The organism is Bradyrhizobium barranii subsp. apii, assembly GCF_011516635.5.
Classification (GTDB): Bacteria; Pseudomonadota; Alphaproteobacteria; order Rhizobiales; family Xanthobacteraceae; genus Bradyrhizobium; species Bradyrhizobium barranii.
On the sequence record NZ_CP096255.1, the window covers coordinates 9,490,831 to 9,548,378 of the forward strand.

The 57,548-nt window shown below is 63.1% G+C and carries 48 protein-coding genes and 3 pseudogenes (1 of these 51 running past the window's edge); 21 read left to right on the top strand and 30 right to left on the bottom strand.

The genetic code is table 11. The annotated features are described in order from the left end of the window. The 4 genes from HAP41_RS45235 to HAP41_RS45250 all read right to left on the bottom strand — a co-directional run. Nucleotides 1–58, bottom strand: partial view of a glycosyltransferase gene (locus tag HAP41_RS45235; protein WP_166071906.1) — the beginning only. It extends 1,886 nt beyond the left edge of the window; the window shows 58 of its 1,944 coding nt (coding positions 1–58); it begins with the start codon at nt 56–58; the stop codon falls past the left edge of the window. Further along, nucleotides 55–1,449: an HlyD family secretion protein gene (locus tag HAP41_RS45240; protein ID WP_175617976.1), complete on the bottom strand. Its 1,395-nt coding sequence runs from the start codon at nt 1,447–1,449 to the stop codon at nt 55–57. Before HAP41_RS45240 ends, HAP41_RS45235 begins: the two co-directional genes overlap by 4 nt. Before the next feature lie 145 nt (nt 1,450–1,594). After that, entirely contained in the window at nt 1,595–3,583 is a 1,989-nt protein-coding gene (locus HAP41_RS45245; RefSeq protein ID WP_166071905.1) for a putative bifunctional diguanylate cyclase/phosphodiesterase, read from the bottom strand. A gap of 6 nt (nt 3,584–3,589) precedes the next feature. Then, nucleotides 3,590–4,594: a TRAP transporter substrate-binding protein gene (locus HAP41_RS45250; protein WP_166071904.1), complete on the bottom strand. Its 1,005-nt coding sequence runs from the start codon at nt 4,592–4,594 to the stop codon at nt 3,590–3,592. Nucleotides 4,595–5,119: 525 nt separating this feature from the next. On the opposite strand from HAP41_RS45250, the gene HAP41_RS45255 reads away from it, so the two are divergent. Then, nucleotides 5,120–5,425 carry a GlsB/YeaQ/YmgE family stress response membrane protein gene (locus HAP41_RS45255; RefSeq protein WP_166071903.1) on the top strand — a complete coding sequence of 102 codons (306 nt, stop codon included), beginning with the start codon at nt 5,120–5,122 and terminating at the stop codon, nt 5,423–5,425. A gap of 130 nt (nt 5,426–5,555) precedes the next feature. Here the strand turns inward: HAP41_RS45255 and HAP41_RS45260 are convergent, their stop codons facing one another. Next, nucleotides 5,556–6,593: a fatty acid desaturase gene (locus HAP41_RS45260; RefSeq protein ID WP_166071902.1), complete on the bottom strand. Its 1,038-nt coding sequence runs from the start codon at nt 6,591–6,593 to the stop codon at nt 5,556–5,558. A gap of 85 nt (nt 6,594–6,678) precedes the next feature. Then, on the bottom strand, nt 6,679–7,617 hold the full coding sequence (locus HAP41_RS45265) for a slipin family protein (RefSeq protein ID WP_166071901.1): 939 nt from the start codon (nt 7,615–7,617) through the stop codon (nt 6,679–6,681). Nucleotides 7,618–7,939: 322 nt separating this feature from the next. On the opposite strand from HAP41_RS45265, the gene HAP41_RS45270 reads away from it, so the two are divergent. Beyond that, nucleotides 7,940–8,134 (top strand): hypothetical protein, encoded by a 195-nt coding sequence (locus HAP41_RS45270; protein ID WP_166071900.1) that lies wholly within the window; start codon nt 7,940–7,942, stop codon nt 8,132–8,134. Nucleotides 8,135–8,226: 92 nt separating this feature from the next. On the opposite strand, the gene HAP41_RS45275 is transcribed toward HAP41_RS45270, so the two are convergent. Further along, nucleotides 8,227–9,000, bottom strand: a complete 774-nt coding sequence (locus HAP41_RS45275; RefSeq protein WP_166071899.1) for a sensor histidine kinase — start codon at nt 8,998–9,000, stop codon at nt 8,227–8,229. A 1,151-nt stretch (nt 9,001–10,151) separates the two neighbouring features. Between HAP41_RS45275 and HAP41_RS45280 the strand changes: the two genes are divergently transcribed. Next, nucleotides 10,152–10,412, top strand: a complete 261-nt coding sequence (locus HAP41_RS45280) for a DUF1488 family protein (RefSeq protein WP_166071898.1) — start codon at nt 10,152–10,154, stop codon at nt 10,410–10,412. A gap of 30 nt (nt 10,413–10,442) precedes the next feature. Here the strand turns inward: HAP41_RS45280 and HAP41_RS45285 are convergent, their stop codons facing one another. The 4 genes and pseudogenes from HAP41_RS45285 to mobF all read right to left on the bottom strand — a co-directional run bounded on the left by HAP41_RS45285 (nt 10,443) and on the right by mobF (nt 15,315). Then, the gene (locus HAP41_RS45285; protein WP_166071897.1) at nt 10,443–10,991 is read right to left on the bottom strand and encodes a hypothetical protein; all 549 of its coding nucleotides are present in this window, start codon (nt 10,989–10,991) and stop codon (nt 10,443–10,445) included. Nucleotides 10,992–10,994: 3 nt separating this feature from the next. Next, nucleotides 10,995–12,227 (bottom strand): AAA family ATPase, encoded by a 1,233-nt coding sequence (locus HAP41_RS45290; protein WP_166071896.1) that lies wholly within the window; start codon nt 12,225–12,227, stop codon nt 10,995–10,997. Between the two features lie 231 nt (nt 12,228–12,458). Beyond that, nucleotides 12,459–13,802: pseudogene (locus tag HAP41_RS45295) on the bottom strand (IS1380 family transposase). Between the two features lie 94 nt (nt 13,803–13,896). Then, on the bottom strand, nt 13,897–15,315 hold the full coding sequence (mobF, locus tag HAP41_RS45300; RefSeq protein WP_166071895.1) for a MobF family relaxase: 1,419 nt from the start codon (nt 15,313–15,315) through the stop codon (nt 13,897–13,899). A 284-nt stretch (nt 15,316–15,599) separates the two neighbouring features. Between mobF and HAP41_RS45305 the strand changes: the two genes are divergently transcribed. Together HAP41_RS45305 and HAP41_RS45310 are read left to right on the top strand one after the other, a co-directional pair. Then, nucleotides 15,600–15,968 carry a hypothetical protein gene (locus HAP41_RS45305; protein ID WP_166071894.1) on the top strand — a complete coding sequence of 123 codons (369 nt, stop codon included), beginning with the start codon at nt 15,600–15,602 and terminating at the stop codon, nt 15,966–15,968. Between the two features lie 271 nt (nt 15,969–16,239). Beyond that, on the top strand, nt 16,240–17,931 hold the full coding sequence (locus HAP41_RS45310; protein ID WP_166071893.1) for a recombinase family protein: 1,692 nt from the start codon (nt 16,240–16,242) through the stop codon (nt 17,929–17,931). A gap of 79 nt (nt 17,932–18,010) precedes the next feature. Here HAP41_RS45310 and HAP41_RS45315 read toward each other — a convergent pair whose 3' ends face one another. From HAP41_RS45315 to HAP41_RS45330, 4 genes and pseudogenes are all read right to left on the bottom strand, one after another. Beyond that, a complete protein-coding gene (locus HAP41_RS45315; protein ID WP_166071892.1) occupies nt 18,011–18,694 on the bottom strand; it encodes a restriction endonuclease subunit S in 684 nt (227 codons plus the stop codon). Nucleotides 18,695–18,814: 120 nt separating this feature from the next. After that, on the bottom strand, nt 18,815–20,158 hold the full coding sequence (locus HAP41_RS45320) for an IS1380 family transposase (protein ID WP_166053720.1): 1,344 nt from the start codon (nt 20,156–20,158) through the stop codon (nt 18,815–18,817). Between the two features lie 94 nt (nt 20,159–20,252). Further along, on the bottom strand, nt 20,253–20,723 hold the full coding sequence (locus tag HAP41_RS45325) for a restriction endonuclease subunit S (RefSeq protein WP_248577159.1): 471 nt from the start codon (nt 20,721–20,723) through the stop codon (nt 20,253–20,255). 191 nt (nt 20,724–20,914) lie between these two features. Continuing rightward, a pseudogene (locus HAP41_RS45330) lies at nt 20,915–21,750 on the bottom strand (IS5 family transposase). A 403-nt stretch (nt 21,751–22,153) separates the two neighbouring features. Between HAP41_RS45330 and HAP41_RS45335 the strand changes: the two are divergent. After that, complete coding sequence (locus HAP41_RS45335; RefSeq protein WP_224580973.1) at nt 22,154–22,927, top strand: N-acetylmuramoyl-L-alanine amidase; 774 nt, start codon at nt 22,154–22,156, stop codon at nt 22,925–22,927. A 96-nt stretch (nt 22,928–23,023) separates the two neighbouring features. Here HAP41_RS45335 and HAP41_RS45340 read toward each other — a convergent pair whose 3' ends face one another. The 3 genes from HAP41_RS45340 to HAP41_RS45350 all read right to left on the bottom strand — a co-directional run bounded on the left by HAP41_RS45340 (nt 23,024) and on the right by HAP41_RS45350 (nt 26,069). Next, on the bottom strand, nt 23,024–24,634 hold the full coding sequence (locus HAP41_RS45340) for a Na+/H+ antiporter (RefSeq protein ID WP_175617975.1): 1,611 nt from the start codon (nt 24,632–24,634) through the stop codon (nt 23,024–23,026). Nucleotides 24,635–24,680: 46 nt separating this feature from the next. Further along, entirely contained in the window at nt 24,681–25,550 is an 870-nt protein-coding gene (bla, locus tag HAP41_RS45345; protein ID WP_166071889.1) for a class A beta-lactamase, read from the bottom strand. 144 nt (nt 25,551–25,694) lie between these two features. After that, the gene (locus HAP41_RS45350) at nt 25,695–26,069 is read right to left on the bottom strand and encodes a nuclear transport factor 2 family protein (protein ID WP_007598116.1); all 375 of its coding nucleotides are present in this window, start codon (nt 26,067–26,069) and stop codon (nt 25,695–25,697) included. A 94-nt stretch (nt 26,070–26,163) separates the two neighbouring features. Between HAP41_RS45350 and HAP41_RS45355 the strand changes: the two genes are divergently transcribed. Next, nucleotides 26,164–26,616, top strand: a complete 453-nt coding sequence (locus HAP41_RS45355) for a GFA family protein (RefSeq protein WP_166071888.1) — start codon at nt 26,164–26,166, stop codon at nt 26,614–26,616. A gap of 172 nt (nt 26,617–26,788) precedes the next feature. Beyond that, on the top strand, nt 26,789–28,609 hold the full coding sequence (locus tag HAP41_RS45360; RefSeq protein WP_166071887.1) for a caspase family protein: 1,821 nt from the start codon (nt 26,789–26,791) through the stop codon (nt 28,607–28,609). Nucleotides 28,610–28,775: 166 nt separating this feature from the next. Here HAP41_RS45360 and HAP41_RS45365 read toward each other — a convergent pair whose 3' ends face one another. From HAP41_RS45365 to HAP41_RS45375, 3 genes are all read right to left on the bottom strand, one after another. After that, the gene (locus HAP41_RS45365) at nt 28,776–30,119 is read right to left on the bottom strand and encodes an IS1380 family transposase (RefSeq protein WP_166053720.1); all 1,344 of its coding nucleotides are present in this window, start codon (nt 30,117–30,119) and stop codon (nt 28,776–28,778) included. A gap of 171 nt (nt 30,120–30,290) precedes the next feature. Beyond that, nucleotides 30,291–30,977, bottom strand: coding sequence for a DUF1345 domain-containing protein (locus tag HAP41_RS45370; protein ID WP_063980020.1), 687 nt, complete (start codon nt 30,975–30,977; stop codon nt 30,291–30,293). Nucleotides 30,978–31,190: 213 nt separating this feature from the next. Beyond that, complete coding sequence (locus tag HAP41_RS45375; RefSeq protein ID WP_166071886.1) at nt 31,191–32,114, bottom strand: polyprenyl synthetase family protein; 924 nt, start codon at nt 32,112–32,114, stop codon at nt 31,191–31,193. 161 nt (nt 32,115–32,275) lie between these two features. On the opposite strand from HAP41_RS45375, the gene mtgA reads away from it, so the two are divergent. The 3 genes from mtgA (at nt 32,276) to HAP41_RS45390 (ending at nt 34,081) form a co-directional block, all read left to right on the top strand. Beyond that, complete coding sequence (gene mtgA, locus HAP41_RS45380; RefSeq protein WP_166071885.1) at nt 32,276–32,950, top strand: monofunctional biosynthetic peptidoglycan transglycosylase; 675 nt, start codon at nt 32,276–32,278, stop codon at nt 32,948–32,950. A gap of 169 nt (nt 32,951–33,119) precedes the next feature. Further along, nucleotides 33,120–33,302 (top strand): 50S ribosomal protein L32, encoded by a 183-nt coding sequence (gene rpmF / locus HAP41_RS45385; protein ID WP_166071884.1) that lies wholly within the window; start codon nt 33,120–33,122, stop codon nt 33,300–33,302. 143 nt (nt 33,303–33,445) lie between these two features. After that, complete coding sequence (locus HAP41_RS45390) at nt 33,446–34,081, top strand: hypothetical protein (RefSeq protein ID WP_166105370.1); 636 nt, start codon at nt 33,446–33,448, stop codon at nt 34,079–34,081. A 92-nt stretch (nt 34,082–34,173) separates the two neighbouring features. Here the strand turns inward: HAP41_RS45390 and HAP41_RS45395 are convergent, their stop codons facing one another. Continuing rightward, entirely contained in the window at nt 34,174–34,434 is a 261-nt protein-coding gene (locus HAP41_RS45395; RefSeq protein ID WP_166071883.1) for a hypothetical protein, read from the bottom strand. 221 nt (nt 34,435–34,655) lie between these two features. Here HAP41_RS45395 and HAP41_RS45400 point away from each other — a divergent pair, with 221 nt between their 5' ends. Then, nucleotides 34,656–36,350: a putative bifunctional diguanylate cyclase/phosphodiesterase gene (locus HAP41_RS45400; protein WP_166071882.1), complete on the top strand. Its 1,695-nt coding sequence runs from the start codon at nt 34,656–34,658 to the stop codon at nt 36,348–36,350. 185 nt (nt 36,351–36,535) lie between these two features. Here HAP41_RS45400 and HAP41_RS45405 read toward each other — a convergent pair whose 3' ends face one another. Further along, the gene (locus tag HAP41_RS45405) at nt 36,536–36,904 is read right to left on the bottom strand and encodes an antibiotic biosynthesis monooxygenase family protein (RefSeq protein WP_166071881.1); all 369 of its coding nucleotides are present in this window, start codon (nt 36,902–36,904) and stop codon (nt 36,536–36,538) included. A gap of 97 nt (nt 36,905–37,001) precedes the next feature. Here HAP41_RS45405 and HAP41_RS45410 point away from each other — a divergent pair, with 97 nt between their 5' ends. Further along, the gene (locus tag HAP41_RS45410) at nt 37,002–37,472 is read left to right on the top strand and encodes a MarR family winged helix-turn-helix transcriptional regulator (RefSeq protein ID WP_166071880.1); all 471 of its coding nucleotides are present in this window, start codon (nt 37,002–37,004) and stop codon (nt 37,470–37,472) included. A gap of 126 nt (nt 37,473–37,598) precedes the next feature. Beyond that, nucleotides 37,599–37,898 (top strand): hypothetical protein, encoded by a 300-nt coding sequence (locus HAP41_RS45415; protein ID WP_038942196.1) that lies wholly within the window; start codon nt 37,599–37,601, stop codon nt 37,896–37,898. Between the two features lie 32 nt (nt 37,899–37,930). Here HAP41_RS45415 and HAP41_RS45420 read toward each other — a convergent pair whose 3' ends face one another. From HAP41_RS45420 to HAP41_RS45435, 4 genes are all read right to left on the bottom strand, one after another. Beyond that, nucleotides 37,931–40,792 carry a PAS-domain containing protein gene (locus HAP41_RS45420; RefSeq protein ID WP_166071879.1) on the bottom strand — a complete coding sequence of 954 codons (2,862 nt, stop codon included), beginning with the start codon at nt 40,790–40,792 and terminating at the stop codon, nt 37,931–37,933. A 364-nt stretch (nt 40,793–41,156) separates the two neighbouring features. Further along, complete coding sequence (locus HAP41_RS45425) at nt 41,157–42,032, bottom strand: GNAT family N-acetyltransferase (protein WP_166071878.1); 876 nt, start codon at nt 42,030–42,032, stop codon at nt 41,157–41,159. A gap of 95 nt (nt 42,033–42,127) precedes the next feature. Next, entirely contained in the window at nt 42,128–43,108 is a 981-nt protein-coding gene (locus tag HAP41_RS45430; protein WP_166071877.1) for an amino acid--[acyl-carrier-protein] ligase, read from the bottom strand. 65 nt (nt 43,109–43,173) lie between these two features. Further along, nucleotides 43,174–44,391: an acyl-CoA dehydrogenase family protein gene (locus HAP41_RS45435; RefSeq protein ID WP_166071876.1), complete on the bottom strand. Its 1,218-nt coding sequence runs from the start codon at nt 44,389–44,391 to the stop codon at nt 43,174–43,176. Between the two features lie 357 nt (nt 44,392–44,748). Here HAP41_RS45435 and HAP41_RS45440 point away from each other — a divergent pair, with 357 nt between their 5' ends. From HAP41_RS45440 to mtnA, 3 genes are all read left to right on the top strand, one after another. Then, nucleotides 44,749–45,021 carry a phosphopantetheine-binding protein gene (locus HAP41_RS45440; protein ID WP_166071875.1) on the top strand — a complete coding sequence of 91 codons (273 nt, stop codon included), beginning with the start codon at nt 44,749–44,751 and terminating at the stop codon, nt 45,019–45,021. Nucleotides 45,022–45,299: 278 nt separating this feature from the next. Beyond that, complete coding sequence (locus HAP41_RS45445; protein WP_166071874.1) at nt 45,300–46,175, top strand: S-methyl-5'-thioadenosine phosphorylase; 876 nt, start codon at nt 45,300–45,302, stop codon at nt 46,173–46,175. An 18-nt stretch (nt 46,176–46,193) separates the two neighbouring features. Then, nucleotides 46,194–47,294 (top strand): S-methyl-5-thioribose-1-phosphate isomerase, encoded by a 1,101-nt coding sequence (mtnA, locus tag HAP41_RS45450; RefSeq protein WP_166071873.1) that lies wholly within the window; start codon nt 46,194–46,196, stop codon nt 47,292–47,294. Between the two features lie 122 nt (nt 47,295–47,416). On the opposite strand, the gene HAP41_RS45455 is transcribed toward mtnA, so the two are convergent. Continuing rightward, nucleotides 47,417–48,052 carry an HAD-IA family hydrolase gene (locus HAP41_RS45455; protein WP_166071872.1) on the bottom strand — a complete coding sequence of 212 codons (636 nt, stop codon included), beginning with the start codon at nt 48,050–48,052 and terminating at the stop codon, nt 47,417–47,419. A gap of 109 nt (nt 48,053–48,161) precedes the next feature. Between HAP41_RS45455 and HAP41_RS45460 the strand changes: the two genes are divergently transcribed. Beyond that, the gene (locus HAP41_RS45460; protein ID WP_166071871.1) at nt 48,162–48,920 is read left to right on the top strand and encodes a S1 family peptidase; all 759 of its coding nucleotides are present in this window, start codon (nt 48,162–48,164) and stop codon (nt 48,918–48,920) included. A 125-nt stretch (nt 48,921–49,045) separates the two neighbouring features. Beyond that, nucleotides 49,046–50,548: a flavin-containing monooxygenase gene (locus HAP41_RS45465; protein WP_166071870.1), complete on the top strand. Its 1,503-nt coding sequence runs from the start codon at nt 49,046–49,048 to the stop codon at nt 50,546–50,548. A gap of 226 nt (nt 50,549–50,774) precedes the next feature. On the opposite strand, the gene HAP41_RS45470 is transcribed toward HAP41_RS45465, so the two are convergent. Together HAP41_RS45470 and HAP41_RS45475 are read right to left on the bottom strand one after the other, a co-directional pair. Next, the gene (locus HAP41_RS45470) at nt 50,775–51,701 is read right to left on the bottom strand and encodes a response regulator (RefSeq protein ID WP_166071869.1); all 927 of its coding nucleotides are present in this window, start codon (nt 51,699–51,701) and stop codon (nt 50,775–50,777) included. Beyond that, nucleotides 51,685–55,056, bottom strand: a complete 3,372-nt coding sequence (locus tag HAP41_RS45475) for a hybrid sensor histidine kinase/response regulator (protein ID WP_166071861.1) — start codon at nt 55,054–55,056, stop codon at nt 51,685–51,687. The genes HAP41_RS45470 and HAP41_RS45475 overlap by 17 nt, the downstream gene beginning before the upstream one ends. 169 nt (nt 55,057–55,225) lie before the next feature. On the opposite strand from HAP41_RS45475, the pseudogene urtA reads away from it, so the two are divergent. Both urtA and urtB read left to right on the top strand, forming a co-directional pair. Beyond that, nucleotides 55,226–56,486: pseudogene (gene urtA, locus HAP41_RS45480) on the top strand (urea ABC transporter substrate-binding protein). A gap of 130 nt (nt 56,487–56,616) precedes the next feature. After that, nucleotides 56,617–57,543 (top strand): urea ABC transporter permease subunit UrtB, encoded by a 927-nt coding sequence (gene urtB / locus HAP41_RS45485; RefSeq protein WP_166071798.1) that lies wholly within the window; start codon nt 56,617–56,619, stop codon nt 57,541–57,543. The last annotated feature ends 5 nt before the right edge of the window (nt 57,544–57,548 follow it).

A 57,548-nucleotide genomic window follows, 5' to 3' on the forward strand; every position in this document is an offset into this window, starting at 1 on the left:
GCAGGATGGCAAGGCAGAACCCGAGCGCAATAAGGCCCGGTGTCAGCGCGGGGATCATTGCTTTCTCGCACTATCTGTCGAGAAGATCACGCGTCCGGTTCGTCCGACCGGACAATCGTTGGAGCCGTCGTTAAGGCCGGGGACCGAAATCGTGGCACGATATGGTTCCTTGCTCAGCGCATCAGGATTGATGGCGAGGTTGGCTGCGGCCCCTGCGGAGCCCGTGAGATTGACGACGGTGCCGGCCAACTCGGGCCCGCCGGCGTTCGGTCGGAAATGCGCAACCGATCCCAATTGCAGCCTGTTATAGACGCTCTCCGTGACATTGGCCGTCACCACGGCACCGGAGCAATCGAGCAGCCGAATAAGTGGTTGGCCGGCTCGCACGTCCTCCCCCGGTGCGGTCATGACCTCCCAGATCCGGCCGGCGACGGGGAACTTGATCTCAGCCTCGGAGCGGCTGATGTATTGAAATCGCTCGGACTCGATCTCGCCGGTGAGCCACGAGATTTCGGCATCAGCATGCGCTACGTCCGCGGTCAGCCCTTCGGCCCGCTGCCGCATTTCCTCCTCGCGCTGCACAGAACTCGGACGGTCGTTGTAGCTGTCGCCGAGAAACGTGCCTTCGCGCGCGGCGGTGAGCTCAACCTGGTTCGCATCCAGGCGGCGTCGCGCGCCGATCTCAGTCTGTTGGGCTATGGTTTGATCCCGCGTCAAGCGCCCAAGCTCGACAGAAGAAACGCTGCCCGATTTTATAAGTGACGAAGCTCTCTCCACTGCGGCGGTCGCCTCCTCGCGACGCGCCGCGGCTGCTTCGATCGAGGTCTGGATTTCCGCGATGCGCGCCTCGAGCTGACGAATACGCCCCTCCGTGAATAGGGCCGCCTGACGCGCCAGATCCTTCTGCGCCGCGCGAGCCGAAGCTATCTTCGAAACGAGGCTTGGCCTCTCGTTTTCCAGGCGGGACAGCTGGCTGCGCAGATCATCGAGCCGCACGCGGTCACCGCGCGGGTTGACGACACGAAGGATGAACGTGCCCTCGGCGACGACGCCTGGATCGCCCGACAGACCGGCGCCGGATGAAATCTTGCCATCGATCGGCGACCTCAAGGTCACCAGTCTCGAGTTGACGACGGCTTCGACGCTTGACGTTTGGAAAAGCGCTCTCAGCGGGAGCCAGCCGAATATAGCGACGATGGCGATACCCGCGGCCGCCTTCACAAATCGCAGTGGTATCCGGCTCGGCTTGGATTGCGCCACATTCGCGGTCGGAGCGTCGGTCTCCGGTGCCTCGGTCTTGCGGGGATTAAGATGCCCGTCCAACTCGGGCCGTGGACCGTACCCGCCATTTGTTGCGCCGTCGATCGACGTCGTGAGAGGTCCACCGGTGTGTGGACTGCCGCTTTCGGGCGCGGAGTTGCAACGCGATTGATTTTGTATGGTACTCATGATCACCAACGCGCAACCTCGGCGAGAGATGCAGGCCACGGAAGAAAATGTCATGTTGGTGAGACAAGCGCTAACCGAAAGGCGAGAATGGTCTACAATGGCGGAGGGCCGGGAGCCGCTCCGCCTACGGAGGTGCAGGTTCGTGCTACCGTTCAGCCGTGGCGTTGACCACGTGCAGCTTGGGCACGGGCGAAGCCGGCGGCATTGGCCTCGAGAAGCCGGCCAGAATGCTGGCGCCGAGTTCCGAGGCCGAGACCGGCCGGCCGAAGAAAAACCCCTGGACCTGATCACCGTCGGCCGTATCGAGAAACGCCGCCTGGCTGGCGGTCTCGACGCCTTCGACCGTTACACGCATGTTCAACTCGCGTCCAAGCGCGATGATCGCTTTGACCACCGCTCCGACCTGGCAATGGGGGCCGTCGAGGCCCTGCATGAAGGCTCGATCGATCTTGATCTTGTCGAACGGAAAGCGCCACAGATAGCTGAGACTCGAATAACCGGCACCGAAATCGTCCATCACGATGGCCACGCCCATCGCCTTGAGAGTCAGGAGCTGCGCCACAATTGTTTCGGTGTTGCCGAGCAGCAAGCCTTCGGTAATCTCCAGTTCGAGCCGGTGCGGCGCGAGTTCCGCCTCCTTCAGTGCGGCAGCGACGATGTCGCTGATGGTGCCCGCCACGAACTGCTGGGGTGACAGGTTCACTGCAACGGTCAGGTGCGCCGGCCAGGTCGCGGCGGTGCGGCATGCCTCCCGCAACACCCATGCCCCGATCTTGTCGATAAGCCGCAAGTCCTCGGCGACCGGAATAAAGGCCAGTGGCGGAACGAGGGTCCCGTCCGCTGCGTGCATCCGGATCAGCGCTTCGAAGCCGGCAAGGCGGCGCTGAGATATTTCGAAGAGGGGCTGATAATGCAATTCGAAGCGATCATTCTGTACCGCCTCGCGAATCGCTCTCTCGAGTTCGATGCGCGCCTGTAGCTCGGCATCCATCTCTGGCACGAAAAACCGGATGCAGTTGCGGCCCGCTGCCTTGGCCGCGTAGAGCGCGAGGTCGGCACTCTTGAGCAACCGCTCCGGGGGGGTGTCCTCCGCCGCCAGCGCCACGCCGATGCTAGCGGTGCTGAGTATCTCGCGCTGCTTAAACTTCACCGAAGCATTTACAGCCGCGGCAAGATGGCGCGCAAACGCCTCGGCCTGCATCCTGCCGCCGACGTCGTTCTGCACGACGACGAACTCGTCGCCGCCGAGCCTGGCCACCACGTCGTCGATCCGGACCGCAGCGCGCAGACGCTCCGCGATGGACTTGAGCAGAAAGTCGCCGCCGTCATGACCAAGCGTATCGTTGCCATCCTTGAAGCGGTCAACGTCGATGAAGTGAACGGCAAGGCTGCCGCCCCGCGTCGGCAAGTGAGCGAGCGCTCTCTCCAGCTTTTCGATCAATTGGAGACGATTGGTCAGCCCGGTCAACGCGTCATGGTGGGCGAGGAAGCGGATGCGTCGGTCAACCTGTTTCACTTTTGATTCGCGATACCACGCAATTGCGGGAATGGAGAAGGCGAGGCCCGACAGCAGGCAAAGGAATGCGGCCGCGGTCAGGAAAGTATCGTGAAAACTCCTGCGTTGTTCCGTTTCATCCACGTAGGCCGCAACGACCGCAATGTGACGGCCGTTCGCCTGGACCGGGACATAGGCGCGCGCGAAGAATGCCGGTCGGTCGACCGAATTGCCCTCCCTGACATCGACGATAGGTTGAGCCTCAGCGACCGATCGCGCCGCATCGGGGCTGTATACCGACAAATCGAGGAGTGCGATCTCTTCGTGGGTCGACACGAGCTGGGAATAACCATAGCGGTTGAAGATCTCGTATTGAAAGACCTCACCGGAATTTCGCGCCGACAGGAAGAACGCCAGGCTTGCGGCGGACGGCTGCTCGCCGCCGGCAATCTGCTCGAGATCGGCGACACTGGCTGCCAGGAACCGGGCCCAGCTGCGAGCGGTCGACGTCGCGTCTTGACGGAGAAGATGATCGGTCGTGATCTTCAGGGTCGCCCCGGCGCCCAGCAACAGAATGGCAAGCGCAGCGCAGATGATGACGATGTTTCGCTGAGGCCGGATGCTGGCAAATGATGGCATCCGCGGCTACCGGGTCGATCGCATTTTCGTGAGCTCGGCCCGGACCGTTTTCAGCAGCTCGGCATTACGCTGACTTTTCGAAGCCCAATCATCGGCAATGGTCGCGAACACGGCATTTGCCGCATCCAGGTCCGACGGCGAGGGCATGATCACGTGACGGTTGGGATCGGACTTTAGCTCCCCCATAATGCTGCTTTCCACAGCTTCGTAGGTATCTATGAAGCGTCCGGCAGACCACGCACCACTGTATTTGAGGATGATCGACTGCGCTGATTTCGGTAGCCGGTTGAATGTCGTCCGGTTCATCAAGACCATCAGCGGCGCGCCGCTGATGCCAAGAAGGTAGTGATAAGTCGCAACGCGTTTGACGCCGTAATCGACCACTGAAGCAGGGTTCACGAGGGCGCCGTCGATGCTGCCGTTGCCGATGGCTTCGGAGATCTTGTTGACCGGCAGGAGCACAGGCCGCGCCCCCAGCTTTTCGAGCGCTGCGGCTTCGCCAGGATTGTTGACGCGAATTCTCTTGTCCTTCAGATCATTCAGCGACGTGATCGGGATATTGCTGTGGATCGTCTCGGGTTCGCTGACATAAGCGCCGATCACGATGTAGTCATCGTATCCTTGCAGCGCGTTGGCAGCCATCAGCCGGGTGAGCACCGCAACGGACTCCCGCATGCTCGCAAACAGGCCGGGCATTTCAAGGATTGCATTATCCGCAAATCGGTTGCGCGTCAGTCCTGTCACGACATAGGCGATGTCCGCCCTGCCATCGAGCACGAGCTGGGGCTGCTCGGCAGGATCCTTGCCAAGCGCGCCGCTGAAATAGGTGTCAATTTCGATCTGGCCTCTGGCCTCGGCGTTGACCGCGTCGACGAACGGCTTGACCGCGGCGAGATAACTCGTCGAGCGGTCGGAGCTGAAGAACGCCAATTTGAGCTTGACCGGTTCGGCGGCGAGCGCCGAAGTCAGCACAAAGGAGATCACCGCGCATCGTGCCAGCAACTTCCGCATCGGTTTTCCGATCGTGGCGGCGGCGCGTCACACAGTTATGCGAGACGCCGATTTCCTCTGGTCTCTAGCGAACCCCCATAGATAGAAACGCCGTAGATAACGCTCATAAATAGAAACTGGCGACCCGAGCGGCGATCAAATCGCGCATCGTGGTTTGACGCGTGTTAACGCCAGCGAGACAATTGACTGAGAGGGCCGATGCGACTTGGCCCAACTTCAGCGGCCCCTGTGCCCGCACGGCAATGGCGCGAAACTCGAGGCTAGCCTTGTCAGTGCCGATCGCGGATAAGAACGCGGTTGGAAATGTCACTTCAAATCGACCGCGCACGTGCCTCTACCCTGCGACCAAAAGGGGTGATGGGCCGCCCGCTACCCAGGCGGACTCAATCAATTGCCACGAGGCTGACGGCGCGAGGCCATACTTGGGGCCAAGGGCGATACTGCAAGAGACTGATCAAATTTGCACAGACACCAAGCGGATCAGCTTGAGATACTGCGTTCAAACCAGGATGCCGAGGTGTCACAATGAATATGTCGAGCGAAGGCCTGCTGGTCATACTGTTTGTCGGTCTCGTTGCGGGCTGGTTGGCGGGTCAAATCGTCCAGGGGACCGGTTTTGGAATCATCGGTGACCTCATTGTCGGGATTTTGGGCGCCTTTGTCGGAAGCTGGTTGTTACCTCAGCTGGGCATCCATCTCGGTACCGGAGTGATCAGCGCGATCGTCAACGCCACCATCGGAGCGATTTTACTGCTGCTCATCGTGCGGCTGCTTCGGGGTGGCAGCGGATGGGGAGGTAGGTGGGGCGGCAATTGGGGTCGGCGATGGTGACGCATTCCCGCGGGGAGACTCGCGACCGCCCACTGTGACCTGGCTACCGGCCCCGCGACTGTGGGCCCGCTCTGCGTGAGGCAGCACGTTGATAATGGCAACGGCGCCGGCTCCCAGGATCCCGCGTGGGTTACGGGAATGGAGAACTTTCCAGCCCCGGCTTTTGGCCAATGTCGGCCTCTCGGAACGAAATTAGCCGCCGCCCTTTCTCATCCCATAAGGCCCTCGGCACACACCGCAAGCTTTGCAAAAGGGTGATCCGCCTCACGGCAGCGAGTTCCGGATGATCCCGGAGCACGTCCGGCAACCGATAGCAGGGAATTCGACTGCATAGATGATGGACGTGATGGACGCCGATGTTCGCCGTGAACCAGCGCAAAACACCCGGCAACTGATAGTGCGAACTGCCATGCAGCGCAGCTTCGTGAAAGCTCCAGGCCTCATCAAGGGACCACCATGTGTCCTCGAACTGGTGTTGGACATAGAACAACCAGACACCGATCGACGCAGCCAGAACCACGATCGGCAGATGCACCAGCAGGAATGGCCCAAGGCCGACCAGCCCAATCATGCCGGCGATCAGAACCGCGATGGCGAGGTTTGTACCCATTGTACTCAGCCAAGGCCGCCAGCCGTTGCGCATCGCCCCTATCGGCAACCGATGCCGCAAGATGAACAGATATGTGGGACCTACGCCGAACATTACGATCGGATGACGGTACAGACGATAGTGGATCTGTCGCCATCGAGGCCGCGCGGCAAACTCGCTCACGGTCAATGTGTCGATGTCGCCGGAGCCCCTATGATCGAGGTTACCCGAATTCGCGTGATGGCGCGCATGGTTGCGTCGCCAGTAGTCGTAAGGAGTTAGGGTCAAAACGCCGATGGCTCTGCCGACCCAATCGTTCGCAAGACGAACGCGGAAGAACGACCCGTGGCCGCAGTCATGCTGGATCATGAAGAGACGAACGAGCAGACCCGCCGCGGGCACTGCCAGCAGCAGAACGATCCAATGGCCGCGGGCAACGACAACCAGCATCAGAGCCCAGATGATAAAGAAAGGTACCGCTGTGATCATCAGCTCGAAAATGCCGCGCGCGTTATTGGGTTGGCGGTAGCGGGCAAGCAGCTGTGCCAACGCGCGGGTTTCCGGTGGGCCTTGAACCATGTCTCGACTGCTTTCGGAGATGTGCGTTCCAGCTTGTCCACCGGCGGCCCTTTGGCAACTGCTCCAAGACCGAGATGGCGGTTTATCAAGTTGGCTCAGGAACAAGCGAAGTCCTGTCAACGTCGGGAGCATTTTTCTGTTGCGTGAATGGGCTGCTCAGCGGCAGCGGTCCTGTTGCATCCGCTGACGCGGCCTTGTCTTGGCCCGCCAAAGCCAAGGCCACGATGGGGTTCATGCTGTCGACCATCGATGTCGGCATCAGGATCGTGGTGCCGCGCTCTTTGGTTGTCTCATAGATGATGTTCATGGCGCGAAGTTGCAGCGCCGCCGGCTGCCCCGCATAGATCGTGGCCGCCTCAACGAATTTGCCGGCTATAGCGGCTTCGGCTGATCCGAGGATCACACGGGCCTGCTTTTCCCGCTCGGCCTGGGCTTGACGAGACATCGCATCCTGCAAAGCCACCGGGATCGCGACGTCGCGGATCTCGACCGACCTCACTGAGATGCCCCAGTCTGCCGTTTTGCGTCCGATTTCGCTTCGCAACAGCTGGTCTGCGGCGGTTCGCTCCGACAAGAGCGCGGAGAGCATCGACGAGCCGATCATTTCGCGCAGCGAAGTCTGGGCGACACGATCGATGGCTTCCCGGTAGTTCGTAATGTTCAAGGCCGCCTTCTGTGCATCATGGACGAACCAGAAAATAATGGCATCCACGTTCACTGGAACGGTGTCCTTCGTCAGAGCCTCCTGGGCGCTGAAAGCGGTAGTCTGAATGCGCTCGTCAATGACGGCAACGACACTATCGACAACCGGAATGATCACGAAGAGTCCGGGCCCTTTTACGCCGCGCAATTTGCCGGCGCGGAGGATAACGAACTTCTGCCAGGTGTTCGCCATCTTCAGAGCAGAGCCGATGACGATCGCCGCGATCAGCCAAGCGGCGCTCAGCACGAAGTAACCCATGACGCCAAGCGCCGCGCCGATAGCGACGCAGGCTATCGCAAGAAACGCGGTGATCGGATTCATTTCGGCTCCTTCATCAAAGGCCCGACCTGGGAGCCGGCATATTAGTCGGCGCCCGGATGTTTTGCTGAGCAATATTGCTCAGTCAACAAAGCCAGCACTTGATAAGAACCGCGGACTGAACACGGCTGCAGGCCTGCGCTCGGGATGCACGAGATCCGGGTTGAGCTCCTTAACCGACACTGCCGCCAATTCTCTTGGAATGTGAGCAATATTGACCAGCAGTTGATCATGCGGTGCGGCAAGCTTGTTTCTTCGCCGTCCGATTCATTACTACTGGTGGCTGAGGGCACTCGCACGCCTCCCGATCCGCAAGGAGCTTCACATGCCTGACATCCTTGCGCGCCCCGAACCATCGCTGATTCCGATCGTGCGACCACGCTGCCCGACGTGTCAGGGCCGCATGGTGCTGACGCGCATCGAACCTGGTCGCAGCAGTCCTGATCTGCGGACCTTCGAATGCTCCAAGTGCGAGCTCATCTACAAGGTGCTGGCTGAAGACCAGGTAAAGATCGATTAAAACCTAGTGGCAGAACGGCAGCCCTCTAGATTCCAATGTTCGTGCCCGACGTTAGTGTTTTGAGTCCGGTTGAAGAGTCGCCCGGACCAAACCTATGCCAGGGAGCTCAGCGAAGCTGTTGGCACGTCGAACGTGTACGAGAACCCCGTCGACGCATAGGTTAATTGCACGTCGCCCTGCAACTGCTTGCCGAGCGTCTCGATCAGCCGTGTTCCGAAGCTGCGCTTTGCGGGCGGCTGGACAACTGGGCCGTTCTTTTCGATCCAGGTGAGGTGCAAGCGTTGGGTCTGTTGGTCCACCATCCAGGCGAGGTCGACGTGCCCCTCCGGGACCGACAGGGCACCAAACTTCGTGGTGTTCGTGCAAAGCTCGTTGAGCGTCATCGCGATCGCGATGACGGCACCCGACGTCATGCGGATATCGGGGCCCGAGATCGAGAATTTTCGCTCGTCGGGATTGTCGAAGGCTTCGATTGCGCTGCGGACGACCGTGCCAAGATCGGCGCTCGACCATCTTGCCTGGAGAAGGAGATCGTGCGCCCGGCCAAGCGCCAACAGCCGGCCCTCAATGGCTTGCTGCGCGTGCTCGGCTCCGTGCAGGTCGCGCAGGCTCTGGGACACGATGGCGGCGACGGTTGCGAGCGTATTCTTGATACGGTGGTGCAACTCCTCGAGGATCAGTTTCTGGAGCTTGTCGGACGCCGCTCGCTCTCGGGCGTCGATGCCAGCCTTGGCAAGCAGACTCTTGGTGTTGATCTCAGCCTGGGCAAGGAGAAGCCGCAGGCTGACATTCTCTGCCGCCAGACAGTCCTCGTGCGATTCCGCGCCGCCAGGGCGTTCGCCTGTGCGGAGGTCAATTTCGAGCATTTGCAACGGTATCACCGTGGACGGGCTATCGCACCTATTTTCGACGGAGCGTCCGCATTGAGGGATCCTGGCGCTATCCGGCGCCAAAAACCACCAGACTTAGGCGCGGCCAATCATGGTCCGCATTTGAGCTATGATTTGCCAAGCTTCGAGTGCAAGCCAAAAATTGTAGCCAGCATTTTCCACCATGTCGACCGCGCCATGCGGAGCACTATCTCGTCTTCAACGATGAGAACGACGATTGGAACGCGAAAGACTGGGCACCATCGGATGGGCATCTACGAGAAACGGCTGTTGGCTTGAACCGATCGATTCGCGGCAAGCATCTCGGTGCCCCGATGATCCATGTCCAGATGCTCGCCCCTCAGAATCCGATTCGATCGGCGTGCGTGAATGGTGGAGCGAACGGGATTAAATCTCAGCTGTCATTCTGCCGGCCCCGCCGACTTTCCTGCTGAGATGCTTGAGCATCTCAGCAGCGTTCGACAGAATTGTTGCCTTTTGCAGTGCCTCCGCGCGCTCACGTCCCGGCGGCATCTTGCGAGCTCTATCTAGGGCGTTTGCCGCCTTGATGTTCAGTTCAGAAGCCAACAACGATTTGACTCCCTTCATTGGCCCGAATGAGCCATTGGCTGGAGCTGACGGCGCTCGCCTGCCGGGAGGAACTACCACTGAATAAGCACTGCAGCAGCGATCAGCAGCACAAAAAAGATCGGCAGCAATACGGGAGGTACCATCCACTCGCGAATACTGAACTTGGAGATATTCGACATTTGACCGCCTCTTGGTCGCGGCGGGAGCACAATGCTCTCAGTCACCGATAACAGCCGAGGGGCGCGCGGTGATGACTAAGATGTAGTGCCTATTCGCAGAATAACGAGGTCAAGCGCAACTTTCTTGCTGTCGTCAGCATCGATCGGCATTGTAATACGCTTCCAGTATAACCACTTGAGGGTTGGCGCAACTGGGTCGCTCCAACATCCCTCCCCTGCGCGCCAAGCTTCGGCCACGTCCGATGTTGTCAGCCTACCGTCACACGCAATGTCGACGAGAGCGTCGCGGGACAGGATAAGCTAAGGGCATCCGAAATCTTTCGATGCAAATCGTGCCAGGCACGAGTCTCGTGTACCGGCAACTGATCGGTCTCAACCATGATTGCGTTTCCAAATCACAGTCGTTCTTATGATCGCACGCGGCGTGCCGTGCGATTTTGGGGACACGACAGCGCTATAGAGGCGTCGTTTTTCATAAACGAAGGCGCGCTGAAGCGACTTCGACCAGATGCCAGCTACGATGAAGCGGGCTTTCTGAACGCGTTTGATTCCAATCGTGACTTGATCTGTGCCGCCGCTGCCAAGGTCTACAGCCGCGGCAGCAGGGGCTCTTACGATTTGGTCGCCGCAAATTTTTGAAACGATCCTGCTCGTGCAAGCTGGGCCTGATCAGCGAAAATTGCGCGACGAATAGGCGCGCACCAGGTTCGACTTGCCATGGCCGGAGGCACCGAGCACCAGGGCGTAGCGGCTTTCCAGCTCGAACGGCAGATTGAGGTGCGGCGCGAGCCAGATGCCCTTGCGGGCAGAGCGCCCGGCCTCGGCTCTGAACTGGGCGCCAAGCCTCCTGCGTGCGTCATGATCGTAGTAGATGCGCGCCTGGCTCTTGTCAGGCGTTGCAAACGGCTCGGCCAGCGGTGCCTCGTCACGCGCGTCCAGGCAGCCCAGATAGGCCGCGGTTACGCTGATTGCGAACGCCATAGCCGCGTGCGGCCATCGCGTCGTCAGAAACGCCGCCCAGTAGTGGGGATCGCGCAGGCTCATGAGGTTGGTGTACCAGTCGAGCCATGAGAAGGGCTCGTCGCTCACCGGCAACGCCAGGAACAGCGCCAGCAGCGGGATCAGCGACACCGAGAACAGGATTACGCCGACAAAGATGGCCTCGTCGGACGCGCAGTAGAGGTCCAGTCCGGGTTTGAGATTGGGAAGAGCAGCCATTGTCTACCTCCAATTCTGAATCTGCCGCTGCCCTCTCGTTTGAGCCGCGAGCAGCGCCTGATCGTAAAAAATGGCCGTCTCGCCCCGCGCGCGGCTGCACGCCACGTAGCTTTCATGCCGATCGTACTCGGCCCCCAGCACGACGGTCGCCGTTTCCGCGGTCAGACCCTGCGAGCTATACGCCGTGACCGCAAGGTCGTGGCTGAGCCTGACCCGCCCCGCCTTATCCTTGAGAGCTTCGGTCGAAAACTCGATGGTCTTGCCCTGGACCTGGGCGCGGATCAGCAGGTGTTGATTGTCAAGGACGTCAATCTTGTCGACGCGGCCGACCGTGCCGTTGATGACGCCGCTCCCAATCCTGTCCTGGCGGATGCCGAACCTGATCTTGTCGCCGGCGGCCAATTGCAGCCGAAAGCTGCGTCCCGACGCGTCACCTGCCGTGACGACGTGATCGGGCCCGGTGAGGAGACCAGAATCCCGCATGCGAGACCGGATTTCAGCATTGAGCGCCCGAACCGTTTTGTTGGATTTTGCGATGAGAAGATGCGGCTTGCCGGGCGCCCGATGTTGCGCGTCCATATAGCAATCCACGGCGGCCCGAATGGTGGCTTGCGCCCCGGCGCAGCCCGTCAGCAGCCTCTTCTCGGCGTAGGCTTTGAGGCCTGTGGCCGCCTTCCCCTTGGCGAAGGCTCGGGCGGCATCCTGGGCCCATTTCTCCCGCTGACGGACGATTTTGTCGACCCGGGTCGGCTCCACAACGGAAGAAATGATTTTGAGGGCAGGCCCCGCAGAAATCGGCTGCAGTTGCTTGCGATCCCCAACAAATACTACTTTAGATTGCGCTCTTGCCGCGGCGCCGATGAGTGCGTTCATGCTGCGTGAGCCGATCTGCCCACATTCATCGACCAAGAGCACGGTGTTTCGGTCCAAGATATGTTGCCCGGCGTTGATGCGGGCGAGGAGACTATCGACGGCGTAGCCGTCAATGCCCAACTCGGCCCGAATCATCTCAACCGTACGCCACGCCGTGGCACAGCCGAGTACGGTCTTGGGGTTGGCTTTGCTGACAACAGTCTTGGAATCTGCCTTGTTGGTGCCGGCAGACGTGTAGCAGTCCACGACCACTTTCAACATGGTGGTCTTGCCCGCCCCGGCCGCCCCCTCCACAATGGCGAGGCACCTGTCGTCGGTGGCCGCAAGGGCCGCCCGGCGCTGCTCATCGGACAGGCCGCGCAACTCGCACTCTCGCTCGATTCTGGCTCGATCAATCGGCTCGAACCGGCGATTGGCCAGTCGCCTAGCCCGCCCTATTCGTGAGAGCGCGGTATTTTGGTCCGACTGGTGCATCCGCACACCTCCGCTGACGAGGCGCACAGGATTGCCTTCGGCTTTTCACCGCCTGACGACCGGTACTTTGCAACGCGCTTGAGGGATGGGTTGGGTGAACGCGGGCGGACGCCCCACCGGTCAAGGACCGAGCGGCAGCAGCGCGCCGGGCAAGCTGCGGATCAGGTCGGCTTCGGGACATGCCGCGGCGAACGCAAGGCGAATGCGGCTCTTGGTCTCGACAACCCGGGCGGCGATTTTCAAGAGCCGAAGACGCAGCGTCGCGAACTCGGCAGTGGCCAATTCCCGGACTTTGGGAATGGCGTCGCGCACGGTCAGCATCAGTCAATAAGCGGCGGTATGGAGAACGAGGCGGACTTGATTGGCGAGCGCCGAACGGCAACTGGTGCGATCGGAGGCGAGCTGCGTCTTATGCAGCTTGATCAGATTCTCGGCTTGGCCGCGCGCGCAATACAGGCTGTCGTAGATCCACTCGGCCGAGCCGACATCGAGGCTGGTGACGACGAAGCGGATGTCGAGGCCGAGCATCGTCGCCTCAATACGGGCGACGGTGCGTCGTTCGCGATCCCAGGACTTTGCCTTGTGGCGCGTCTCGGTATAGCCGCGCAGAACCGGCAGGTTCTCGATGGCGCGTCGCGTGCGGATGTCGTCGGCGACCGCGTCGACTTTTCTGGCGAGCGGCTTGGTGCCGGACAGACCGAAGATGTAGTCGATGCCGTTGGTCTCGCACCACGCCATTGCCTCCGGCCGGGCATAGTGCCCGTCGCCACGGAACGTAATTCGCGTGTTGTGCCACCGCGTCCGGATATGCCGTACCAGGCGGCGCAGATGGGCACGCACCTCGACGCCGCCCGGCGTCTTGCCGGGCCGCAGCACGACCGCCACGGGCCGGCTCTTCTCCGTGTCGTAGACGTGGATCGGCAGGAAGCAGCGTTCGTCATAATGAGCGTTGAACAGCGAGAGCTGCTGATGGCCGTGGACGACATCGCAGGTATCATCGATGTCGAGCGTGACGGATGCCGGCTCGCGCGGGTAGCTATCCATCCATGCGTCGACCAAAGTGTAGGTCAGTCGGATCACGTCGCGCAGGCGCGGAGCATTCTCCAGGCGCGACAGCGTCGGTTGGGAACACAGATCGCGACCCGTGTCCGGCAGCCGTCCGCAGGCCAGCTTGAATGCGGGATCGGACCGCAGATGATCGAGGTCGTCGGCGTCCTCGTAGCCGCAGCAGATCGCGAACATGCGCGCGCGGAACATATCGACCAGGCTGTGCACGACCCGCGTCGGATCGCGCCGATCCGGGAACACCCGGGCCAAATTGTCGGCCAAGCCGAGACGCCGCTCGGCCATCGCCAGAAGCATCACGCCCCCGTTCGAGGTCAGCCGACCGCCATCGAAGGCAGCTGTGACTTTCTTGGCGTGAACGGCTGGAAACGAGAAGGGCAGAATCGTATCGTCGGTCATGGCGGGCGTGGTGTTCGCGGCTGAAGGTGATGGGGTTGGCTTTGCAACCGAATCCTACGCCGCATCAGCGCTTTACACCACGCTCGCCAGCCTCTCAGGCGCCCTCTGACGAATAAGACGGGCTAGCTTCCTTGAGAAGGTTTTGTTCAATGGCGATCATCTCCCGGGTCGAATACAGCCCATGGCCATGAATGTCCTTGCCGAGCTGCACGATCCGGCCGGCGCTCGTGAGCCGGTCGATCTCGACATTGACGCGATCCGCGCTGGCGCCTGTTCCTACAAGACTGCTCGCGACGGCCGCCAACAGCGTCCGTCGCTCGAAGACGGATTCCTGCTCGGTGAGGTGGTGCGGAATTTCGGCCAATCGCTCGGCGATCAGCGCCTCCCGTTCACGCTCCGAAAGAGTACGTCCACTCTGAGCGCGCTCGATGAAGTGCTCGACATCGATGCCCCACTCTTGCGCCTGCTCGCGCCAGACTTCGAACCGATCCCGGCTGTCATCGGTCTTCGAAAGTCGCGTGGCCTTGACAATGGCAGACGCGAGTTGCGGCGCTTCGCCGGTCACGAGGTCGTATTCTGCGAGGCGATTCTCGAGCTTGCTTCTGCGGGCCGAGAAGTAGCGCTTCGCGTCCTCAGCCACAGCGGGCCCGGATGGTGTGACCAGTTCGAAGATTCCGTTTTTACCCGTCACCTCAATCTGGAAGCCAAGCTTCTGAAGACCTGAAGCTAAGACCAGGTGGTACATCCCTCCAGCCGACATCTTAAAGCTGTAAATGGCCCGCGCGTCCAAAGCTCCGAAGGTCGGCTCGCGCTCCTCCTCCCTCATCGGCTTCTGCCCGATGTTCGCGATACAGAGATGTGTATGGCAGTCCATATCCGCGGTCACACGCCCATCCACGTGTAGCGCAGGTCGGGCCTCGCCATGCTGGAAGGCCGCCACGATCAGCGAGGTCTTTTCGATAATGACGCCGTTCTTCCCCCGGCGCGTGAAGGCGGCCTCCTGGTTCAGCATCGCCACGACGGCCTTGCAGGCTTCCATTTGCGCTTGCTCGATTGCGGCGCGCATCTCCTGGTCGGCCAGCGCAAACGCGATGCTGACCGATTTCGGGGCGCTCAGCGTCAGATCGAATCCGGAGACCCGCTCCTTGCCGCCGTCATTGGTGATGAGCTTGCGTCCGTCCGGCCCAAGACCGGCGTGCAGCTTTTCGAACAGGTCAGCTTCGACCAACTGCCCAGCCTTGATGCCGAGCACCGACGACTCGCTCAGCCACACGCCTGGCGGCTCTTTGCCGGTGAGATAATATTCCGTCCTGCGCAGATAGTATTGCGCGACAGTCCCTTTTCCGATGCTCGCAACCATGTGACCTCCGAATGAGCGGAGGTCGATTTTTTTCAGATGATCGGCGGGGCCCTTTTGGAAGCCAAAGTGACGTTGCCAGTGCGTCACTTTGGCTTCCAAAAGGGACATGGGTTTCTCGAGCTTCAATGGCGCCTCATCAACGGAGGCTGCCATGTCAAATCGTCCCAACACAGCGACCGCTCGGACACGATCGGAACAAGCGAAACGCACAAAGCGCCAGGCACAAGGCGCCGCCGCGACGGACGGCTGCCGGTTGTCGTCGACTTGGATCGATCCGATTCAGGTCACTGAGCGCGAGCTCGAGGTCATCGAGCTCTATCTGGGCGAGGCACTCGATCGTCTGCTCGGTCTAGCACACCGACCACAAGCGCGAGGACCGCCGTAGTTAAGCGCCTCGCGTCTTCACCTAGACTTCACCTAACACAGAGGTACCTCACATGAATCCTAAGACTGTTATCGAACTGCTCGTTCGGAGTCATGAGCTGGCGAGGCGTTTCGCCCTGCTCGCCTTGGATGCGGCGCATGCCGCGACGCCGATCGCGGATGATATTGGCGGCATCGCCAACATCAGCGTCGGCGCTCTCGGGCAGATCGACGTCTGGGTCGACAGCACCGACGCCGACTCTTCGCAGAGTGTTCGCGACGCGCTGCAGGCCAACAGCGTCGCGTTCCGCAATATCGACGCCGACGATGGCTCCACCAGCTTGGTGGGACGCATCAACGGCACCGACTGGCTGCGGATCCACGTCGATGACCAGAACGGGCTGCATCTCCAGGTCGAGACTGGTGCCGTTTTCAGGTTCTAGACTCACCAACAAACAACGGGTGCCGGCGCGGAAATCGCGCCGGTACCGCAATAAGAACAGCTTTTGCAATCGGCTCCAACTCAAGCTCAAGTATTCAAGCTCTGGAGGCGAGCGGCCGATTAGCGACACGCTTCTTGTCTTCCGGCGGTAAACATCCGCTCTCAGCTAGTTCGCTCGATTAAGATCGTTAAGTACTGGCGAAGCATCAACAAATAGGGGCTTTTCTTCGGCTCCGACTGCTGCGAAACTTAAGGTGAAGAGTAGGTGTCAAATGAAGAAATCACGCGTAGGCCGAGCAACGATCATCATCGCAGAGGAGCTGGGTGGAGAGACCGACCTGCGTGCTTGTGGATACTTCCGAGCGTCCACGCCCCGGCAAACCGAAGCCGAACTGACCATTCCGAGCCAGGTGCGTGCGGTCGAGGCTTACTGCGATCGCAAAGGCTGGAAGTTGGCGGCGCAATTCATCGAGCAGGGCTTGACCGCTACCGACGACAACCGCCCTGAATTTCAGAAGATGATCGAGCGCGCATGCGACGACGATCATCCCTACGACGTCATCGTGGTCTATGCGTTCAGTCGCTTCTTCCGCGACGGTTTCACGATGGAAATGTACATCCGCAAGCTCGCCAAGGCCGGCGTACGGCTCGTGTCAGTTACGCAAGAACTCGGTGATGATCCGGCGCAGGTCATGATGCGCCAGATCATCGGGCTTTTCGACGAGTACCAGTCGCGCGAGAATGGCAAGCATGTGCGCAAGGCCATGGTCGAGAACGCGCGCCAGGGATTCTACAACGGCTCTCCGGTGCCGCTCGGATACAAGACGGTCGAGGTTGAAAAGCGCGGGGCGCGGGTCAAGAAGAAGCTGGCCATCGACCCTGTCGAGGCCGAAACGGTTCGCCTGATTTTTCGCCTCTATCGCGAGGGCGACGGGACGTCAGGACCGCTCGGCGTCAAGAACCTAACATCCTGGCTGAACGAGCGTGGCTACCGAACTCGGAGCGGAGCGCGGTTTGGGGTGGCGACGGTTCACGGCATCCTGACCAATACGATCTATGTGGGGCAGTGGATCTTCAACAAGCGGGATTCTCGGACCCTCCGGCAGAAGCCGGCCAAGGAGCACGTGACGGTCGAGGTGCCCGTCATCATCCCCACGGCCGAATTCGAGGCCGTGGTGGCCACCCTGAAGACGCGGGATCCTCGGGTGACCGCGCCCCGGGTGGTGACCGGGCCGATCTTGCTGACCGGAATTGCCACCTGCGCCAGCTGCGGCGGCGGTATGACGCTGCGGACCGGGACCTCTTCCACCGGCAAGGTCCACAAATACTACACCTGCTCGACCTGCGCCCGGCAGGGAAAGACCGGCTGCAAGGGCCGCTCCGTCCCGATGGATAAGCTGGACACCATCGTCGTCGAGAACCTCGTCGAGCGTCTTTTCCAGCCCGAGCGGCTCAGGGTCATTCTCGGCAAGCTGGTGGATCGCCGGTCTGAGCAGGCCGCTGAGGTCGATCAGCGGGTATCTGTCCTGCAATCAGAGGCGACGGCTGCGGAGGACAAGCTGAAGCGCCTCTATGCGATGGTAGAGAATGGCGTCACCGAGCTGGACGACATCCTGAAGGACCGGATCGCGACCCTTAAGGCCGATCGCGACCGCGCCAAGGAGGCCCTGGACCGCATCAAAGTCCGGCCCAAGGCTCATGTCTTCGACGCCCAGGCCATTGATCTCTTTGGCAGGCTCATGCGTGAAAATATTACTTCCGGCCCGATTCCGTTCCGTAAGGCGTACATCAAGTCGGTCGTGGACCGGGTGGAGGTCGATGACCACGCCATTCGCATCGTCGGCGACCAAGCAACACTTGAACAGGTCATCGCAGGTGGCCAAAACGCGAACCCGAACGTTCGCAGTTTTGTACGCAAGTGGCGCGCCCGGAACGAGGCGACACACGACCTCAGAAGCCGCTGAAATCACTGGAGAAAATAACGTACTGCCCAGCAGCTCAATACCACTTTAGGATACCACTTTCAAATGCCTTTGTCGGCGTTTATTTCGCTGCGCGAGGCGGTCGGGCAGCTTTGATCGAGTTGACGCCTTGATGCCGGTTGCGAAACGGCTCCGGGACCACGTCTACCGCGTCCTCATTCGCGTTGTGCGGCAAAAGTTCACCCCGGAACGCCTTCGCGAGTATAGCTTGGTTCAAACGATCAATTAGCCTCCGCGCGCTGTTACCTTCAGAAGCAACGCGGTTGATCCACAGAAGGGCAGCCTCAATCCGCCGAATGATTTCCCGCTGCTCCGCAAGATTGCATATCGGGATTGGCAATCCTCCAACCTTCGAAATGCTCAGGGTGTGCAGGCCAGAACTTGAAGATGCCACTGCTTCGATTGCCCTGCGACCTTCTGGAGAAAGAAGCCAAAAGAGGCCGTAACTCGGCAATAGGTCAGATCCGGGACGCCCCCTTATGATGTGGTTCTGATGTGAACATCCCTTGATCTCGTCATTCCAAAGAGCTACGCGGCCGATTTGATCGAGACTGCCATTGCCCTCGACAATAAGAAGGTCACCTTGTTGCAGCAGCGTCTTTTTAAGCTCCTGATCGGAGCAACCTATTTGAGCGATATCGTCAAGCCGAAGTGCATTCGCATAGACGTTCGCGACGCGAAGATATGGAACCTGCTTAGCCCGCCCTATTCGTGAGAGCGCGGTATTTTGGTCCGACTGGTGCATCCGCACACCTCCGCTGACGAGGCGCACAGGATTGCCTTCGGCTTTTCACCGCCTGACGACCGGTACTTTGCAACGCGCTTGAGGGATGGGTTGGGTGAACGCGGGCGGACGCCCCACCGGTCAAGGACCGAGCGGCAGCAGCGCGCCGGGCAAGCTGCGGATCAGGTCGGCTTCGGGACATGCCGCGGCGAACGCAAGGCGAATGCGGCTCTTGGTCTCGACAACCCGGGCGGCGATTTTCAAGAGCCGAAGACGCAGCGTCGCGAACTCGGCAGTGGCCAATTCCCGGACTTTGGGAATGGCGTCGCGCACGGTCAGCATCAGCCAATAAGCGGCGGTATGGAGAACGAGGCGGACTTGATTGGCGAGCGCCGAACGGCAACTGGTGCGATCGGAGGCGAGCTGCGTCTTATGCAGCTTGATCAGATTCTCGGCTTGGCCGCGCGCGCAATACAGGCTGTCGTAGATCCACTCGGCCGAGCCGACATCGAGGCTGGTGACGACGAAGCGGATGTCGAGGCCGAGCATCGTCGCCTCAATACGGGCGACGGTGCGTCGTTCGCGATCCCAGGACTTTGCCTTGTGGCGCGTCTCGGTATAGCCGCGCAGAACCGGCAGGTTCTCGATGGCGCGTCGCGTGCGGATGTCGTCGGCGACCGCGTCGACTTTTCTGGCGAGCGGCTTGGTGCCGGACAGACCGAAGATGTAGTCGATGCCGTTGGTCTCGCACCACGCCATTGCCTCCGGCCGGGCATAGTGCCCGTCGCCACGGAACGTAATTCGCGTGTTGTGCCACCGCGTCCGGATATGCCGTACCAGGCGGCGCAGATGGGCACGCACCTCGACGCCGCCCGGCGTCTTGCCGGGCCGCAGCACGACCGCCACGGGCCGGCTCTTCTCCGTGTCGTAGACGTGGATCGGCAGGAAGCAGCGTTCGTCATAATGAGCGTTGAACAGCGAGAGCTGCTGATGGCCGTGGACGACATCGCAGGTATCATCGATGTCGAGCGTGACGGATGCCGGCTCGCGCGGGTAGCTATCCATCCATGCGTCGACCAAAGTGTAGGTCAGTCGGATCACGTCGCGCAGGCGCGGAGCATTCTCCAGACGCGACAGCGTCGGTTGGGAACACAGATCGCGACCCGTGTCCGGCAGCCGTCCGCAGGCCAGCTTGAATGCGGGATCGGACCGCAGATGATCGAGGTCGTCGGCGTCCTCGTAGCCGCAGCAGATCGCGAACATGCGCGCGCGGAACATATCGACCAGGCTGTGCACGACCCGCGTCGGATCGCGCCGATCCGGGAACACCCGGGCCAAATTGTCGGCCAAGCCGAGACGCCGCTCGGCCATCGCCAGAAGCATCACGCCCCCGTTCGAGGTCAGCCGACCGCCATCGAAGGCAGCTGTGACTTTCTTGGCGTGAACGGCTGGAAACGAGAAGGGCAGAATCGTATCGTCGGTCATGGCGGGCGTGGTGTTCGCGGCTGAAGGTGATGGGGTTGGCTTTGCAACCGAATCCTACGCCGCATCAGCGCTTTACACCACGCTCGCCAGCCTCTCAGGCGCCCTCTGACGAATAAGACGGGTTAGGCAACTCCGCTCGCCTGCCGTTCTTTGTGAGACCCCCGCTGATAGAAGCTACATCTTGCATCGCTGTCCAACGCCACGTTGTTGGAAGCTCGCCCAGCTGGTTGACACGTTGATCGATGTTCCTCCTCCCAAACGTGACGGCCTCGGGAGACCGGCTTTCTCGCCACTCGCGCGTTAGCTCGCCCTGAAAGGCAGCCACCATTATCGCCTGCTTGTACTTCTCCAGTAGCCGGGGAACGATGTCGAGGTGATCACGCACGCGCTTGGATTTAGACGATAGGCTGTCGATCTTCGCCACTATCTTCCGTCGTTCGGATAACGGCGCAATCGGAATAGTTATCGTTGCAAGCTTGGCCGCACTTACATTTGACATGCCGATGCCAGCGGCCCGTTCCTGAATTTGGCTGAGATAACCCTGTGACGTTATGAAATGCTTCACCCAATCAGATAATCCTGATCGAGTAGCTTACCCCGAATGAGGTACGATGCGAACACCGCCTTTGGCGGATGCTGCTCAATCCGGGCCGCTTTCTCAATCGACCCAGAACGTGCGAACACAAAGTCACCGTCAGCTAATTCATATCGTCTGATAGCGTCACCAGAAATGACCTTAGAGTCTGTCCGGAAAGATTACCTTGGATTGCATAGCTTTCGCAGCATGAGTCGGATGGAGGCCAGCTTGAGAAAGGCGAGCGCCCTGTGATTGAAGCATTCCCAATCTTTGGACAGTCTTCGGCATCGCCCGAGCCAGGCAAAGGTACGCTCGACGATCCAGCGTTTGGGCAAGACGACGAAACGGTGAGCCTGATCGGAGCGTTTGACGATTTCGAGGTTCACGCGCTTCAGAGCGCTACGCAGCCCCTTCTGGAAATGTGGCCCTTGATATCCGCCGTCGGCGTAGAGCTTCAGAAGAAAGGGATAGAGGCCGAACAACGTTGCCATCAGGAGCACGCCGCCGTCGCGATCCTGGATGTCCGCCGCATGCACGATGGCGTGCATCAAGAGGCCTTGCGTGTCGACGAGAATGTGCCGCTTCTTGCCCTTGATCTTCTTGCCCGCGTCGTAGCCATGGAGATCATGAGGCCCCCTTTTTCAGCGCTTTTCACGCTCTGGCTATCGATGATGGCGGCGGTGGGAGAAGCCTCGCGCTCGGCCCTTTCGCGACATTCGACATAGAGGGCGTGATGAATTTTATCGAGCGTGCCGTTCCAGCTCCACAGATCGAAGTAGCCATACAGCGTCGAGCGCGGCGGCAGGTCCTTGGGGATCGCGCGCCACTGGCAACCTGTGCTCAGGATGTACATCAGCCCGTTGGCAATCTCGCGCAGGTCCACCGTACGCTTGTTGCCGCCGCGCTTGGCCGGCGGGATGCGAGGCGCGATCAGCGCCCACTCCTCGTCGGTCAAGTCGCTCGGATAGCGCAGGCGGCTGCGGTCGTAGCGTGCACGGTTCTCGGTAGTCCACATTGGCGGCGCGTCCCCATCGAATCAGGCCGCTCACCTTGAATCACAACCGATTCATTCGACTCAACATGTTTTGGAACAGACACTAAGATCTGCCCCCTTCGGCCTGCGATAAAGGCGGCGATTACGCTGCGCCAACCCACTTCACAAAGCCGTTCTTGCGTTGACGTCTTCCCGCGTCCGCGCCAATCTTCCCGAAAATCAAATCGGGAGGATCCGCCATGCTCCGCGCCGAGGACAACAAGTTCCTGACCGAGTCCGGCTCGGGGACGGGAATGGGCGAGTTGTTGCGATCGTCGTGCAGCGCTTCGGCGACGTCGCCGGCTTCGTTGGCAGGCCGAGGATCGCGGCAGCGGAGTAGGACTTGTCGTTAGGGCGGGGCATCGTCGCAATTCTCCTCGTGTCGATGGTCGCACTGTTGCTTCCGTCGATCGACGCGGGCCGTGCTGCCCCGGCCCGGAAGGTTGCGAAAGCCAGACCTAAGCCTGCGCCCGCACCAGCCAAATGTGAGATGCCGAAATTCCGGATCGTCGTCGACGTCGGGCACACCCCGGACTCCTACGGCGCGTTGAGCGCGCGCAATGATCCGGAGTTCGGCTTCAACTTCCGGCTCGCAAGGCTGGTCACGGCAAAACTCAAATCCGAAGGCTTTACCGCAACCCGGCTGCTCGTCACGGACGGCAAGGCGCGGCCGAGCCTGTTCAAGCGCGTCAGTGCCGCGAATGACGGCCGGGCCGATCTCGTGCTGTCGATCCATCACGACTCAGTGCCGGACAAGCTGCTCGAGACCTGGGAGTTCGACGGCGCAAAGAGCTATTTCAGCGACCGCTTCTCGGGTCACTCGCTGTTCGTGTCCGAGCGCAATCCACACTTCACCAGCAGCCTGAAGCTGGCCCGGATGATCGGCAGACAATTGAAGGAGCAGGGGCTGCACTATGCCAGCCAATACACCCTGCCGGTGATGGGCCGCTACCGGCGCCAGCTGCTCGACAAGGATGTCGGCGTCTACCGCTATGACGGGCTCGTCGTGCTGTCGCGAACGAGAAGCGCGGCCGTGCTGCTCGAAGCCGGCTCGATCATCAACCGCGACGAGGAGATGGAGATGAACTCGTCGGAGCGGCAGGAGATGATTGCGGGCGCCGTCGCGGCGGGGGTCGGGGATTTTTGCAAGATGCGATAGTTGGCGCTGCCGTCATTGCGAGCGAAGCGAAGCAATCCAGAGTCTTTCCACGGCAGCAGTCCGGATTACTTCGCTTCGCTCGCAATGACGAAAAAGCTACAACGGCACCCCCCGATACTCCCTGTTCGCCAGGCTTGCCTCTTCCAGGTCCAGATCGCGCTCGATCCGGCGCCGCGTCTCGTCGGTGATCTGGCCCTCGCGCAGGAGGTCGTGGATGAACTTTCGCTCGGCGACGATCAGGTCGCGGGTCAGAGCGGTGCCGGCGGCGGAGACGTCGTGATGGTTGGGGTCGAGTGAATCCGGAAGCTGGTTGACACGAATCTCGTGACGCGCGCGCAGGAGCCGCATCACCTCGTCCGACACATCCTTTTCTTCGGTCATCGCGTCGAGCGACTTCAGCGCCGCCTCGAGCGCCTGGCGGCGTGCCGCGATCTCGGCCTCATGCTCGGCGACATGCTCGTTGCGGCCGGCCTCGGCGACACCGAGCCAGCGCACCACCGGCGGAAGCGTCAGGCCGACGCCGATCAGCGTCACGAAGATGACGCCGAAGGCGACGAACAAGATCAGGTCGCGATACGGGAAGGCATTGCCATCAGGCAACGTGAACGGCAGCGCCAGCGCGGCCGCCAGCGACACCGCGCCGCGCACGCCGGTGAAGGCGAGCACGAACGGCCATTGCCATGGCGGCGATGGGTCGCGCTTGCGCAGGCTCTTGCTCAATATCCGCGGCAGATAGATCGCAGGATACAGCCAGACGAAGCGTGCGATGACGATGACCGCCAGGACCACCGCGGTCGCGATCATGATATCGTCGAGCGGAAACGCCTTCGACTTCTCGTAGAGTGCCCGCATCTGGAAGCCGGTGAGCAGGAATAGCAGGCCCTCGATCAAGTAGATGATGAGATCCCAGAAGAAGATGCCTTGCAGGCGGGTCGACGCCGAGATCAGCAGCGGCCCGTTCCAGCTCACATAGAGGCCGCAGGCCACGGTCGCGATCACGCCGGAGCCGCCGAGATGCTCGGGCAGCCAGTAGGACACGTAGGGCGTGATCAGCGACAGCGTCAGCTCGACCTGCGGATCCCTGGACCATTTGCGGAAGCGAAGGGAGAGCCAGCCGATGCCGATGCCGAAGGCGATCTCGCAGGCGACGATGAGGAAAAACTCGCCGGCCGCCAGCGGCAGTGAGAAATGGCCGACAATGATGGCCGCAAGCGCGAAGCGGTAGAGGATCAGGGCCGTCGCGTCATTCGCAAGCCCTTCGCCCTCGAGGATGACCAGGAGCCGGCGCGGTATGTTCAGACGACGCGCGATGGCGAGCGGCGCCACCACGTCGGGCGGAGCGACGATGGCCCCGAGCAGGAATCCGATGGTCCAGGGCAGGCCGATCACATAATGCGTGGCAGTAGCCACCAGCGCCGCGGTGAAGATCACCGCGCCGACCGCGAGCAGCACGATCGGCCGCAAATTGTTCCTGAACTCGCGCCAGCTCATCGCGACGCTCGCCGAGTAGATCAGCGGCGGCAGCACCATCAGCAGCACCAGTTCCGGCGGCAGTTCCACCGGCGGCATGCCCGGCACGAAGGCGAGGCCGACGCCGGACAGCATCAGGAGAATGGCGGGCGCGATGTTGAAGCGGCGGGCGACCAGCGCGGTGCCGGCCAGCACGGTGAGCAGGATGAGGAAAGTCTGAAATTTCGCTGCGATCATGGCCTGTCTTGGCCCGGAAGCGGCCAAAAGGTCAATGCGTCGCGGCTCACGCCAGCCGTTCGGCCACCATGCGTCCGACGCGTGCGAATACGGCTTCGATCTGCGCGGCGTTGGGCGTGCCGCCCTGGGTATAGGCCGCGATCAGGATCGGCGCATCGGGCTTGTTGTCGAGCTTGGGCCAGACGACCGCGATATCGCCCGATGCGTCTTTGCCGTTGTTGCCGGTCTTGTCGCCGATCTTCCAGCCTGCCGGCAGGCCGCCGCGCAGCCGGTTGGCGCCGGTCTTGCAGCCCACCATCCATTCGGTGAGCTGGGTCCGCGAGGCCGGCGACAGTGCTTCGCCTACCACCAGCCGCTTCAGATTGCCGGCCATCGCCGCCGGCGTCGTGGTGTCCCGGGGATCGCCGGGCGGTGAGCGGTTGAGCTCAGGCTCGTTGTGGTCGAGCCGCGAGGTGGTGTCGCCGAGCGATCGCCAGAAGGCCGTGAGCGCGGCGGGGCCGCCGATCCGCGCCAAGAGCAGGTTGGCGCAGGTGTTGTCGCTGAGCTCGACGATGGCCTTGCACATGTCGGTGACCGACATCGTGCCGGCGGCGAGATTTTGTTTGGCGACCGGCGCGTAGTCGAGCAGGTCGGCCTTGCCGTAGGGGATCATGGCCGCAAGCTGCTCCTCGCCGCGATCGGCCCGCGCCAGCACGCAGGCCGCGAGCGAAGCCTTGAACGTCGAGCACATGACGAAGCGCTCGTCGGCGCGCCATGCGAGCTTCGCGCCAGTCGCGAGGTTCTCGGCATAGACCCCGATCCGCCCACCGCTCTCGCGCTCGTAGGATTCGAGCTCCGGCGGTGCGTCTACGGCGAGCGCGGGGGAGGCGGCCATCCAGCACAGCGAGGCAAGCAGGGTACGGCGGTCGAGAGGCATAGGGGACTTTCAGACATCGTCATTGCGAGCGCAGCGAAGCAATCCAGAATCTTTCCGCGGAGACAGACTGGATGGCTTCGCTTCGCTCGCAATGACGGAGAATGCCGGGCGAGTGTGCCGGATTTCGGGCAGTGCGAGGGTGCCTCACTCCCTCAGGTCATACCGGTACGATTTCGACACGATCTGCCAGCCGTCGGCGAGCTTCATCGCCACCAGATAATCCGTGAAAAAGCGCGGCGGCAGCTGGCACCTGACCTTGATGAAGGCGGTCTTGTCGTCCGAGCGGTCGATGGTGACGATGAAATCCTCGCGCGGCTTGCCTTCGGCCTTGCCGGAAGGGCGCTTGCGGACGCGATCGAGCCAGTCGGGCACGGTCAGCACCTGAAGCTCGCCCTTCTCGACCCAGCGCAAATCGGCGGAGGGATGGAAGATGGCGCCGAGTTTTTCGGCATCGCCCTCGTAAAGTCCGTCGAAATAGGATTGCACGACGGCTTCGACGCTCGAACGGTTCTGGCTCATGGGTCATCCCTTTGAATGATGGCTTGGGGCGAACTTAGTCGTGCACATCAAAATGCGCTATGGGTGTCTGCGCCAATTGGGCGAGGACGCTGGAATGACCGGATCAGAACATTCGAACGCTCGGATCCTCACCGGCGAATGCTATTGCCGTGCGGTGCGCTACGAGGTCGCGGACGCGTTCTCCTACGCGCTGAACTGCCACTGTTCGAATTGCCGCCGCACCACCGGCTCCGCTTTCAAGCCATTCGCCGGGATCGCGCAGGACAAGCTCCGCATCGTCCGTGGCGAGGACCAGCGCCTCATCTATGGCGAGGACCAGCGCCTCATCTATGGCGACGACGCAACCCACGACGCGCACTGCGCCCGCTGCGGCTCGCTGCTTTATTCCCGGGTGCGCGAGGGAAAATGGGTCCATGTCGCCATGGGAACCCTGGTTGACGCCCCCTCGATCCGGCCGAGCGCCCACATCTTCGTGGGCTCGAAAGCGCCCTGGCATGAGATCACGGACGAGCTGCCGCAATACCGGGGACACATCGGGGGTGACTGAGCGCATACTTGGCCTGCGCCAGCGAACCGCTATCGCTCCGGCGAGACTAAAGAGTTCCTTGGCAGTTTGCCGGCATCGTCTTCGTGATCTCCATCACAAATGCGATGGCGGATTCTGCTAAGGCAATCCCCAAAGGGCGACCGAATTGCTCCCGATCTCTGGAAGTTCTGTCATGCGTAGCCTGCTCGGACTTTGTCCGCTTTTTCTGGCTCTCTTGTTCGGCGCTGGGCCCGCTCTCGCCGGAAAGCGCGTGGCGCTGGTCCTTGCCAACTCGTCGTATCAGTACGCGCCGTCGCTCGCGAACCCCGTCAATGACGGTGCGGTGATGGCCAAGACGCTGAAGGACGCCGGCTTCGAAATTGTAGAGTCCCGGCATGATCTGTCCGCGTTGGAGACGCGGCGCGTGCTGCGCGATTTTGCCGATGCGACGCGCGATGCCGACATCGCCGTGATCTACTATGCCGGCCACGGCATCGAGGTCGAAGGCTCGAACTATCTGATCCCTGTTGACGCCAAGCTCGAACGCGACACCGATGTCTACGACCAGGGGCTGTCGCTCGACCGCGTCCTGGTCACGGTCGAGCCCGCCAAGCAGCTTCGCCTGGTGATCCTCGACGCCTGCCGCGATAATCCGTTCGGCAAGACCATGAAGCGCACGGTTGTCTCGCGCGGCATCGGCCGCGGCCTGGCCCAGGTCGAGCCGAACAGCCCCAACACGCTGATCGCGTATTCGGCCAAGGCCGGCTTCACGGCGCAGGACGGCGACGGCGCCAACAGCCCCTTTACTATGGCACTGTCGAAGCATCTGACGACGCCGGGCCTCGACGTCCGCCGCGCCTTCGGCTTCGTGCGCGACGACGTGCTCAAATCGACCGGCAACAAGCAGGAGCCGTTCGTGTACGGCTCGCTCGGCGGCGAGGACGTGCCGCTGGTGCCGGTCAAGGTGGTCGCGGCCGCTCCGGTGGCGCCGGTGGCGAACCCGCAGGCGGCCGATATCCGCCGCGACTACGAGCTCGCGCTCCAGGTTGGCAACAGGCCGGCCTGGGAGGCATTCCTGGCCCAGCATCCTGACGGCTTCTATGCGAATCTCGCCAAGCTTCAGGTCGACAAAATCGGTGCCGAGCAGGCCCATGCGGCGGCCACCGAGAAGGCGAAGCAGGCCGAGGCCGAACGCGATCGTCTTGCCGCCCTCGGCGCGCAGAAAGATGCGCAGGCCAAGGCTGCGGCTGATGCGAAAGCCGCCGAGCAGGCGCAGCTCGCCGCGCAGAAGGCCAAGGAGCAGGTGCAGCAGCAGGCGGCGGCGGCGGCCGAGCAGCAGCGCGTCAACCTCGCCGCCGCGGCGCCAGGTGCCGCACCCGCCAGCACGGCGAGCCCCGCCGGCGCCAGCGTCGCTTCGCTGACGCCGACGACCGCGCCGGTCGACCTCAGCCGCTTGGTGCAGACCGAGCTCGGCCGCGTCGGCTGCTTCTCCGGGCAGGCCGATGGCAACTGGAATACGACTTCGCGGCGTTCGCTGTCGCAGTTCAACCGTTACGCCGGCACCAAGCTCGACGTGAAAGTGGCGAGCACCGATGCGCTCGATACCGTCAAGTCAAAGCCGTCGCGCGTCTGCCCGCTGGTCTGCGAGCACGGCTTCATGGCCGACGGCGACACGTGCACGAAGATCGTTTGCCGTGAGGGCTATGCGATCAACGACGACAATGCGTGCGAGAAGCAGCGCATCGCCAAGCCTGCGACGGCCAAGCCCGCAATCGCCAAGCGCGACGACGGCGATGAGCGTTCCGCACGGCAGCGCCGTCAGGCCGGTGGCGTGGCGGGCGGCTATGGTGCCGCCGCGGGCATTGCGGCTGCCGCGAGCGCCGGCCGCGCCTCGGGTGGCGGGCAGATTTTCTGCAATGGCGGCAGCTGCCGCCCGGTCAACCGCGGCTGTCATCTCGAATATCGCGGAGGCGGCGGCCCCGGCAACGACGCCAATGCCGAGGTGTGCAACTAGCCCGCCCTATTCGTGAGAGCGCGGTATTTTGGTCCGACTGGTGCATCCGCACACCTCCGCTGACGAGGCGCACAGGATTGCCTTCGGCTTTTCACCGCCTGACGACCGGTACTTTGCAACGCGCTTGAGGGATGGGTTGGGTGAACGCGGGCGGACGCCCCACCGGTCAAGGACCGAGCGGCAGCAGCGCGCCGGGCAAGCTGCGGATCAGGTCGGCTTCGGGACATGCCGCGGCGAACGCAAGGCGAATGCGGCTCTTGGTCTCGACAACCCGGGCGGCGATTTTCAAGAGCCGAAGACGCAGCGTCGCGAACTCGGCAGTGGCCAATTCCCGGACTTTGGGAATGGCGTCGCGCACGGTCAGCATCAGCCAATAAGCGGCGGTATGGAGAACGAGGCGGACTTGATTGGCGAGCGCCGAACGGCAACTGGTGCGATCGGAGGCGAGCTGCGTCTTATGCAGCTTGATCAGATTCTCGGCTTGGCCGCGCGCGCAATACAGGCTGTCGTAGATCCACTCGGCCGAGCCGACATCGAGGCTGGTGACGACGAAGCGGATGTCGAGGCCGAGCATCGTCGCCTCAATACGGGCGACGGTGCGTCGTTCGCGATCCCAGGACTTTGCCTTGTGGCGCGTCTCGGTATAGCCGCGCAGAACCGGCAGGTTCTCGATGGCGCGTCGCGTGCGGATGTCGTCGGCGACCGCGTCGACTTTTCTGGCGAGCGGCTTGGTGCCGGACAGACCGAAGATGTAGTCGATGCCGTTGGTCTCGCACCACGCCATTGCCTCCGGCCGGGCATAGTGCCCGTCGCCACGGAACGTAATTCGCGTGTTGTGCCACCGCGTCCGGATATGCCGTACCAGGCGGCGCAGATGGGCACGCACCTCGACGCCGCCCGGCGTCTTGCCGGGCCGCAGCACGACCGCCACGGGCCGGCTCTTCTCCGTGTCGTAGACGTGGATCGGCAGGAAGCAGCGTTCGTCATAATGAGCGTTGAACAGCGAGAGCTGCTGATGGCCGTGGACGACATCGCAGGTATCATCGATGTCGAGCGTGACGGATGCCGGCTCGCGCGGGTAGCTATCCATCCATGCGTCGACCAAAGTGTAGGTCAGTCGGATCACGTCGCGCAGGCGCGGAGCATTCTCCAGACGCGACAGCGTCGGTTGGGAACACAGATCGCGACCCGTGTCCGGCAGCCGTCCGCAGGCCAGCTTGAATGCGGGATCGGACCGCAGATGATCGAGGTCGTCGGCGTCCTCGTAGCCGCAGCAGATCGCGAACATGCGCGCGCGGAACATATCGACCAGGCTGTGCACGACCCGCGTCGGATCGCGCCGATCCGGGAACACCCGGGCCAAATTGTCGGCCAAGCCGAGACGCCGCTCGGCCATCGCCAGAAGCATCACGCCCCCGTTCGAGGTCAGCCGACCGCCATCGAAGGCAGCTGTGACTTTCTTGGCGTGAACGGCTGGAAACGAGAAGGGCAGAATCGTATCGTCGGTCATGGCGGGCGTGGTGTTCGCGGCTGAAGGTGATGGGGTTGGCTTTGCAACCGAATCCTACGCCGCATCAGCGCTTTACACCACGCTCGCCAGCCTCTCAGGCGCCCTCTGACGAATAAGACGGGCTAGGATCGCGCCATCGACGCCGTCGTCTCGGCACTTGCCGGGATGACGTCAGTTCGAGATCGCGCTTGCCGCGATGTTCACTGTCAGCGCCAGCAACGCCGTGTTGTAGATGAACGACACGATGCCATGCGCGGTCGCGGTGCGGCGGATGGTCTTGTCGGTGATGCCGACGTCGGAGACCTGCGCGGTCATGCCGATCACGAACGAGAAATAGACGAAGTCCCAATAATCGGCGTGATCTTCCTTATCGCCGCTCGGAAACTGCAATCCGCCCGGCGGGTGCCGGTAGTAATCATGGGCGTAATGCAGCGCGAAGGTCGTGTGCACGGCGGCCCATGACAGCGCGATGGTGGCGATCGCGATGGTCAACTCCCACGCCCCGCGATGCGGCGTGCCGAGCTCAGACATGATCGCTGCGATGCTGGCGAAGGCGCCGATCGCCGTCACCAGCAGGATCACGAAGCGGCCGTCGTCCTGCATTGCGGCACTACGGCGGATGTGCTGCTGGTCGTTGCACAGCATCATCGCGTAGACCAGCACGAGATAAACCGCGATCAACGCATCCCAGCCGAACAGCAGCCGCGTCACCAGCCGGTGCGATCCCGGCAGCAGCAAGCAGACCAGGATGCCGGCAGCGAGCGCGATAAAGGTGCGCGGCCGCGCGTAGATCAGCCGCATCGGCCGCGACATCTTGCGGAAGCGGACGAGGACGGGATCGTCTTTGTCGGTGGCCATGATGGCTCCAGCCCTCTCGCTCAACTCTCGTTGTCGCCGCAGCGGCGGCCTGCTCCCTCGCTCCGCTTGCGGGGAGAGGTTGGGGTGAGGGGGCGCCTCCGCAAGGACGGTGAGAGCTGGATTCGCGGAGACTCCCCCTCACCCGATATTCAAGCCGCGCTTGAATATCGACCTCTCCACGCAAGCGGGGCGAGGTGAAGATCGTGCACTACATCAGTTTTTCCGCTCGGCGACGAAGCGCGCGGCGGCCTGCAGAACGGCGGCGCGGTCGCCGAAGATCGACACGGCGCCGTCGGCCCGCGCGAGCAGGTCGCGCACGCGCTGCTTGGCGCCTTCGATGCCGAGCTGGGTGACGAAGGTGGTCTTGCCGAGTGCGGCATCGGCGCCGGCCGGCTTGCCGAGGGCCGCCGCATCGCCTTCGACGTCGAGCAGATCGTCGGCGATCTGGAAGGCCTCGCCGAGCGCGCGGCCGTAATCGTCGAGCGCCTGATATTCCTTTTGCGAGGCCTGGCCGAGGATCGCGCCCGCGATGCAGCCGTAGCGCAGCAGCGCACCGGTCTTCATCTGCTGAATGCGGGCGACATCGATCGGCTCGTGGCCGCCAAAACGGCCTTCGCCGGCGAGATCGAGAATCTGGCCGCCGACCATGCCGCCGATGCCGGCGCAGCGCGCCAGCGCGCGCGTCAGCAGGAGGCGCACATTGGCGTCGCGGTGGATCTCATCGCGGGTGATGATGTCGAAGGCGAGCGTCAGAAGGCCGTCGCCGGCGAGGATCGCGGTCGCGTCATCGGTCTTCTTGTGCAGGGTGGGACGGCCGCGGCGCAGGTCCGAATTGTCCATCGCCGGCAGGTCGTCATGGATCAGCGAATAGCAGTGGATGCATTCGAGCGCGGCGCCGGCGAGCAGGGCGGCCTTGCGGGGAACGCCGAATACGGCCGCGCTCTCGACCACCAGGAACGGCCGCAGACGCTTGCCGCCGTTGAGGCTCGAATAGCGCATTGCGTCCATCAGTCGCTTGGGACGGGCGATCTCATCGTGCAGGATGTCGTCCGCCAGCAGGCGTCCAAGCAGGGCTTCGGTGTCATCAGCGGTCTTGTCCAGGCGTTTGGCGAAATCGGACGGGGACGTGCCGGTCATCAAGAAGGGCTCCAGAACTAAAATTCGGCGGGACAATCCTTTATGCGCCCGCCCCAGTCAATCGTTTGGAAGGCCTAAAAAGTGCTGGAAAAGGCCCGAATTATCACAGACTTAATGGCGGGATCCGTGGTCGCGTTTCATTTTGCGCCGGAAAGGTCGATTTGCGCATCGTCAAGATCCTGCTGGTAGCGCTCGTGGTCGTGGCTCTCGCGCCCTACGTGATCGCGCCGTTCTACCGCGCCGGCCATCCGGTTTCGACGCTGATGGCCTGGCGGTCGCTCCGGGGTGCGCCGATGCATCGGGAGTGGATTGATCTGGCCGCGATGTCGCCCTCACTGCTGCGATCGGTGGTGGCGGCCGAGGACGCCCATTTCTGCAAGCATCACGGCATCGACTGGGGCGCGCTGCGCGAGGCGATCGACGATGCGAAGGAGGACGGTACGCCCTTCCGGGGCGCCTCCACCATCACCCAGCAGGTGGCAAAAAACCTGTTCCTCTGGCAGGGGCGGGATTTCGTCCGCAAGGCGCTGGAATTCCCGCTGGCGCTGTGGATCGATCTCGTCCTGCCCAAGGCGCGAATCCTCGAGATTTACCTCAACATCGCCGAGCTCGGTCCCCAGGGCCAGTTCGGGGTCGAGACGGCCAGCGCCTATGCCTTCGGCAAATCGGCGGCCAACCTCTCGCCTCGGGAGGCGGCACTTCTGGCCTCGATCCTGCCCAATCCGGTCAAACGGAGCGCCCGGACCCCCGGGCCTGGCGTCCGGCGGCTGGCGGGGACCTTTGTGGCGAGGGCGCAGGCGAACTCGCTTTTGACCTGCTGGCGGGAAAATCGCTGATTTTGGGCCCTTTTCGGACGTATTTTCCGGTCCAAAAGCCTAGATTTACGGCCAGCCTTCCTCTATAAGCCCGGCCTTGATCGGCATTCAGCTCGCCTCGGTTTGCGGGTGCTGAGCCGTCCCCTCGCGGACGATGCCCTGACAACACCAATCCCTAGAGGATATTGAAATGGCCGTTCCGAGAAGAAAAACCTCGCCGTCGCGTCGTGGCATGCGCCGCTCGGCAGACGCCATCAAGAAGCCGACCTATGCGGAAGACAAGGACTCCGGCGAGTTCCGTCGTCCGCACCATCTCGACCTCAAGACCGGCATGTACAAGGGCCGTCAGGTCCTCAAGAAGAAAGAGTCCTGAATTTAGGACCTTTCTCCGGGCAGGATCATTTCGCCTGCCTGATTTCGGCCACCCAATGAGATATGACAATGACGGCGGCGGAGCTAATGCTTCGCGGCCGCATTGTCCTGTCCGGATATCTTGATCGAGAAGGCATTTCGCCGATGGTCGGTTTCCCGCTGCTCCTGATCCCGCTCGCGGTCTACAACATCATCGCCTTCCTGATGCCGTCCGTGTCCTTTACGGACGTGCTGTTCAAGGTGCCGATGATCACGGGCGAGACCTGGCCGGTCACGCTTGCCGACGTGATGCTCGCGCTCGGTATCGTGTTGCTGCTGCTAGAGGTCGTCAAAGGCGCGCGGCCCGGCTCGAAATTCCTGATGGATCATCTGCTGTCGCTGATCGTGTTCGGTGCTGCCGCGGCCGAATTCGTGATGTGGCCCAAATTCGGCAACTCCACCTATTTCCTGCTGGTGCTGCTCGCGATTGCCGATTTCCTCGGCGGTATCGCCCAGCGCACGCGCCGCCGCGTCACCTATGTCGCGGAGACGACAGTGCCGGCGCCGCGCAAGGCCAAGCGCCAGGCCGAAGCGGCAGCGGACGACGCGGCGCCCGAACCCAAGTTCGAGCCGGTGTCTGCGCCGGCGGTGCCACCCGCGCCATCAGCGCAGTCGGTCGCCGAATCCGTGCTGAAGGATCATCCCGCGCCGAAGCCGGTGAACCCGCCCTCGCCGGAAATTCCCTCGCCGGATTTGCAACCGGGCAACGGCACGCCGCCGTCTCCCGACGCGCCGCGCTGATCGTGAGTCGCCGGCGCAATGGCGGTGCGCTCCCTCGCCCCGCTTGCGGGGCGAGGTGAAGGGCTCCACCTCTCTCAGCAAATTCGTCGTGCTTAAGCCACCTGTCGCGTGCGCGCGGTGACGGTTCCGAGCGGGTGCTTGTCGCCATAGGCCATCTGCGCATCCTCGGACGAGGCGCGGCGGAGCCGGCTGGCCTGGGGCAGGTGCTCCGCATTGGCGATGAGTTGGGTGACGAAGCTCGGATCGGGACGGGGCAGCGGCGCCTTGTGGACCCACTGCAACGTCGGCAGCAGCGGCACCAGGGCCGTGCCCGTGCCGTTGTCCGCGCAGTCCGATCGATCGGTACTTAACATCGCAATCACCGTTGATCCGGCGAGGCCTGTCGCGTTTCGAGACGCTGGCGCCGGTGCGTGTCATGTACTCGCAAGGCCTATGCCGGCCGGGCCGGTTTGGTTCCGCGGGCCTGCGAAACATGGTTTCCAAATTGTTTATGAACTTTGCCTAGAGTCGGAGTCGAATCTGGCCGTATTCTGTGCCGACTCAGGACTCCCTGCTGTCCCGAAACGAGGCGATTTTGACCCCTGCATTGCCGCAAGCCTCCGACATCCTGGCCGCTCTTGGTCAGGCCGTTTTCGCCTGGGACATCGCCAGCGATTCCATCGTGTGGGGTGAGCAGGTCGCCAGCGTCTTTCCCGGCATCCCGCCCGAGCGGCTCGCGACCGGCGCCGAATTCGCCAAGCTGATCGAGCCCACACAGGCGCTGCGGACCGCCGCGCTGGCGCAGACCTCGCCGGTGCACGGCGCCGACGGCACGCCCTACCGGGTCGAATATGGCGTGCGCATGAGCGCCGCCGATCCCGTGGTCTGGATCGAGGAGACCGGCCGCTGGTTCGCCGGCCCCGATGGCCGCCCGGTGCGCGCGATCGGCTCCATCCGCATCAACAATGAGCGCCACGCCCGCGACGAGGAATTGACCAAGCTGGCCCGGCTCGATCCGCTGACCGGCGAGCTCAATCGTTCCCACCTGATCGCGGCGCTGGCCGAGGCGATCGAGGAGACGACCCGCTTCCGCTCGACCGCAGCCTTCATGCTGGTCGGCATCGATCATCTCGCCCGGGTCAACGACGCTTTCGGCTTCGACGTCGCGGACGCCGTGATCCTCGACGTGGCCAAGCGCATCCGCGCCCGCCTGCGCGGCGGTGACGTGCTCGGCCGTTTCTCCGGCAACAAGTTCGGCCTGATCCTGAAGAACTGCACCGTCGATGACATGAACGTCGCCGCCGAGCGCTTCCTTGCCGGCATCCGCGACGAGGTGGTGCCGACCAAATCCGGCCCGGTCTCGGTCACGGCGTCGATCGGCGCGGTCAGCGTGCCGCGCTATGCCCGCAGCACCGACGAGGCCGTCAATCGCGCCCATGAGACGCTGGACGCGGCAAAACAACGCCGCGTCGGCTCGTTCGCGGCGTGGCGCCCGGATGCCGCGCGAGACGCACAGCGCCGCGTCAACATCCGTGTCACCGACGAGATCGTCACCGCGCTGAACGAGCGCCGCATCAAGCTCGCCTATGAGCCGGTGGTCTCGGCCGCCTCGCGCGAGTGCGCGTTCCACGAATGCCTGGTGCGGATGGACCAGGGCGACGGCCAGGTGCTGCTCGCGCCCGACATCGTGCCGGTCGCCGAACGGCTCGGCCTGATCCGCCTGGTCGATCACCGCGTGCTCGAGCTCGTGGTCGCCGAGCTCGCGGCCGCGCCCGACATCTGCCTCAGCCTCAACATCTCGCCTGATACGACGATGGATCCGGACTGGTGGGCGGGAATTGAGTCGCTGATGCTGGCCCATCCCGGCGTCGCCGAGCGGCTGATCGTCGAGATCACCGAGACGGTCGCGATCCAGGACATCGATGACGTGCGCGGCTTCGTCACGCGGCTGAAGAATTTCGGCAGCCGCATCGCCATCGACGATTTCGGCGCCGGCTACACCTCGTTCCGAAACCTGCGCAAGCTCGGCGTCGACATCGTCAAGATCGACGGTGCCTTCGTGCAGAACATCACCCGTTCCGCCGACGATCGCGCCTTCGTGCAGACCCTGATCGACCTCGCCCGCCGCCTCGACATCAAGACGGTCGCCGAGTGGGTGCAGGACGAAGAGGCCGCCGCCATGCTGCGCGACTGGGGCTGCGACTACATCCAGGGCCGCCTGATCGGGCTCGCCTCAGCCGACCGCCCATGGGGCACGCCGCCGGACAGCGCACTGCCTGCGGCAGGATAGAGCTGCGTCCCTTGCTTCGTCGGATAATGACGAGCTGCGGGGGGCTTTCCGCATGCTCGCTGTCATCGCCCGACTTGATCGGGCGATCCAGTATTCCAGAGACAGTTGTGTTTAAGCCGAGAGGCCGCGGCGTACTGGATGCCCCGGTCAAGCCGGGGCATGACAGCTGAGTGGGAGGCGCGCTGCTACCCCACGCAAATACCGGGCACCGCGACCTTCTGGAACAGATGCGGGCTTGCGACTGCGGATGCGGGGTAGGCGGCAATCTTTGCGCGGAATTCCGGGTGGGTGAAAGCGGCGCGGAAATGCGCGTTGGATTCCCACACCGCGTAATTCAGATAGGTCGGGCTGTCGCCGACGGCGCGGTGAAGCTGGGTGGAGATGAAACCGGGCTGGCGCTTCATGAAGGCGGCGTCGTCCTGCCACGTCTTGAGGAAGTCCTGCTCATCCTCGGCGTCGAGCGTGAAGACGTTGACGAGCACCACGGGGCCGGTTTCGAGCGCGATCTGACGGTCGATCGGGAAGGCAGGGTCGAGGGGGCGCATGAGGGGCATGACATTGCTCCGGTCAATTTGGTATCATAATGTCAATTCGACAGCCCCGGATATAGGCAATTGACATCATGATGTCAATGCGGATCAATGGTGCCAAATGACCAAGACCAAGCGGACCCCGGCGGGCGAAGCCCTGACCGGCCTCATCCTCGACCTGTTCCGCGCCAACAGCCTGCTTCTGACCGCTGGCGATCGGCTGGTGACATCGCTCGGCCTCACCAGTGCGCGCTGGCAGATCCTGGGGGCGATCGCCGACGCCGAGCGCCCGGAGCCGGTCGGTTGGCTCGCCCGCAATCTCGGCGCCAATCGCCAGAACGTGCAGCGCATCGTCAACGACCTCGAGCGGGATGGTCTCGTCGTGTTCGAGACCAACCCGCATCACCGCCGGGCGCAGCTCGTGGTCCTCACCGACAAGGGCAGGCAGGTCTACGACGCCGCCGGCCGGTTGCAGGTCCCCTGGGTCAACGGCCTTGCGGATGGATTGTCGGTCAGGGATATCGACGTGGCCCATCGCGTCGTGACCGCACTGCGAGCCGGTCTGAAAGACGCCGGTGAAGCGAACGAATAAGCAAGCGAGGCGCCGGGGGACACGAGGCGTACATCGTGTGAGCCCATTTCGGACTCAAATCCGCCGCCGACTCAATCGATGTATCCAAATGCGGTTGGAGGCATGTCCTGAGTTGGGGAATTTGCCATGAGTGATGAAGATTTAATGCGTCATAAGAGACAGAAGCTGATTTCCACTGCCGAAGATATCGTGCGTGATGAGTCTTTCGAACTCTTGTCGCAGCAGCTCTGCGAAGGCGCTAGCTTTTCGGACGATGAATCCCCGTCGAACGACGTTTTTTTGCTTCTTGAGGAGAATGCGCGGCTTCGTGCGCTTGCCATCAGCCTTTCCAGCCTGGTCGGAGACCTCTCCGAACGGGAGTGGAGCAATGCGCTCGCATCGGCCGATCGTGCCACGCTCAATCGCCTGAGGTCGTGTCGGGCGTAACGATAGAGAGAGCGGCGAGGTGAAGCGGAGCGTCACGCCACGCGCCTGACCGCGTTCAGTCGCTCGATCGTGCGTCCGACCTCGGCTGCCGGGCACGGCCTGCCGAAATAATAGCCCTGGACTGCGGTGCATTCGCGGACGAAGTCGAGCTGCTCGATGGTCTCGACACCTTCCGCCGTGGTCTCGACGCCGAGCACGGAGCCGAGGCTGGCGATGGTGCGGACGATGGCGACGCTCTCCGGGCTTTCGCCGAGCGTGCCGACGAAGGAACGGTCGATCTTGATGCGGTCGAACGGAAACTTGCGCAAATAGCTCAGCGAGGAATAGCCGACGCCGAAATCGTCGAGGCTGACGCGCACGCCAAGAGCGCGGAGCTGGTGCAGGATCTCGATTGTCGCCTCGCTGTCGTCGAGCAGCGCTGTCTCGGTGACCTCGAGCTCGAGCCGCCGTGGCGGCAGGCCGGCTTCCGCAAGCGCGCTCGTGACCATCGCCACCAGTCCGCGCGAGCGGAACTGCACCGGCGACAAATTGACCGCGACGGTGACATCGGGCCAGGACGCCGCGGTCGCACAGGCCGTGCGCAGCACCCATTCGCCGATCGGGACGATCAGCCCGTTCTCTTCCGCGAGCGGAATGAATTCGGCCGGCGAGACCGAGCCGCGCGAGGGGTGTTTCCAGCGCAGCAGCGCCTCGAAACCGGTGAGCTCGGTGGTGTCGAGCCGCACCTGCGGCTGGAACACGAGGTGAAATTCGCGTGCCTCAAGCGCGCCACGCAGATCGTGCTCCAGCGCGTGCCGGCCGCGCGCCTGTTCCTCCATCTCGGGCTCGAACAGTTGGTAGGCGCCGCGCCCCTTGGCCTTGGCCTGGTACAGCGCAAGGTCGGCGCATTTCATCAGCTCGTCGGCATCGAGCCCGTGATCGGGCGCGATCGCGATGCCGACGGAAACGCCGACATGGATCGACTGGCTTTCCAGCGGCGGCGGGTGGCCGATGATCTCGACCAGGCGGCGGGCGAGCCGTTCCGCCGATTGCGGCTGCGGTCCGCGCTGGAGAACGGCGAACTCGTCGCCGCCGAGGCGGGCGACGGTGTCATGCTCGCCGACATTCTCCTTCAGCCGTGACGCGACCCAGCGCAGAAGCCGATAGCCGGCGGCGTGGCCGAGGCGGTCGTTGACCGTCTTGAAATTATCGAGGTCGAAGCACAGCACGGCCATCGCTCCGCCGGCGATCGCGACCTGGTTCAGTCCCTCGCCCATTTTCTCGCGGAACAGCGTGCGGTTGGGCAGGTCGGTGAGTGAATCGTGCTGCGCCATGTGCGCCACGCGGGCCTGGGCCTTGTGGCGCTCGGTGACGTCCTCATAGGTGACAACCCAGCCGCCGTGCTCCATCCGCTTGTGATTGAGCTTGATGATGCGGCCGTCGTTCAGGTGACGGTGCAGCGTGTGTTCGCCCTCGCGCAGCCTTTCGACATAGTCGGCATAGATCCTCGCGGCGGTCGTGTTCGGATGGATGCCGAGGTCGCAGCTATGCTCCATGATCTCGCGCATCGAGACGCCGGGCTTCACGACATCGGGCGACAGCCCATACATCTCGATGTAGCGGCGATTGCAGACGATGACGCGCAGGCTCGCATCGAGCATGCACAGGCCCTGGCTCATGTTGTTCAGCGCCGCGTCGAAGCGGCGGTATTGCTCGCTCAGCTCTTCGATCGCGCGCTCGCGGTCGGTGATGTCCTCGTAGGTGGCGACGAAGCCGCCCTCGGGCAGCGCGCAGTAGCGCACCGAGATCACGGTGTCGTTCGACATGCGCCGCCGCATCGGCGAGGAATCGTGGTTCGCGATCCTCGCGCTGGCGGCTTCCAGCAGCTGTTGCGGACTGTATTCGGAAGTGAACGCCCCGTTCACCATCGACCGCTCGATCAGCTCGCCGAGATGCGTGCCAGGCCTGGTTTCCTCCGGCGACAGCCGATAGATCTTGCGGGAGGTGGTGTTGCAGACGCGCAGGCGCATGTCGCTGTCGTAGAAGGCGAGCCCGTGCGCCATGTTCTCCAGCGCCGCATCGAGGATGAAGTTCTGTTGCCGCAGCGCTTCTTCGTACTGCAGCCGCTCGGTGACGTCCTCATGCACCGTCACCCAGCCGCCGTCGGGCAGGAAGCGGGACACCGCCTGCACCATCCGGCCGTCATGGCGCATCACCAGCAGGGTCTTCGCCTTTCTGCTGCGCACATCCTCCAGCCTGGTGTCATGGAACTCGTCGGCCGACATGCCCGGCAGGTTGCCGCGCGACATCCAGTGTTCGATCACTGAGCAATGCGAGACGCCCGGCTTCACGATGTCGGGGTCGAGATTGTAGAGGTTCAGGAACCGCTCATTGCAGACGACGACACGGCTGTCGCCATCGTACATGATGAGGCCGTGCGACATGTTGGCGAGCGCGTGCTGGCTGCGCTCCGTCTGCACGCGTAATTCCGCCTCGAGCCGGGCGAGGCGGCTGACGTCATCGCAGATCGTCATCCAGCCGCCGCCGGGAAGCGGCTTCAGCTCGAGCGCCATGACGAGTCCGCTCGCGAGTGTCTGTTCGGTGCGGAACGGCTTCCCGCCTGCGATCTGCGCGATTCGCTTCGTATACAGCGCGTCGATCTCGTGTTGCGGAAAGTTGCCGCGCGCCGCGCTGTGTGCGAGCACCTCGCGGTAGCTCGTGCCGACATGCACGATGTCGGCCGACATGTCGAACAGCGACAGATAGCTCTGGTTGACCAGCACGATCCGGTTGTCGGCGTCGTAGACGCAGACGCCCTGCTCCATGTGATCGAGCGCAAGCTGGCTCAGCCCGACGAGGGCCTGCGGGCCCTCTGCGCGGCGTGCACCAAGCTCGTTATCGCGGATCGGCGTCATGGGATCGACGGGTCTCGGCCGGCAATAGATTTAACGCAACGTAATTCAGCCACTGAGCGTAACGAAGAGGCCGGAAAATTCCCTTAAGCGCAGTAGTTTACGGAGGGTGACTGGGGATGCGGAGCGGCGTGCGCCAAGCGCGCGAATGCGGAAGTGCCTGCAAGCCAGAGTTGGCCGAGAGCCTGCAACAAATCAGGTGTCGTCCCTGCGAACGCAGGGACCCATACCCCCAGGAAGAGGTTTGGCGAAGACTGGCAGTGAGCGGGTCTTCCCGCAGTACCGATACCCGCCCCTACCGACAGATCACGCGGTATGGGTCCCTGCGTTCGCAGGGACGACAGCGGATGTTTGGGTCGAGTGTCCCTTACGGCCCGTACAGCACGAGTTCCGTGTCCGTGAGGTCGCCGAGCTGCGGCCGGTGCGGGCCCTTGAAATATTTACGACCGCGCCGCTCGGTGTAGATGCCGGCGAGGCCGGGTATCGGGCCATTGGAATCGATCGCCACCGAGATCTTGCCGAGTCGCAGCAGCAGCCGGCCGATGCGGCCTGCGCAGGCGGCGTATTCGGCGGCGCTGCGGCAATAGATCAGCTTCATCGCCGGCGGCGCGATGAAGCCGCGGCGGATGCGCACCGGCTGCAGGATGAAGGGGAACGTCCCCTTCGGCGTGCGGCAGACCAGGCTGAGGCAATTGTAGCGGGCATGCCGCGTGAGGAGCTGCGTCTCGTCGTCGGTCAGCCCTTCGATCGTCTTGGCGTGCTGCGAGATGACCTCGATCTTGCTCCAGCGCGGAGGGCGCGCGAGGGCGGGCACGGAGAAGAAGATGCCGTGGCAATAGGCACGCAAGCCCTGCGTCTCGATGATCGGCCAGGTCCACGGCGCCGGGCTGATGTTGAGATAGGTGACATCCTTGTGCCGCTGCGCGATCTTGGTCAGCAGCGGGGCGTAGTTCCGGTAGGCCGGATCGACATACCAGCTCGACAAATTGCACTGGATGGCGGCCTCTTCGCCGTGCTTTCGCGCCGTGTAGATCAGCAGCAGCACGCCGACGGGCGCGCCGTCATTGTCGAGCATGTAGCCGAAACGCGGATAGCCCTCCGGCACGGGCCGGAAGGCCTGTCGGCGCAGCCCCTGAATCCAGTAATTGCGCGAGCGGCCGACGAAGCCGCGCGTCAGCAGGTCCGCGACCGCATCGACGTCGGCCTCGGTGATCTCGCGGCATCGGACCTTGGTGTGGATCACGCTCGTTTTACCCGTGGAAATGGGAGGCCTCGTTCGCTCTATCGTTTCAGCACGATCTTTTCGGAAAACCGCCCCGCACTTTTCCGGATCATGCTCTAGCGCCAGCCTTCACCATGGGCATCGGCCGTGACTAACGGCTGCATGCCCATGATCTCCCGCACCTTGGCGGGCCAGGCGGCGAGATCGGTGCCGTGGGTGTGGAACATGGCGACGGCCAGGCGGTCCATGCCGAAGGCGACGCAGCCGGTGTGGGCCGGTTCGCCATTGGCGTCCTGGATGCCCCAGGTCGTGCCGAAATGCTCGCGGTGATAGTTGAAGCTCATGCAGGCGGTCGGCTGATCCTCCGAGCGAAGCGGGATCAGGAGCTCGAACTTGAGCTGCTGCTGCTTCTGGCTCACCGCCTTGATCTGGCCGACGCGGCCGAAGAAGGGGTCGCTGGCATAGTCGACGCGGAAGGTCAGGCCGAGGTCGCGGGCAATCGCCTGCGCGCGCACCATCCAGCGCTCGCGGAAATCGGCGACGTCGTCGGGGCTGCCGATGCAGACATATTCGCGCATCCGGAACGATTGCAGCCGGTCGAGATGTTTCGACGGCTCGCGGCGGAAGCAGTCGGCGGCGACGTCGAAGCGCAGGCCGCCGTTCGGCAAAGGTCCGCGGCTCGCGGCGATCGGATAGACCGGGTAGCACGCGGCGGGCGACAGCACGAGGTCGGCCGGCGAGAGCGATGAAGTCCAGTCGCCGCCGGCATCGAAGCGGCTCACCGCCGCGTTGATCTCGCGTTCGGTGCCGTGCAGGCCGCAGACGCAGCCGAGCAGGTTCGGAAAGCTCTTGAGATAGCCGGATTTCTCGAGCTGGGCCCGGCTCATCACCGGCGGAAAGCGCATGACCTCGGTGCCGGTCTCGCGATGGCTCGTGATCAGCGCGGCGAGACGCTCGACGACGCCCTCATAGAGCGCGGTGCGGGCGTAGACGCCGTCCGAGCCCATGGGGTGGAACAGCTTGTCAGCGAGATGATCGAGCGGATCGGCGATTTGCGGCGCGGTCTCGGGCGAGCTGGGGAGAACAGCAATGTTCATGTTCGACTTCCTGCTATCTGAAATTGTTCTTTTTGGCCGAAAGGCACGTCAGTCGCGAAGGCTTTCTAGTCCCGAAGGCTTGCCGGAATGCCGCTCATCAGCGTCGAAGTGGCGGCGTTGGCGAGAATGCGGTCGTTGTTGATCATGATCGGCGAGGACAGCACGTCGCGCAGGTGGCGGCCCATGGTGAATTCGCCGTCGTTGCGGTAGCCGGAGAGGCCCGCGGTGCGCATCGCATGCATCACGGTCTCGACCGCGAGCTCGGAGGCCTGCACCTTCAACAGCGTGATCGAGGACTGGAAATCGAGCGAGCTCAGCGCACGCTCGTCATGCTCGGCGCGGGCAAAGGTGTCGACATTGGCTGCGATCAGCGCGCGCAGCTTGGCCAGCGACATCTTCGCAGCCGTGAAATGCGCCGCGGCCGGCGGCATCTGGCCGCCCGAGGTGCGGGCCGCCTTGCGAACGAAAGCCTGCGCACGGGTCACCGCCGCAGCAGCGATGCCGGCCCAGGCCGAGGACCAGCACAGATGCGCGAACGGCGTCATGGTCTGGGCATGGATCTTGTCATAGGATTCCGGGAAGATGCGGTCGGCCGGGCAATCGACCTTCAGCTCGAAACCGGTCGAGCAGGTGCCGCGCATGCCGAGCGTCTCCCAGCCCTGCGTCTGCTTCAGCGAATAATCGTCCTTGGCGAGCGCCAGCAGAACCTGGTCGGAGGCGGCGGGCTCGGTGGCGCGGCGGGCGATGGTGACGAGGCCATCGGCCTCCGCACCGTAGGAGATCACAGTGGCGTCGCGCACCAGCGAGACTGCGTCGCCGGCGTGGTCGACTGCCGCGGCGCTGGCGCGAATGTTGCCGCCGTTCTGGCCTTCGGTGGTGGAGGAGGCGAGCAGCCACTGGTCGCGGGCGACCCGGCGCATCATCGTTTCCATCCAGGGGATGCCGTGGCCGTGCCTGATGACACAGGCGACCTTGGTCGTGTGCATCGCATAGATCATCGCGGTCGAGGCGCAGGCGTGCCCGAGTGTGTAGCAGATGTCGGTGACGTCGTAGATCGAAGCGCCAAGGCCGCCGAACTCGACCGGGATCATGACGCCGAGCAGTTTCTGCTCACGCGCGACCTCGAAAGCCTTGTGGGGGAAGCGGGCGTCGCGATCGACCCCGTCCGCGTCGGTCGCCGCCGCAGCGGCGGTCCGGGTAGCGCGTTCGATGAGGGAGGGGCCGTGTTCGAGAAAGCTCGTTTGCGTTTCGTCGACAGTGAGGACTGCTTCACGCACGTTCATACTCGTCCGCCTCCAGTTTGCCGTTCAGGATCGCCGCACCATTCGCGATGCCGTGCAAGCGATCCTCCGACCATTTTGCTTGTGAGACGAGGCTACGGATTTAATTCAAATTCGTCGATGAAATAGAGGGTAAACAAAGCCAAATTCCGAACGAACAGTTAAGTTCGGGTTGTTTGCATCGCCGACAATTCCGCGGTCGCGTTAGGGATCTGGAAGAACCTGGAATTCCAGACAATCTGAGTCATCGTTTACTAAGAAAGGCGAAGTAATGGTGGCGCCCATTGTGGGATCGGCCCGTCGCGCCCATCGTAGCCGGCAACCGGTCCGACCGTTGAATAGACAGATGGGAATTTACCGATGCAGGCCTTCGATACCGACGTGCGCGATCGCATCATCAAGCTGGTGAAGGGCATCCTCGAGCAGAACTCGCTCAACGCGGACATGACGCCACAGGCGAAGCTCGTCGATGCGGGCCTGACCTCGATGGACATGGTCAACCTGATGCTCGGCGTCGAAGCCGAGTTCGACTTCACCATCCCGCAGTCCGAGATCACGCCCGAGAACTTCCAGTCGGTCGAGACGCTGGAGCGGATGGTCGCGACCCAGCTGCAGCTGGCCGCCGCGGCTTAATTAGACCTACCTATCTCTCCCCGGGTCGTCCCTGCGAACGCAGGGACCCATACCGCGGAATCTATCGATCGTTGAAGATCGCAGTACAGAACGACTAATCCTCGCCAAACTGCGCCCTGTGGCTATGGGTCCCCGCTTTCGCGGGGACGACGCTGAGAGCGAGGCGAGCGCTCCGGGCTCCTCACAGCACCGGCATCGCCCCAACGCCCCCGTTCCAAAACCGCCGCAAAACTGGCATAGCTTAACCATGTCGCACATGGCGAACGGGTGGAGCAGGCATGACGCAGGCGGTATTGGGCATCATTGGTGGCTCCGGCATCTACGATCTGCCGGGTCTCGAGGGTGCGCGCGAAGAAGTGATCAAGAGCCCCTGGGGCGAGCCGTCGGCCCCTCTGCGGCGCGGCTCGATTGCCGGCCTGCCGATCGTGTTCCTGCCGCGGCACGACAAGGGTCACCGGCTGTCGCCCTCCGACATCAACTATCGCGCCAACATCGATGTTCTGAAGCGGGCCGGCGTCACCGACCTGATCTCGCTGTCGGCCTGCGGCTCGTTCAGGGAGGAGCTGTCACCCGGCACCTTCGTTCTCGTCGATCAGTTCGTTGATCGCACCCACAAGCGCGAGAGCTCGTTCTTCGGTCGGGGCTGCGTCGCGCATGTGTCGATGGCGCATCCGGTCTCGCCGCGGCTTCGTATCCATCTCGCGGCGGCAGCTGAAGCCGAGGGCATCGCGTTTGCGCGCGGCGGCACCTATGTCTGCATGGAGGGGCCGCAATTCTCCACCTACGCGGAAAGCATGACCTACAAGACATCGGGCTATTCCGTGATCGGCATGACCAACATGCCCGAGGCGAAGCTCGCGCGTGAGGCGGAGATCTGCTACGCCACGGTCGCGATGGTGACGGATTTCGATTGCTGGCATCCCGACCACGACGCCGTCACCGTCCAGGACATCATCCGCGTGCTGACCTCGAACGCCGACAAGGCGAAGGCGCTGGTGGCGCGGCTCGCGAGGGACTTTCCGCGCGAGCACGAGCCGTGCCCGATCGGTTCGGACCGCGCGCTCGACACCGCTTTGATCACGGCGCCCGAGGCGCGCGATCCCGAGCTCTTGAAGAAGCTCGATGCGGTGGCCGGGCGCATCCTGCGGGCGTGATACGAAAGGCAGACTGCCATGAAGGTTGACGGCAAGCATTTCCGCAGCATCTGGCGCGAGCGCGATGGCTGGTCGGTCGGCGCGATCGACCAGCGCCGGCTGCCGCATGAGTTCGTCGTCGCGAAGCTGACTTCATGCGAAGACGCTGCGGTCGCGATCCGCGACATGCTGGTGCGCGGCGCACCGCTGATCGGTGCAACCGCGGCCTACGGCATGGCGCTCGCCATGCGCGAGGATTCATCTGACGCCGGCCTCAAGCACGCCTATGACACGCTGGTCGTGGCGCGGCCGACCGCGATCAATCTGAAATGGGCGCTCGACGAGATGCGCACGGCGCTCGCGCCGGTCGAGCGGGCGGAGGCGGCCTACGCGCGCGCCGACGAGATCGTCGAGCAGGACGTCGAGATCAACCGCGGCATCGCCGGCAACGGGCTGAAGCTGATCGAGGCGATCGTCGCAAAGAAGAAGCCGGGCGAGACGGTCAATGTGCTGACCCATTGCAATGCGGGCTGGCTCGCCACCGTCGATTGGGGCACCGCAACGGCGCCGATCTATCTGGCACATGAGCGCGGCATCAAGGTCCATGTTTGGGTCGACGAGACCCGTCCGCGCAACCAGGGCGCCTCGCTCACCGCCAGGGAGCTCGGCCATCACGGCGTGCCGCACACGGTCATCCCCGACAACACCGGCGGACATCTGATGCAGCACGGCATGGTCGACCTCGCCATCGTCGGCACCGATCGCGTCGCCGCCAATGGTGATGTCTGCAACAAGATCGGCACATATCTGAAGGCGCTTGCCGCGCACGACAACGGCGTGCCGTTCTATGTCGCGCTGCCGTCGCCGACGATCGATTTCGCCGTCGATGACGGCATCCGCGACATTCCGATCGAGCAGCGCAGCGGCACGGAGGTGACCGACATGACCGGCCGCACCGCGGACGGCCGGCTGGAGACGGTGCGCATCGTGCCGGAGGGCTCGCCGGTCGCGAATTACGCGTTCGACGTGACGCCGGCGCGTCTGGTCACTGGTCTCATCACGGAGCGCGGTGTGCTGAAGCCGGATAGAGCATCGCTGGCGGCCGCCTTTCCGGAGCGGATCGCTGCCGCGGCGGAGTAGTCAGTCTGCCAGGCGAGATGGCTCTACGCCGTCATTGCGAGCGCAGCGAAGCAATCCAGAATCCCTGCGCGGAACGACTCTGGATTGCTTCGTCGCTTCGCTCCTCGCAATGACAGGCTAAACTAGCTCAGCTTCAGCCCCGTCGCCTTCTCGAGCTCGGCAATCGCCTGGGCCCCGCTGGCCACCTTGATCGTGGTCATGCCCATCTCGCGCGCGGGCTTCAGGTTAACGCCGAGATCGTCGAGATAGACGCAATTCTTCGGATCGACCTTCAGCGTCTCGACCATCATCATGTAGATGCGCGGGTCGGGCTTGCGGAGGCCGATCTTGGCGGATTCGATGACGTGGTCGAACAGAACCATCACCTCGGCGATGTAGAGTGAGCGCCCGGTCATGCTGCCGATCGCGTTGGCAGGCAGATTGTTGGTGATGCAGCCGGTCTTGAATTGCGCCTTGATGCGCTTGAGGGCTTCGACCATCTCGGGACGAAGATCGCCCTGAAGCAGCGGCAGCACGTCGCGGCCGCGCACCTCCGCGCCGAGCGCTCGCGATTCTTCCGCGAAAAGCTTGTCGAAGGTGTCGATGTCGACCTCGGCCCGCTCGAACTTGGCCCAGGCGTTTTCCAGGTGATTGGCGGCGTTGGTGCGCCGGATGATGTCGATGGGCAGGCCGCGCTCGGTCTCGTACCGCGCGAACGCCTCGAACGGCGAACTCGTCAACACGCCGCCAAAATCAAAGATCACAGCCTCGATCGTCAAGATCCCGCCCTCGTCAATTCCTTTCCAAGAGCGCTAGCATGCGCTATCGGCAAGGGCCAGTCCGAAGCAATCCCCGCCGTCACCGATGCCGACGCCAAAGCGTGTTCCCATGAAGAAGCTTGCAACCCCCATCGCAGCCGCGCTGCTGCTCGCCACGCCCGCACACGCCATCGTCGGCGGCGGCACGCCGCAGGCCGATGGTGTCGCGCGCGCGGTCGTCACCATCGTCGGTTCGCGTGGCAATTTCTGCACCGGCAGCCTGATCGCCCCGAAGGTCGTGCTGACGGTTGCTCACTGTGTGCAGCCCGGCGCGGACTACAAGATCGTCGATCGCGGCGCTGACGGTGCGCCGCAATTGCTGAACGTGCGCACCGTCGCGATCCATCCCAACTTCAACATGCAGGCAATGCAGGCGCACCGCGCCACCGCGGACGTGGCATTGTTGCAACTGGAAATTCCACTCAAGGGAAAATCGACGGTGTCGGTCGGTGCGCCGACTATTCCAATCCAGGTTGGCAGCCGCTTCGTCATCGTCGGTATCGGCGTCACCGTGCGTGGCGACGGCAAGAGCGGCGGCGCGGCGCGCGTCGCCGGGCTCGTGGCCACGGGCCAGCCCGGCACGTTCCAGATCCGGCTGGTCGATCCCGTAACCAACGGTGTTCGCGACGGAATTGGCGCCTGCACCGGCGATTCCGGCGGTCCGGTGTTCGAGGACAAGCCGAACGGTCCGGTGCTTGTCGGCGTCATCAGCTGGTCCACGGGACCGAACGGCGCCGCCGGCTGCGGCGGATTGACCGGCGTCACGCCGCTCACGCTCTATCGCGACTGGATTTTGCAGACCGCGCGGAGCTGGGGTGTGGCGTTATAGTTTGACCGCGAATTGATCTGTGTCATTTTGAAGTGGAAGCGCGATGGGCGACCATGCCCGTCGCGGAGGAAACGCGCCGTCCGGTCAAGGGCGGCCACAAAAACAAGCAAGGCATAGAAGCAACAATGAATGTCGCTGTCCGCAGTCACGCCACAACCAAGCAGGCCTCTGAACATTTCGACGTGCTGATCGTCGGTGCCGGCATCTCCGGCATCGGCAGCGCCTATCACATCGAAAAGCAGCTTCCCGGCACGAGCTACGTCATCCTGGAAACGCAGGCGACGTTCGGCGGCACGTGGAGCACGCATCGCTATCCCGGCATTCGCTCGGACAGCGATCTCCATACCTTCGGCTACAGTTTCAAGCCCTGGGTCGGACCGCCGATCGCGACCGCCGAGGAAATCCTCGCCTACATGAACGAGGTGATCGAAGACAACGATATCGCCCGGCACATCCGCTACAAGCACCAGATCAATTCCGCGAGCTGGTCGAGCGAGCAAAATCTCTGGACCATCGAGGCGACGACGACCGACACCGGCGAGGCGAAGACGTTCACCGCCAACTTCCTCTGGATGTGCCAGGGCTATTATCGCCATTCCGAAGGCTACACGCCTGAATGGAAGGGCATGGACCGCTTCAAGGGCCGCATCGTCCATCCGCAGAGCTGGCCCGACGATATCGACCTCGCGAACAAGAAGGTCGTCGTGATCGGCTCGGGCGCGACCGCGGCGACGCTGGTGCCGAACATCGCCGACGCCTGCGCGCATGTCACCATGCTGCAGCGCTCGCCGACCTATTTCCGGCTCGGCCGCAACGCGATCGAGATCGCCGAGGAGCTGCGCCGGCTTCAGGTCGACGAGGAGTGGATCCACGAGATCGTCCGCCGCAAAATATTGTTCGAGCAGGATGCTTTCACAAAGCTCTGCATTGCCAAGCCGGAGCAGGTGAAGAAGGATCTGATCGACCAGATCCGCGCGGTTCTCGGGCCGGACTACGACGTCGAAACGCACTTCACGCCGACCTACCGGCCGTGGCGGCAGCGTATCGCCTTTGTGCCCGATGCCGATCTGTTCAAGGGCATCGCCAGCGGCAAGGCCTCCGTCGTCACCGACGAGATCGAATGTTTCGTCGAGAACGGCATCCAGCTCAAGTCCGGCAAGCTGCTGGAAGCCGACGTCGTCGTCACCGCAACCGGCTTCAATCTTGCGGCGCTCGGTGACATCGCCTTCGAGATCGACGGCAAGCCGCTCGCCTTCGGCGACACCGTGACCTATCGCGGCATGATGTTCACGGGCGTGCCGAACATGGTCTGGGTGTTCGGCTATTTCCGTGCGAGCTGGACGCTGCGCGTCGACGTCGTCGCCGATTTCGTCTGCCGGCTGCTCGGCCACATGAAGGCCAAGGGCACGAAGAAGGTCGAGGTCAGGCTGCGGCCTGAGGACCACAACATGCCGATCCTGCCCTGGATCGATCCGGAAAACTTCAATCCCGGCTACATCATGCGCAACATGGACCTGCTCCCCAAGCGCGGCGACAAGCCGGAATGGCAGCACAGCCAGGATTACTGGACCGAGAAGGACGAGATCCCGAAGACGGATCTGGACGACGGAGCGTTTGTTTACGGGTGAGTGATTGTTCGTGTGAGGGGCGGTAGCGATCGCCACGCACACGGCTGTCGTCCCGGGGCGCGAAGCGAACCCGGGACCCATACTCCCAGGCAGTGGTCATAGGGCTGGCTGGTCACTCCGAGTCTTCGCCAAACCACTTCCTGTGATTATGGGTCCCGGGCTCGCTTCGCGCCCCGGGACGACACTTTTGTTGGGCGAACTGCGTCTCAACTCATTTGCAGTGCTGCTACGAATTCCTTCTCTTCGCATTCGTTGCAATCGCGGCCGCCGCAGTCCTATTCTCCACGCCGAGCTTGGCGTAGATCTGCTCCAGGTGCTTGTCGACGGTGCGCGGGCTCAAGCCCAGGATCTGCGCGATGTCGCGGTTGGTCTTGCCCTTGCTGAGCCAGGCCAGCACTTCGCCCTCGCGGGTGGTGAGGCCGAGCTCGCTGGTGAATTCGGGCGGCAGCGCCGTGCCGGACTCCTTGGACAGCCGCAGCAGGAATTCGTTCGGCGCGGTTTCGCCCATGTAGTAGAGCCGCAGTTGCGGATTGTCGGGCAGGGGAGCTGCCTGCGACTTCGAGCTGCCCTTGTCCTTCGCCTGCTCCAGCCATTGCAGGAGTGGTGGCGGCAGGACGAAGTCGTCGGTCTGCGCGCCATGATGATCGGCCAGCAGTTTTTGCGCCTGCGGGGTGGCCCAAAGGATGTGGCCCTGGCGGTTGACCGCGAACAGGAAGCGGCCGGAGACGTCGAGCGCGGCGCGCGCGCTCTGGGTCAAGCGGGCGTTGCCGAGATGGACACGGATGCGCGCCAGCATCTCCTCGATCACAATCGGTTTTGTCACGTAGTCGACGCCGCCGGCCTCCAGCCCGCGCACGATGTGCTCGGTCTCCGCAAGGCCCGTCATGAAGATCACGGGCACGTTGGCAACGCCCGCGTCGCGTTTGAGCCGGCGGCAGGTCTCGAATCCGTCCATGCCGGGCATCACGGCGTCCAGCAGCACGATGTCGGGCGTGATCTGGTCGAAGATGCGCATCGCGGCCGCGCCGTCGAGCGCCACCATCACCGTCATCCCGGCGCCGTCGAGCGCATCGGTGAGCAGCCGCAGCGTCTCCGGGGAGTCATCGACAACGAGCGCGACATCGCGCTTCCTCGACTCAATGCTCATGCGCATGCAACGTCTTCAATGTGGCCATGTACCGGTCGAGATCGAAGCGGTCGACGAGCGACCGCATTTCCGCGACGAAGTCGGCATGCTCGGGGTGCTCGCTGCCGATCTCGTCCAGCTTCAACTGGATGCCCTTGACGTAGCCGATCTGGCCCAGCCCCATCAGCGCCTCGATGTGCCGCACCGGTGGCCTTGATCCGCTCTCGAGCCGCCAGAACGGCACCGCGATCTGGTCCGAGCCGTACTGCCATTCGATCTTCAGGAGTTGGCGGATCGTCTCCAGCAGCCGCGGGATGTCGATCGGCTTCATCAGATAGCCGTCGTGGAAGGGCTGTGCCAGCGGCGTGCCGTGAGCCTCCAGTGCGCTCGCCGACACCATCAGGATGCGCGCCTGGTGATGGCCGCTCGTGCGCAAGGCCTCCGCGACGGCCCAGCCGTCCATGGCAGGCATCGAGATGTCGAGCAGGAACAGGTCGGGCCGGCAATGCTGCGCCAGCGCGAGGCATCCTGGCCCATCGGGTGCACTGAGCAGGATGAAGCCGAGCGGCGCCAGCACCTCGCGCAGGAGGTCGCGATGCACGGGGTCGTCGTCGGTGATGAGGATGGTCTTGCGCGCGCCCCGATAGCCGGAGACCGGCGCCTCCACCGGCGCGATGCGCAGCGGATTGGCGACTTCCGACAGCAGGATCTTGACCTTGAAGGTGCTCCCGGCGCCAACCGTGCTCAGGACCTTGATGTCGCCGCCCATGACGCCGGCGAGCAGCCGGCTGATGGTCAGGCCCAGCCCGGTGCCGGTCTGCGGCTGCGAGACGCCGAGCGCGCCACGCTCGAAGGGCGCAAAGATGCGTTCGAGGTCGTCGCCCTGGATGCCGGGGCCGGTGTCGATCACCTCGAACTCGGCAACGGGGCTGCGGTAGTGCACGACGAACTGCACGCTGCCGGTCTGGGTGAACTTGATCGCGTTGGAGAGCAGATTGATCAGCACCTGGCGCAGCCGCTTCTCGTCGGCGTAGACCACGACCGGCAAATGCGCCGGCCGCCTGAACACGAAGTCGATGCCCTTGGCGGCCGCCTGGAGACGGAACATGCCGACGAGCTGGTCGAGGAATTCGCTCAGGCGCACCTCGTCGCGCGACAGATACAGCCGCCCCGCCTCGATCTTGGAAATATCCAGGATGCCGTCGATCAGGCCGGAGAGGTGATCGGCGCTGCGGCGAACCACGCGAACCTGGTCGCGCGGCTTGGTGCTGAGCGTCGCGTCCTGCTCCAGGAGCTGGGCATAGCCGCTGATCGCGTTCAGCGGCGAGCGTAACTCGTGGCTCAGGCCCACCACGTAGCGACTCTTGGCGAGGTTGGCGGATTCGGCGACCTCCTTGGCGCGCTGAAGCTCGGCGTCGGTGCGCTTGTGCGCGTCGATCTCCTGGATCAGCAGCGTCGTCTGCCGCCGCGTCTCGGCCTCGGCGGCGCGGCGGCTCTGCTGCGCCAGCACGAACAGCCAGGCCACCGCGCCGATGATGATGCTGAGCGAGAAGAACACCTTCCACAGCACGTTCGAGACAAGCATGTTCTCGCCAGGCACGCTCGCCGAGGTCTGAAGATAGATCAGTCCCAGCACCAGCGCGACGAGGCCGGCGGAGACCACGAACACGCCGATATAGTGGCCGAACTGCGAGTTGATCCGCCGGTAGATCGGTTCGGGAAGAATCTTGCCGAGCGCGTCGGCGAACTGCACCTGCGCGCGCGCATGCGGTTTGCAGAGGTCGTGGCAGCGTGCATCGAGCGAGCAGCACAGCGAGCAGATCGGGCCGGCGTAAGCGGGGCAGGACGTCATGTCCTCCGGCTCGAAACTGTGCTCGCAGATACAGCACTGGATCGACTCGATGTTGGCCCAGCTCCGCTTCGGCTTGCGCGCGATGTAGTACTTTCCGTCGGTGAGCCAGGCGATGACCGGCGCGGTGACGAAGGCAACCGTCAGCGCGACGAAGGCGGCGAGCGCCTTCATGGTCGGGCCGAACAGGCCGTAAAACGCCGCGATCGAGACGATGGTCGCGATCGTCATGGCGCCGACACCGACCGGATTGATGTCGTAGAGATGGGCGCGCTTGAACTCCATCTGCGGCGGGCGCAGGCCAAGCGGCTTGTTGACGACGAGATCGGCGACGAGCGCGCCGACCCAGGCGATCGCGACGTTGGAATAGAGCGCCAGCGTCTGCTCCAGCGCCTTGTAGACGCCGATCTCCATCAACAGCAGCGCCACCATCACGTTGAACACCAGCCAGACCACCCGGCCGGGATGGCTGTGCGTCAGACGCGAGAAGAAGTTCGACCAGGCGATCGAGCCGGCATAGGCATTGGTGACGTTGATCTTGAGCTGCGACAGGATCACGAACATGCCGGTGAGCGCCAGCGCCAGGTCCGGCTGCGACAGCACGTAGCGAAACGCTTCGAGATACATGTGCGCGGGCTCGGCCGCCAGCTCGCCCGAGAGGCCGTGGCTCAGCGCGAAGAAGGCGAGAAACGAGCCCAGCAACAATTTCAGTGCGCCGAAGATGATCCAGCCCGGGCCCGCGATCAGCAGGGCGATCCACCACGACGTTCGCGACGTGCGGCGGTCGCGCGGCAGAAACCGGAGGAAGTCGACCTGCTCGCCGATCTGCGCCACCAGCGAGAACACCACCGAGGATGCGACACCGAACAGCAGCAGATCGAAATGTCCGCTCGGGTCGCCATGCTCGCCGGCGAACTTGCGCCACTCCGTGAACGAGTAGGGGTTGGCCCAGGCGATCGCGGCAAAGGGCAGGATGTGCAGGATGATCCAGATCGGCTGCGTCCAGAGCTGGAAGCGGCTGATCAGCGTGATGCCGTAGGTCACGAGCGGAATGATCGCCACCGCGCTGATGAGGTAGCCGATCGGGCGCGGAATGCCGAAGCACATCTCCAGCGCCGTTGCCAGGATCACCGCCTCGATGGCGAAGAAGATGAAGGTGAAGGATGCGTAGATCAACGAGGTGACGGTCGAGCCGATATAGCCGAAGCCGGCGCCGCGGGTGAGCAGGTCAATGTCGATGCCGCATTTGGCTGCGTAATAGGCAATCGGCACGCCGCAGAAGAAGATGATGATGGAGACGACGAGGATCGCGGCGCTGGCGTTGGTGACGCCGTAGTTCAGCGTGATGGTGCCGCCGATCGCTTCCAGCGCCAGGAAGGAGATGGCGCCGAGTGCAGTGTTGGCGACACGGGCGGCAGACCAGCGGCGCGCGCTCTTGGCGGTGAAGCGCAGCGCGTAGTCTTCCAGCGTCTGGTTGGCGACCCACTGGTTGTACTGGCGCCTGACGCGGTCTATTCGCTGCCGCCCTGCCACTCGTTACCCCACTCCCGATACGTCCCAGAGCCCTCGCAAATTCCGTACCAGAAGCCTACGTCGGTATTTTGCGGTGCAGTATACGCGATCTTGCGTATGCTTGCGCTGCACAAATTCGAGCCATCCTCACGGCACCAATCGCGTGTCCTCGAACAAAAGTGGGGTGCTCATGTCAGACGAAGCAAACAAGGGCCTGTTGTCGCCGCTCCGGCGCAAACTATTGATGGGAATGGCCGCCGTGCCGGCCATCACGATGCTGCCGCGGGCGTCTTTCGCGCAGGCACCGGCGACCTCGGCGGTCAACACCACGGGCCTGGCAGTCACCGACACCGAGGTGACGGTCGGCATCCTGCACTCGGCGACCGGCACCATGGCCATCTCCGAGACCGGCTCGATCGAGGCCGAAAAGCTCGCTATCGAGCAGATCAACGCCATGGGCGGCGTGCTCGGGCGCAAGATCAAGTTCATCCAGGAAGACGGCGCCAGCGACTGGCCGACCTTTGCGGAAAAGGCCAAGAAGCTGCTCGTCAACGACAAGGTCGCGGCGATCATGGGCTGCTGGACCTCCGCATCCCGCAAGGCCGTGCTGCCGGTTATGGAGCAGTACAACGGCATGCTCTACTACCCGACCTTCTACGAAGGCCTCGAGCAGTCCAAGAACGTGATCTACACCGGCCAGGAAGCGACCCAGCAGATTCTCTGCCGGCCTGAACTGGATCGCCAAGGAAAAGGGCGCCAAGTCGTTCTTCTTCATCGGCTCTGACTACATCTGGCCGCGCACCTCGAACAAGATCGCGCGCAAGCACGTCGAGAACGTGCTGAAGGGCAAGGTCGTCGGCGAGGAGTATTATCCGCTCGGTAACACCCAGTTCAATTCGGTCATCAACAAGATCAAGCTGACCAAGCCCGACGTGATCTTCACCGACGTCGTCGGCGGCTCGAACGTCGCGTTCTACAAGCAGCTCAAGGCCGCCGGCATCGACCTTTCCAAGCAGGCGCTGCTCACCATCTCGGTGACCGAAGACGAGATCGACGGCATCGGCGGCGAGAACATCGCGGGCGCCTATGCCTGCATGAAGTACTTCCAGTCGCTCGATAATCCCAACAACAAGACCTTCGTGCCCGCGTTCAAGAAGATGTGGGGCGAGAAGACCGTGATCGGAGACGTCACCCAGGCTGCCTATCTCGGCCCGTGGCTGTGGAAGTTGACGGTGGAGAAGGCGGGCTCCTTCGACGTCGACAAGATCGCGGCGGCATCGCCCGGCGTCGAGTTCAAGGGTGCGCCGGAAGGCTATGTGCGCATCCACGAAAACCATCACCTCTGGTCGAAGACCCGGGTGGGGCGCGCCAAGCTCGATGGTCAGTTCGAGCTGATCTACGAGACCGCCGATCTCGTCGAGCCGGATCCGTTCCCCAAGGGTTACCAGTAAGTCGCGACGTCGCTCGCGCCTTTCCTCAACACCAAGCCTCTCCCTGGCGTGGACAGCAAATCCACGCCCAAGACCCCCGCGTCGCGAACCTGCTCGCGACGCGGGACCTTATCCCTGACGGAGGACATCGATGTTCGGCGACTATTCGCTTGGTGATCTTGGCTCCATCTTCGTCATGCAGGGGTTTGCAGGACTGATCCTGTTCTCAGTCTACGTCCTGAGGGCGCTTGGGCTTGCGATCATCTTCGGCCAGATGGGCGTCATCAACATGGCCTATGGCGAGTTCATGATCCTCGGGGCCTACGTCACTTGGATGACCTCGAATTTCTTCCAGGCCTATTTGCCGAGCCTGTTCAGCGGCTACTTCTTCCTGGCGATGATCCTGGCCTTCGTCGCATCCGGCGCGCTGGGAATGCTGGTGGAGTGGGTGCTGATACGGCATCTCTACAAGCGCCCGCTCGACACGCTGCTTGCGACCTGGGGCCTCAGCCTGATGCTGCAGCAGGCCTATCGTTCCGTGTTCGGCGCGCGCGAGGTCGGCGTCGAGCTGCCGCAATGGATGCTCGGCTCGCTGCACGTCACCGACAGCATCGAGGTGCCGATCAACGGCGTCTTCGTGATGTGCCTCACTTTGCTGATCACCATCGGCGTCGCCTATGTCATGTACAAGTCGCGCTGGGGCCGCCAGGTCCGCGCCGTCGTGCAGAACCGCATCATGGCCGGAGCCGTCGGCATCAACACCGAAAAGGTCGATCGCTACACCTTCGGTCTCGGTTGCGGCATCGCCGGTGTCGCCGGCAGCGCCTTTACGATGATCGGCTCGACCGGGCCAACCTCCGGGCAGCTCTACATCGTCGATACGTTCCTGGTGGTCGTGTTCGGCGGCGCCGCCAGTTTGATCGGCACCATCGCCTCGGCCTTCTCGATCTCGCAGACGCAATCGACCCTCGAGTTCTTCATGTCGGGCTCGATGGCGAAAGTGCTGACGCTGCTCGCGGTTGTCGGAATCCTGATGCTGCGGCCGCAAGGGCTGTTCGCCCTCAAGGTCCGCAAGTGAGAAAC

Coding starts and splice junctions, on each gene's coding strand:
- HAP41_RS45240 (WP_175617976.1), bottom strand. CDS start 1,449: ATGAGTACCATACAAAATCAATCGCGTTGCAACTCCGCGCCCGAAAGC.
- HAP41_RS45350 (WP_007598116.1), bottom strand. CDS start 26,069: ATGAGCCAGAACCGTTCGAGCGTCGAAGCCGTCGTGCAATCCTATTTC.
- HAP41_RS45405 (WP_166071881.1), bottom strand. CDS start 36,904: ATGCCCCTCATGCGCCCCCTCGACCCTGCCTTCCCGATCGACCGTCAG.
- bla (WP_166071889.1), bottom strand. CDS start 25,550: ATGCCTCTCGACCGCCGTACCCTGCTTGCCTCGCTGTGCTGGATGGCC.
- HAP41_RS45305 (WP_166071894.1), top strand. CDS start 15,600: ATGAATCCTAAGACTGTTATCGAACTGCTCGTTCGGAGTCATGAGCTG.
- HAP41_RS45435 (WP_166071876.1), bottom strand. CDS start 44,391: ATGAACGTGCGTGAAGCAGTCCTCACTGTCGACGAAACGCAAACGAGC.
- HAP41_RS45445 (WP_166071874.1), top strand. CDS start 45,300: ATGACGCAGGCGGTATTGGGCATCATTGGTGGCTCCGGCATCTACGAT.
- HAP41_RS45360 (WP_166071887.1), top strand. CDS start 26,789: ATGCGTAGCCTGCTCGGACTTTGTCCGCTTTTTCTGGCTCTCTTGTTC.
- mtnA (WP_166071873.1), top strand. CDS start 46,194: ATGAAGGTTGACGGCAAGCATTTCCGCAGCATCTGGCGCGAGCGCGAT.
- HAP41_RS45410 (WP_166071880.1), top strand. CDS start 37,002: ATGACCAAGACCAAGCGGACCCCGGCGGGCGAAGCCCTGACCGGCCTC.
- urtB (WP_166071798.1), top strand. CDS start 56,617: ATGTTCGGCGACTATTCGCTTGGTGATCTTGGCTCCATCTTCGTCATG.
- HAP41_RS45470 (WP_166071869.1), bottom strand. CDS start 51,701: ATGCGCATGAGCATTGAGTCGAGGAAGCGCGATGTCGCGCTCGTTGTC.
- HAP41_RS45430 (WP_166071877.1), bottom strand. CDS start 43,108: ATGAACATTGCTGTTCTCCCCAGCTCGCCCGAGACCGCGCCGCAAATC.
- HAP41_RS45335 (WP_224580973.1), top strand. CDS start 22,154: ATGGTCGCACTGTTGCTTCCGTCGATCGACGCGGGCCGTGCTGCCCCG.
- HAP41_RS45390 (WP_166105370.1), top strand. CDS start 33,446: ATGGTCGGTTTCCCGCTGCTCCTGATCCCGCTCGCGGTCTACAACATC.
- HAP41_RS45340 (WP_175617975.1), bottom strand. CDS start 24,634: ATGATCGCAGCGAAATTTCAGACTTTCCTCATCCTGCTCACCGTGCTG.
- rpmF (WP_166071884.1), top strand. CDS start 33,120: ATGGCCGTTCCGAGAAGAAAAACCTCGCCGTCGCGTCGTGGCATGCGC.
- HAP41_RS45275 (WP_166071899.1), bottom strand. CDS start 9,000: ATGCTCGAAATTGACCTCCGCACAGGCGAACGCCCTGGCGGCGCGGAA.
- HAP41_RS45465 (WP_166071870.1), top strand. CDS start 49,046: ATGAATGTCGCTGTCCGCAGTCACGCCACAACCAAGCAGGCCTCTGAA.
- mobF (WP_166071895.1), bottom strand. CDS start 15,315: ATGGCAGCCTCCGTTGATGAGGCGCCATTGAAGCTCGAGAAACCCATG.
- HAP41_RS45315 (WP_166071892.1), bottom strand. CDS start 18,694: ATGCACCAGTCGGACCAAAATACCGCGCTCTCACGAATAGGGCGGGCT.
- HAP41_RS45460 (WP_166071871.1), top strand. CDS start 48,162: ATGAAGAAGCTTGCAACCCCCATCGCAGCCGCGCTGCTGCTCGCCACG.
- HAP41_RS45415 (WP_038942196.1), top strand. CDS start 37,599: ATGAGTGATGAAGATTTAATGCGTCATAAGAGACAGAAGCTGATTTCC.
- HAP41_RS45280 (WP_166071898.1), top strand. CDS start 10,152: ATGATTGCGTTTCCAAATCACAGTCGTTCTTATGATCGCACGCGGCGT.
- HAP41_RS45420 (WP_166071879.1), bottom strand. CDS start 40,792: ATGACGCCGATCCGCGATAACGAGCTTGGTGCACGCCGCGCAGAGGGC.
- HAP41_RS45245 (WP_166071905.1), bottom strand. CDS start 3,583: ATGCCATCATTTGCCAGCATCCGGCCTCAGCGAAACATCGTCATCATC.
- HAP41_RS45355 (WP_166071888.1), top strand. CDS start 26,164: ATGACCGGATCAGAACATTCGAACGCTCGGATCCTCACCGGCGAATGC.
- HAP41_RS45310 (WP_166071893.1), top strand. CDS start 16,240: ATGAAGAAATCACGCGTAGGCCGAGCAACGATCATCATCGCAGAGGAG.
- HAP41_RS45250 (WP_166071904.1), bottom strand. CDS start 4,594: ATGCGGAAGTTGCTGGCACGATGCGCGGTGATCTCCTTTGTGCTGACT.
- HAP41_RS45260 (WP_166071902.1), bottom strand. CDS start 6,593: ATGGTTCAAGGCCCACCGGAAACCCGCGCGTTGGCACAGCTGCTTGCC.
- HAP41_RS45365 (WP_166053720.1), bottom strand. CDS start 30,119: ATGACCGACGATACGATTCTGCCCTTCTCGTTTCCAGCCGTTCACGCC.
- HAP41_RS45395 (WP_166071883.1), bottom strand. CDS start 34,434: ATGTTAAGTACCGATCGATCGGACTGCGCGGACAACGGCACGGGCACG.
- HAP41_RS45375 (WP_166071886.1), bottom strand. CDS start 32,114: ATGACCGGCACGTCCCCGTCCGATTTCGCCAAACGCCTGGACAAGACC.
- HAP41_RS45265 (WP_166071901.1), bottom strand. CDS start 7,617: ATGAATCCGATCACCGCGTTTCTTGCGATAGCCTGCGTCGCTATCGGC.
- HAP41_RS45370 (WP_063980020.1), bottom strand. CDS start 30,977: ATGGCCACCGACAAAGACGATCCCGTCCTCGTCCGCTTCCGCAAGATG.
- HAP41_RS45440 (WP_166071875.1), top strand. CDS start 44,749: ATGCAGGCCTTCGATACCGACGTGCGCGATCGCATCATCAAGCTGGTG.
- HAP41_RS45285 (WP_166071897.1), bottom strand. CDS start 10,991: ATGGCTGCTCTTCCCAATCTCAAACCCGGACTGGACCTCTACTGCGCG.
- HAP41_RS45255 (WP_166071903.1), top strand. CDS start 5,120: ATGAATATGTCGAGCGAAGGCCTGCTGGTCATACTGTTTGTCGGTCTC.
- HAP41_RS45320 (WP_166053720.1), bottom strand. CDS start 20,158: ATGACCGACGATACGATTCTGCCCTTCTCGTTTCCAGCCGTTCACGCC.
- HAP41_RS45270 (WP_166071900.1), top strand. CDS start 7,940: ATGCCTGACATCCTTGCGCGCCCCGAACCATCGCTGATTCCGATCGTG.